This is a genomic window from Pseudomonas sp. PDM10 (genome assembly GCF_014852295.1).
Lineage (GTDB): Bacteria > Pseudomonadota > Gammaproteobacteria > Pseudomonadales > Pseudomonadaceae > Aquipseudomonas.
The window spans coordinates 113629-170543 of the sequence record NZ_JACVBJ010000008.1; the positions used below are offsets into that span (position 1 = coordinate 113629).

General features: G+C 59.6%; 52 protein-coding genes (2 of these 52 only partly in view). 27 read left to right on the forward strand and 25 right to left on the reverse strand.

Features of this window, described 5'->3' with window-relative positions:
- A protein-coding gene (ubiX, locus tag IB252_RS26615) for a flavin prenyltransferase UbiX (RefSeq protein ID WP_111451183.1) crosses the window boundary here: on the forward strand, window positions 1-465 show its 3' portion. Its footprint begins 168 nt before the window's first position; 465 of the gene's 633 nt are visible here — the last part of the coding sequence; the start codon falls outside the window, past its left edge; it ends in the stop codon at window positions 463-465.
- Window positions 458-742, forward strand: coding sequence for a YceK/YidQ family lipoprotein (locus IB252_RS26620; RefSeq protein ID WP_111451182.1), 285 nt, complete (start codon window positions 458-460; stop codon window positions 740-742). Before ubiX ends, IB252_RS26620 begins: the two co-directional genes overlap by 8 nt.
- 56 nt (window positions 743-798) lie before the next feature.
- Here the strand turns inward: IB252_RS26620 and IB252_RS26625 are convergent, their stop codons facing one another.
- From IB252_RS26625 to IB252_RS26635, 3 genes are all read right to left on the reverse strand, one after another.
- On the reverse strand, window positions 799-1440 hold the full coding sequence (locus IB252_RS26625) for an oxidoreductase (RefSeq protein WP_111451181.1): 642 nt from the start codon (window positions 1438-1440) through the stop codon (window positions 799-801).
- Between the two features lie 27 nt (window positions 1441-1467).
- Window positions 1468-3186, reverse strand: a complete 1719-nt coding sequence (locus IB252_RS26630; RefSeq protein WP_192410808.1) for a C13 family peptidase — start codon at window positions 3184-3186, stop codon at window positions 1468-1470.
- 112 nt (window positions 3187-3298) lie between these two features.
- A complete protein-coding gene (locus IB252_RS26635; protein WP_008152797.1) occupies window positions 3299-3754 on the reverse strand; it encodes a MaoC family dehydratase in 456 nt (151 codons plus the stop codon).
- Between the two features lie 195 nt (window positions 3755-3949).
- Here IB252_RS26635 and IB252_RS26640 point away from each other — a divergent pair, with 195 nt between their 5' ends.
- From IB252_RS26640 to IB252_RS26650, 3 genes are read left to right on the forward strand one after another with little or no spacing between them, the layout of a single operon-like run.
- Window positions 3950-4312: a CidA/LrgA family protein gene (locus IB252_RS26640; RefSeq protein ID WP_008152799.1), complete on the forward strand. Its 363-nt coding sequence runs from the start codon at window positions 3950-3952 to the stop codon at window positions 4310-4312.
- The gene (locus tag IB252_RS26645; protein WP_192410809.1) at window positions 4309-5025 is read left to right on the forward strand and encodes an LrgB family protein; all 717 of its coding nucleotides are present in this window, start codon (window positions 4309-4311) and stop codon (window positions 5023-5025) included. Before IB252_RS26640 ends, IB252_RS26645 begins: the two co-directional genes overlap by 4 nt.
- Before the next feature lie 10 nt (window positions 5026-5035).
- Window positions 5036-5626 (forward strand): LON peptidase substrate-binding domain-containing protein, encoded by a 591-nt coding sequence (locus IB252_RS26650; protein WP_008152802.1) that lies wholly within the window; start codon window positions 5036-5038, stop codon window positions 5624-5626.
- Window positions 5627-5641: 15 nt separating this feature from the next.
- Here IB252_RS26650 and IB252_RS26655 read toward each other — a convergent pair whose 3' ends face one another.
- The 5 genes from IB252_RS26655 to IB252_RS26675 form a co-directional block, all read right to left on the reverse strand.
- Complete coding sequence (locus tag IB252_RS26655; protein WP_192410810.1) at window positions 5642-7681, reverse strand: hypothetical protein; 2040 nt, start codon at window positions 7679-7681, stop codon at window positions 5642-5644.
- 88 nt (window positions 7682-7769) lie between these two features.
- Window positions 7770-10142, reverse strand: a complete 2373-nt coding sequence (locus IB252_RS26660; RefSeq protein ID WP_192410811.1) for a hypothetical protein — start codon at window positions 10140-10142, stop codon at window positions 7770-7772.
- 60 nt (window positions 10143-10202) lie between these two features.
- Window positions 10203-13439: a calcium-binding protein gene (locus tag IB252_RS26665; RefSeq protein ID WP_192410812.1), complete on the reverse strand. Its 3237-nt coding sequence runs from the start codon at window positions 13437-13439 to the stop codon at window positions 10203-10205.
- A 609-nt stretch (window positions 13440-14048) separates the two neighbouring features.
- On the reverse strand, window positions 14049-15365 hold the full coding sequence (locus tag IB252_RS26670) for a bifunctional DedA family/phosphatase PAP2 family protein (protein WP_192410813.1): 1317 nt from the start codon (window positions 15363-15365) through the stop codon (window positions 14049-14051).
- Between the two features lie 176 nt (window positions 15366-15541).
- A complete protein-coding gene (locus IB252_RS26675; protein WP_192410814.1) occupies window positions 15542-16240 on the reverse strand; it encodes a DNA-3-methyladenine glycosylase in 699 nt (232 codons plus the stop codon).
- Between the two features lie 189 nt (window positions 16241-16429).
- On the opposite strand from IB252_RS26675, the gene IB252_RS26680 reads away from it, so the two are divergent.
- The 13 genes from IB252_RS26680 (at window position 16430) to IB252_RS26740 (ending at window position 29007) form a co-directional block, all read left to right on the forward strand.
- Complete coding sequence (locus tag IB252_RS26680; RefSeq protein ID WP_111451174.1) at window positions 16430-17701, forward strand: glutamate-5-semialdehyde dehydrogenase; 1272 nt, start codon at window positions 16430-16432, stop codon at window positions 17699-17701.
- 1 nt (window position 17702) lies between these two features.
- Entirely contained in the window at window positions 17703-18392 is a 690-nt protein-coding gene (gene nadD / locus IB252_RS26685; RefSeq protein WP_263864884.1) for a nicotinate-nucleotide adenylyltransferase, read from the forward strand.
- 72 nt (window positions 18393-18464) lie between these two features.
- Window positions 18465-18959, forward strand: coding sequence for a ribosome silencing factor (gene rsfS / locus IB252_RS26690; protein ID WP_111451172.1), 495 nt, complete (start codon window positions 18465-18467; stop codon window positions 18957-18959).
- A 9-nt stretch (window positions 18960-18968) separates the two neighbouring features.
- Window positions 18969-19436 carry a 23S rRNA (pseudouridine(1915)-N(3))-methyltransferase RlmH gene (gene rlmH / locus IB252_RS26695; protein WP_007937439.1) on the forward strand — a complete coding sequence of 156 codons (468 nt, stop codon included), beginning with the start codon at window positions 18969-18971 and terminating at the stop codon, window positions 19434-19436.
- A 10-nt stretch (window positions 19437-19446) separates the two neighbouring features.
- Window positions 19447-21342 (forward strand): penicillin-binding protein 2, encoded by a 1896-nt coding sequence (gene mrdA / locus IB252_RS26700; protein WP_111451171.1) that lies wholly within the window; start codon window positions 19447-19449, stop codon window positions 21340-21342.
- A 31-nt stretch (window positions 21343-21373) separates the two neighbouring features.
- Window positions 21374-22477, forward strand: a complete 1104-nt coding sequence (gene rodA / locus IB252_RS26705; protein ID WP_192410905.1) for a rod shape-determining protein RodA — start codon at window positions 21374-21376, stop codon at window positions 22475-22477.
- A gap of 17 nt (window positions 22478-22494) precedes the next feature.
- Window positions 22495-23505: a lytic murein transglycosylase B gene (gene mltB / locus IB252_RS26710; RefSeq protein ID WP_192410815.1), complete on the forward strand. Its 1011-nt coding sequence runs from the start codon at window positions 22495-22497 to the stop codon at window positions 23503-23505.
- A complete protein-coding gene (locus IB252_RS26715) occupies window positions 23505-24515 on the forward strand; it encodes a septal ring lytic transglycosylase RlpA family protein (RefSeq protein WP_192410816.1) in 1011 nt (336 codons plus the stop codon). Before mltB ends, IB252_RS26715 begins: the two co-directional genes overlap by 1 nt.
- A gap of 183 nt (window positions 24516-24698) precedes the next feature.
- Window positions 24699-25856: a D-alanyl-D-alanine carboxypeptidase family protein gene (locus tag IB252_RS26720; RefSeq protein ID WP_033054153.1), complete on the forward strand. Its 1158-nt coding sequence runs from the start codon at window positions 24699-24701 to the stop codon at window positions 25854-25856.
- A gap of 80 nt (window positions 25857-25936) precedes the next feature.
- On the forward strand, window positions 25937-26212 hold the full coding sequence (locus IB252_RS26725) for a DUF493 domain-containing protein (protein WP_150641215.1): 276 nt from the start codon (window positions 25937-25939) through the stop codon (window positions 26210-26212).
- Window positions 26212-26859 (forward strand): lipoyl(octanoyl) transferase LipB, encoded by a 648-nt coding sequence (gene lipB, locus IB252_RS26730; protein WP_056744566.1) that lies wholly within the window; start codon window positions 26212-26214, stop codon window positions 26857-26859. Before IB252_RS26725 ends, lipB begins: the two co-directional genes overlap by 1 nt.
- 1 nt (window position 26860) lies before the next feature.
- Window positions 26861-27883 carry a lipoyl synthase gene (gene lipA / locus IB252_RS26735; RefSeq protein WP_008152832.1) on the forward strand — a complete coding sequence of 341 codons (1023 nt, stop codon included), beginning with the start codon at window positions 26861-26863 and terminating at the stop codon, window positions 27881-27883.
- Between the two features lie 173 nt (window positions 27884-28056).
- Complete coding sequence (locus IB252_RS26740) at window positions 28057-29007, forward strand: S66 peptidase family protein (protein WP_192410817.1); 951 nt, start codon at window positions 28057-28059, stop codon at window positions 29005-29007.
- Between the two features lie 119 nt (window positions 29008-29126).
- Here the strand turns inward: IB252_RS26740 and IB252_RS26745 are convergent, their stop codons facing one another.
- Complete coding sequence (locus IB252_RS26745) at window positions 29127-30449, reverse strand: lytic murein transglycosylase (RefSeq protein ID WP_111451166.1); 1323 nt, start codon at window positions 30447-30449, stop codon at window positions 29127-29129.
- 224 nt (window positions 30450-30673) lie between these two features.
- On the opposite strand from IB252_RS26745, the gene IB252_RS26750 reads away from it, so the two are divergent.
- Complete coding sequence (locus tag IB252_RS26750; RefSeq protein WP_192410818.1) at window positions 30674-31615, forward strand: N-acyl homoserine lactonase; 942 nt, start codon at window positions 30674-30676, stop codon at window positions 31613-31615.
- A gap of 8 nt (window positions 31616-31623) precedes the next feature.
- Here the strand turns inward: IB252_RS26750 and arfA are convergent, their stop codons facing one another.
- From arfA to leuS, 4 genes are all read right to left on the reverse strand, one after another.
- On the reverse strand, window positions 31624-31788 hold the full coding sequence (gene arfA / locus IB252_RS26755) for an alternative ribosome rescue factor ArfA (RefSeq protein ID WP_003176285.1): 165 nt from the start codon (window positions 31786-31788) through the stop codon (window positions 31624-31626).
- A 120-nt stretch (window positions 31789-31908) separates the two neighbouring features.
- Window positions 31909-32946 (reverse strand): DNA polymerase III subunit delta, encoded by a 1038-nt coding sequence (gene holA / locus IB252_RS26760; protein WP_046055544.1) that lies wholly within the window; start codon window positions 32944-32946, stop codon window positions 31909-31911.
- 39 nt (window positions 32947-32985) lie between these two features.
- Window positions 32986-33591, reverse strand: coding sequence for an LPS assembly lipoprotein LptE (lptE, locus tag IB252_RS26765; RefSeq protein ID WP_192410819.1), 606 nt, complete (start codon window positions 33589-33591; stop codon window positions 32986-32988).
- 88 nt (window positions 33592-33679) lie between these two features.
- Complete coding sequence (gene leuS / locus IB252_RS26770; protein WP_192410820.1) at window positions 33680-36286, reverse strand: leucine--tRNA ligase; 2607 nt, start codon at window positions 36284-36286, stop codon at window positions 33680-33682.
- A 279-nt stretch (window positions 36287-36565) separates the two neighbouring features.
- Between leuS and IB252_RS26775 the strand changes: the two genes are divergently transcribed.
- Entirely contained in the window at window positions 36566-36886 is a 321-nt protein-coding gene (locus IB252_RS26775) for a hypothetical protein (RefSeq protein ID WP_111451162.1), read from the forward strand.
- A 108-nt stretch (window positions 36887-36994) separates the two neighbouring features.
- Window positions 36995-37753: a YdcF family protein gene (locus IB252_RS26780; RefSeq protein ID WP_192410821.1), complete on the forward strand. Its 759-nt coding sequence runs from the start codon at window positions 36995-36997 to the stop codon at window positions 37751-37753.
- A gap of 121 nt (window positions 37754-37874) precedes the next feature.
- Here IB252_RS26780 and lnt read toward each other — a convergent pair whose 3' ends face one another.
- The 5 genes from lnt to miaB all read right to left on the reverse strand — a co-directional run bounded on the left by lnt (window position 37875) and on the right by miaB (window position 43300).
- Window positions 37875-39398, reverse strand: coding sequence for an apolipoprotein N-acyltransferase (gene lnt / locus IB252_RS26785; RefSeq protein WP_192410822.1), 1524 nt, complete (start codon window positions 39396-39398; stop codon window positions 37875-37877).
- A 15-nt stretch (window positions 39399-39413) separates the two neighbouring features.
- A complete protein-coding gene (locus IB252_RS26790; RefSeq protein ID WP_008152854.1) occupies window positions 39414-40253 on the reverse strand; it encodes an HlyC/CorC family transporter in 840 nt (279 codons plus the stop codon).
- A gap of 5 nt (window positions 40254-40258) precedes the next feature.
- Window positions 40259-40753 carry an rRNA maturation RNase YbeY gene (gene ybeY, locus IB252_RS26795; protein WP_192410823.1) on the reverse strand — a complete coding sequence of 165 codons (495 nt, stop codon included), beginning with the start codon at window positions 40751-40753 and terminating at the stop codon, window positions 40259-40261.
- Window positions 40746-41762: a PhoH family protein gene (locus IB252_RS26800; protein WP_111451241.1), complete on the reverse strand. Its 1017-nt coding sequence runs from the start codon at window positions 41760-41762 to the stop codon at window positions 40746-40748. Before IB252_RS26800 ends, ybeY begins: the two co-directional genes overlap by 8 nt.
- Before the next feature lie 209 nt (window positions 41763-41971).
- Complete coding sequence (miaB, locus tag IB252_RS26805; protein ID WP_165934008.1) at window positions 41972-43300, reverse strand: tRNA (N6-isopentenyl adenosine(37)-C2)-methylthiotransferase MiaB; 1329 nt, start codon at window positions 43298-43300, stop codon at window positions 41972-41974.
- A gap of 134 nt (window positions 43301-43434) precedes the next feature.
- Here miaB and IB252_RS26810 point away from each other — a divergent pair, with 134 nt between their 5' ends.
- A complete protein-coding gene (locus IB252_RS26810) occupies window positions 43435-43764 on the forward strand; it encodes a DUF1820 family protein (protein WP_045062075.1) in 330 nt (109 codons plus the stop codon).
- Between the two features lie 260 nt (window positions 43765-44024).
- Here the strand turns inward: IB252_RS26810 and IB252_RS26815 are convergent, their stop codons facing one another.
- From IB252_RS26815 to IB252_RS26830, 4 genes are all read right to left on the reverse strand, one after another.
- On the reverse strand, window positions 44025-44579 hold the full coding sequence (locus tag IB252_RS26815) for a tetratricopeptide repeat protein (RefSeq protein ID WP_111451157.1): 555 nt from the start codon (window positions 44577-44579) through the stop codon (window positions 44025-44027).
- A gap of 223 nt (window positions 44580-44802) precedes the next feature.
- The gene (gene hemL, locus IB252_RS26820) at window positions 44803-46086 is read right to left on the reverse strand and encodes a glutamate-1-semialdehyde 2,1-aminomutase (RefSeq protein WP_111451156.1); all 1284 of its coding nucleotides are present in this window, start codon (window positions 46084-46086) and stop codon (window positions 44803-44805) included.
- A 15-nt stretch (window positions 46087-46101) separates the two neighbouring features.
- Window positions 46102-46725 carry a thiamine phosphate synthase gene (gene thiE / locus IB252_RS26825; protein WP_008152866.1) on the reverse strand — a complete coding sequence of 208 codons (624 nt, stop codon included), beginning with the start codon at window positions 46723-46725 and terminating at the stop codon, window positions 46102-46104.
- A gap of 32 nt (window positions 46726-46757) precedes the next feature.
- The gene (locus tag IB252_RS26830) at window positions 46758-47555 is read right to left on the reverse strand and encodes a hydroxymethylpyrimidine/phosphomethylpyrimidine kinase (RefSeq protein WP_008152868.1); all 798 of its coding nucleotides are present in this window, start codon (window positions 47553-47555) and stop codon (window positions 46758-46760) included.
- A gap of 292 nt (window positions 47556-47847) precedes the next feature.
- Here IB252_RS26830 and IB252_RS26835 point away from each other — a divergent pair, with 292 nt between their 5' ends.
- From IB252_RS26835 to IB252_RS26850, 4 genes are all read left to right on the forward strand, one after another.
- Complete coding sequence (locus IB252_RS26835) at window positions 47848-50232, forward strand: hybrid sensor histidine kinase/response regulator (protein ID WP_192410824.1); 2385 nt, start codon at window positions 47848-47850, stop codon at window positions 50230-50232.
- 74 nt (window positions 50233-50306) lie between these two features.
- Window positions 50307-51953 carry an acyl-CoA dehydrogenase family protein gene (locus IB252_RS26840; protein ID WP_192410825.1) on the forward strand — a complete coding sequence of 549 codons (1647 nt, stop codon included), beginning with the start codon at window positions 50307-50309 and terminating at the stop codon, window positions 51951-51953.
- 183 nt (window positions 51954-52136) lie between these two features.
- Complete coding sequence (amn, locus tag IB252_RS26845) at window positions 52137-53636, forward strand: AMP nucleosidase (protein ID WP_178082220.1); 1500 nt, start codon at window positions 52137-52139, stop codon at window positions 53634-53636.
- A gap of 71 nt (window positions 53637-53707) precedes the next feature.
- The gene (locus tag IB252_RS26850; RefSeq protein ID WP_033054187.1) at window positions 53708-54349 is read left to right on the forward strand and encodes a pseudouridine synthase; all 642 of its coding nucleotides are present in this window, start codon (window positions 53708-53710) and stop codon (window positions 54347-54349) included.
- Here IB252_RS26850 and IB252_RS26855 read toward each other — a convergent pair.
- Together IB252_RS26855 and IB252_RS26860 are read right to left on the reverse strand one after the other, a co-directional pair.
- On the reverse strand, window positions 54344-54553 hold the full coding sequence (locus IB252_RS26855; protein ID WP_007894445.1) for a DUF2788 domain-containing protein: 210 nt from the start codon (window positions 54551-54553) through the stop codon (window positions 54344-54346). The two genes, IB252_RS26850 and IB252_RS26855, sit on opposite strands and share 6 nt — an antisense overlap.
- 237 nt (window positions 54554-54790) lie before the next feature.
- A complete protein-coding gene (locus tag IB252_RS26860) occupies window positions 54791-55270 on the reverse strand; it encodes an Lrp/AsnC family transcriptional regulator (protein ID WP_007937367.1) in 480 nt (159 codons plus the stop codon).
- A gap of 435 nt (window positions 55271-55705) precedes the next feature.
- Between IB252_RS26860 and IB252_RS26865 the strand changes: the two genes are divergently transcribed.
- Window positions 55706-56749 carry a DUF6515 family protein gene (locus IB252_RS26865; protein ID WP_192410826.1) on the forward strand — a complete coding sequence of 348 codons (1044 nt, stop codon included), beginning with the start codon at window positions 55706-55708 and terminating at the stop codon, window positions 56747-56749.
- Here the strand turns inward: IB252_RS26865 and IB252_RS26870 are convergent.
- A protein-coding gene (locus IB252_RS26870; protein WP_192410827.1) for a cation diffusion facilitator family transporter crosses the window boundary here: on the reverse strand, window positions 56734-56915 show its final stretch. The gene runs 724 nt beyond the window's last position; 182 of the gene's 906 nt are visible here — the last part of the coding sequence; the start codon falls outside the window, past its right edge — the gene reads right to left on this strand; its stop codon occupies window positions 56734-56736. The two genes, IB252_RS26865 and IB252_RS26870, sit on opposite strands and share 16 nt — an antisense overlap.

Consider the following 56915-nt stretch of genomic DNA (forward strand, 5'->3'; position numbering starts at 1 on the left):
CCGAAAACCCAGATGATGCAGGCCTTCCTCACCGAATACACCGGCGCTGCCGCCGGGCAGATTCGGGTGTATGGCAAGGAAGACTGGATGTCGCCAGTGGCTTCGGGCTCCGGCGCGCCGGCAGCGATGGTGGTGGTGCCGTGTTCCACCGGGACCTTGTCGGCTATTGCTACGGGAGCCTGCAACAACCTGATCGAGCGTGCTGCCGACGTCACCTTGAAGGAACGTCGCCAGCTGATTCTGGTGCCGCGTGAGACGCCGTATTCGAGCATTCATCTGGAGAACATGCTCAAGTTGTCGAACATGGGCGTGACGATTTTGCCGGCGTCGCCAGGCTTTTATCATCAGCCGCAAACCATCGACGACTTGATCGATTTTGTCGTGGCGCGAATTCTCAATCTGCTGAACATTCCCCAGGACATGCTGCCGCGTTGGGGCGAACATCATCTGACCAGCGATGAATAAGCTGCTGGCAATGGTGCTGGCGCTGCAATTGGCTGGCTGCGCCACGGCGCGAACGCTCGATGCCGCCAAGCCAGGGGCGCCGGTGGTGTATTCGGGAACGCGTCTGGATTTGTATGCCTTGAATGGCGGCTGCTGCGCCATGGACCGCTTCGGCGCCGAAGCCCCGAGCTACCCTGGCGTCGACCTGCCGGCCAGCGCGTTGCTCGACACGCTGCTGTTGCCGCTGTCGGTGCTCACGGTAATCGGGGTAAGTTTTCAGGCGACGGGTGGGTTGTAAAATTGAGAGCGGCTCTTGTGGCGAGGGAGCAAGCTCCCTCGCCACAGGTCTGCGGATTATTTGCCTAACTTGCGCAACTCATCCGATTCCACAATCCGCACCCCATCCTGCTCTTCCAGCGCCAGTCGCCACATGGCACGGGCCAGTTGGCAGGCTTCGATGCCGCGGTATTTGCCGGGGATCAAACGGGACAAGGGCCCGACGAATTGCTCAGCCATACGCGGTTCCATACGCTCGCCCAGCAACAACGAAGGTCGGCAAATGGTCAGTTGCGGCCAGTCCTGTGCGCGCAATGCATATTCCATCTCGCCTTTGACCCGGTTGTAGAAAATCGGGGACCTGCGATCGGCGCCCAGGGCACTGATCACGATCAGGTGCCGTGCGCCCAGCTCCCGTGCACGTTTGGCGAACGCCACCACCATGTCCAGGTCCACCGCACGAAAGGCCTCTTCCGAGCCGGCTTTCTTGATAGTGGTGCCCAGGCAGCAGTAGGCAATGTCGACGCGACCATTCAATTGCGGCAGAAACTCCGCTGGGTCGCCGACCGGATTTTCCAGGTGGGGGTGCTCGGCCAATGGCCGGCGTGAGGGCGCCAATACTCGTGAGATCGTGGGCTCATTGAGCAGGCGATCAAGTAAATGTTCACCGGTCAACCCGGTAGCTCCGGCAAGCAATACGTGTTGAGGCGTCAAGTACATAGTGTTTCCCCCTTGATACTCTTCAGCTTAGTTGCTCTTTGCATCCTTGCTGTCGGAGGAGACACTTCGAAGCGCTTTTCGTGCCTGCTGCTTGCGTAGCAGCTGCCAGTGAGAGAGGACGGTTTTCGGCGCCCAGATCTGCGGTTCAGAGGCTTCGAAGCTGTCCGCGAGCTCGCGTTCCGCAACGGTGGCCCTGGCCAGTTTGAAGGCTTGCTCCAGGTCGTCGGTCTGGTTCAGTGCCTGGGCGAACAGCGCGTCGCCGAAGTAGGTGAAGTTGGCTTCTTCCGAGCAGCCAAAGGACACGCGGTCAGCGCGCGAGGCGGTCATGATCAGGGTGCGTTCATCCTTGAGAGCCGGAATGAAGCCGCCCGAGTAACAGGACGAAATCACGATGATCTTGTCGCGGTTTTTCAGCGGAGAGAGCACCGTGGCGAGTTCGTCGGCCGGAAGATCGGACAGTTCCATGCGCGGCTGGTCGAGCACCAGTTCGTGTTCGCTGGAGCCGTGGCTGGTCAGGTAGATGAAGATCAAGTCTTCCGGGCCACTGCGTTCGGCCAGGGTGGCGACGGCGCGGCGCAGGTTTTCCCGGGTGGCCATCGGCCGGTCGACGAGGTGGTCGCGATGGTTCACCAGGCGGATCTGGCCAAACGCACCAAAGCGGCTGCTGAGCATGTTGCTGACGTAATCGGATTCGCGCAGGAACACGCTTTGCTTGCCGTCACCGCCCAGGGTCAAGGTGTACAACTCGACCGCTGGGGTCGAAGCCGGCACGTTGGACAGTGCATCGTTGAGCAAACGGCCCTGTGCCAGCAAACCGAGTTCCAGGCTATCGGGCAGCAGCTTGCCATCGGCATCGCGAACCCGCTGGCCATTGACCCACGTACCGTTTTGCACCGTGCCGTCAGTCAGCACCAGGGTGCCGTGCCCCGAGTAACTGTCACCGTCGAATTGACCAATGTAAAAGCTGCCGTCGGGCAGGTTCAATCGACCTTGGCCGGAGAAGCGCCAGTCGCTGAACTGGCCGATGTAATGGCTGCCGTCGGCACCGATCAACTCGCCCTTGCCGTTCAGCGAACCTTCCTTGAATTGACCGAGCCAGACATCACCGTCGGCGTTCTCGTAGCGGCCCTTGCCGTGCAGTTGGTTGTTCTTGAAGCTGCCGACATAGATATCGCCATCGGCGCTGTTGAACGTCCCGTTGCCTTCGAGCTGACCGTCGACGAAATGCCCGGTGAACTGATTGCCGCTGGCGTCGCTCCGTTGGCCTTCGCCGTTGGGTTTGCCGTGGGCGAACTGGCCCTGATACGAACTGCCGTCTTCGAGTTCGAGACGACCGAGCCCTGAATATTGATCGGCCTTGAATTCACCGCGGTAGGTCATGCCGTTTTCTTTGAGGGTGCCTTCGCCGTCCCGTCGGCCGGCTTTGAAACTGCCGGTGAAGCTGCTGCCGCTGGTGGTCAGCGTGCCCTTGCCGTCGAACAGCCCCAGGTTGAATCCCCCTCGATAGACTTCGCCGTTACTGCCGTGCCATTCGCCCTGGCCATGCCATAGGCCCTTGTCGAAATCGCCGGCGTACCAGCTGCCGTTCGGGTAATCGATACGGCCCTGGCCTTGCAGCAATCCGTTGACCAGTTCGCCGCGATAACGTCCACCGTCCGGCAAGCGGGCGTCGGGGGGCAACAGCGATTCGCCGTCGCCGCAAGCGGTGAGCAATAGGGTCAGAGCGAGGAGTGCAAGTGGGCGCATAGCGGGATCCGGGCAATTAGGCGACCGAGTATGCCGCAGCTGTTTGACCTTATATAGCCAGGAAACAGGAGAGGGCGCGAAACAGCGTGAGCTGCTTCGCATCCGGGATGGGTTACACGAAGCAGAGAGACAGTGGCTCGGCGATGTAGGCCGGCTTGTCCGAACCTTCGATCTCAAGCGTGGCGGTGGCCTTGAGCAGCCATTGGCCGGGTTTCTTCTCGGTGACTTCGTTCATGTCGACCTTGAGTCGTACCCTGGAATTGACCTTCACTGGCTGGATGAAACGCACGGTATCCAGACCGTAGTTGACCACCATCTTCGCCCCTTCAGGGAGGATCAGGATGTCTTCCATCAATTTGGGGATCAGCGACAGCGACAGGAAACCGTGTGCAATGGTGCTGCCAAATGGCGTTTGCGCGGCTTTGACCGGGTCGACGTGGATGAACTGATAGTCCCCTGTGGCTTCGGCGAACAGGTTGATGCGCTCCTGATCGATGGTGAGCCATTCGGAACGTCCGAGTTCCTTGCCGACATAATCTTTGAGCTCTGCAACTGGAACATAGGGCATTGAGACTCTCCTTGGGTTCATCGGTTTTATAGTTTTGAGGTGGGGGGATTTGACCTCCCGGATTACCACTTTAGATCAACATGGCAAATGGCTCCGGTCAACTGACCATGATTTTGGCGAATGCCGGTCTATAGCGTTGGCGTGCTTATAATGCTCGGCCCGTTTGTGCGGGATGATATTGGCGGGAGATGACGGATGTTGTTACGTGGCCTGACCTGGCTGGTGCTGTTCCAATTGCTGGGCACAGCCATCAACCACTTGTTTTTACCGATACTGCCGGGGCCGATTGTCGGCCTGCTGTTGCTGTTGGTATTCCTGATCAGCCGTGGCCAGGTTGGCGAACCGCTGAACCTCGCGGCCAGCAGTCTGCTGCGTTACCTGCCGTTGTTGCTGGTGCCGCCCGCCGTGGGTGTGATGGTTTACGCTAAAGACATTGCCGCGGATTTCTGGGCCATCGTCGGTGCGCTGGTGTTGTCTCTGTTGCTGTCCATGGCCTTCGCTGGCGTGCTGATGCAGCGCATGGTCAAGCGTCACGCTCATCGTGAGGATGGCCAATGATCTTCGACTGGCACGGCGCCTGGGCGTCGGTGATTCATCATCCATTGTTCGGTATCGGTATTACGCTGGGGGCTTATCAGCTGGTGCTGGCGGCGTTCGAGAAAACCCGCTGGATCTTTCTGCAACCGGTGCTGGTCTCGATGCTGCTGGTGATCGGTGTATTGGTGGGTTGCGGCCTGACCTATGCCGAGTACCGCAAGAGCACCGAGATCCTCAGCATCCTGCTCGGGCCTGCGACCGTGGCGCTGGCTGTACCGTTGTACCTCAATCTGCGACGCATTCGGCAGTTGTTCTGGCCGATATTTACTACGCTGGTGATAGGTGGCGTCGTCGCCACCGGCATGGGTGTATTGCTGGGCTGGTCGTTTGGTGCCGAACACATGATCCTGATGACCATGGCGCCGAAGTCGGTGACGTCGCCGATTGCCATGCTGGTGGCAGAGCAGATCGGTGGCGTCGCGGCGCTGGCGGCAGTGTTCGTGTTGATTACCGGGGTGATCGGGGCGATCTTCGGGCCGAGTCTTTTGACCAGGCTGGGTGTGCGCAGCCCTGAGGCGCGCGGTATGGCACTGGGCATGACGGCGCACGCGGTAGGCACTGCGGTGGCGATGCAGGAAAATGAAGAATGCGGCGCCTTCGCGGCGCTGGCGATGAGTCTGATGGGCGTGGCCACGGCAGTTTTCCTGCCGTTGGCGGTGTCGATGGTGGTGTAAGGAAATGTCTATGAGCTTGCCGCTTTTTCCGCTGAACACAGTGTTGTTTCCTGGCTGCATCCTCGATTTGCAGATCTTCGAGGCGCGCTACCTGGACATGATCAGTCGCTGCATGAAGCAGGGCGGTGGCTTTGGCGTGGTGTGCATCCTTGACGGTGAAGAAGTCGGCATTGCCCCGGCGGGCTACGCGCTGGTCGGATGCGAGGCGCTGATCACTGATTTCAAACAGCAGGACAATGGCTTGCTGGGCATTCGGGTGCAGGGTGGGCGGCGTTTCCACGTGTTGCGCACCGAGATTCAGCGCGATCAGCTGACTGTCGCCGAGGTCGAGTGGCTGGAGGACGAACCTGAGCAACCACTGCAGGATGAGGACGCCGACCTGGTTGCGCTGCTCAAAGCCTTGGCCGAACACCCGATGGTCGAAGCGTTGAATATGGGCACCGAGGCAACCGGGCAGCAGTCGTTGGCCAATCAGTTGGCGTATCTGTTGCCGTTTGCCGAAGTGGACAAGATCGACCTGCTGCAACTCGATGATCCGCAGCAGCGACTGGATGCAATTCAGGCGCTGCTGGATGAGCTGCAAGGCGAATTGTTCGCCTAGAGCCTGCCGACTGGATCAGGCGGTTGTCGGCGTTATCAAGTCAGGCGTAAAGACCACGTCGTTGGAGAACACTTCCTTACCGGCGGGAAAGTTAATCACCGGTTTGTTTGCCGCCGCCACCTGATCGATCAACATGTCGTAGTCACTCAGGTTGTTTGCGCCGGCCCATGTCCGCTCTTCGATACTGTCAGCCTCGCCTCTGGTTGAGTGGTCGGCGTGAACATAGGATTGCAAGTAAATGTCACTGACCCGTGCTGCGCGGGTAAAGGTCGAGTTGACCAGCCAGATCCGGTCTGCGCTGAAGCCACGGCTGGATACTGAAATATGGCCTTCCAGATCATCATCGGGAAACCAGGTTTTACCGCCGGTTCTTTTCGATTCGTCGAGCGCATCCCTGTTGAAATGATAGTTTTCACGAGCCGGGACGATCTCGATGTTGCGGGTGTCGAGCAGGTAACAAAAGGCAATGTTCTGGTTGAGTCTTTTCGGGTAATAGTCCTTCTCCGTGATCCGTCCCGGTTCGCTGTCCGAGCCGCTGTCGGCATCGGAGTCTGCCGCACTGTCAACGGATTCTGTATCGCTCGACTGGGTTCGGCTCAAGTCGCCGGGGTACTTGTGGTACTGAGTGTCGTACAGAAGTTCTTCTATCCCGGATTGCTTGCCGAACTGGCGGATGTACTGTTTCGCGTCGTTCAGACTGAAGGTCGCGCTCACAGCCTTTTGTGTCGTCGAGCCCTCACCGAGATCCTGGCGCGGGAGCATATGGCCGTCCCGGGAAAATTCGAAAGGCGTGCGGTCATCGCCCCTGAACATCGCGGGTATATCGGTACGGTACAAACAGTTGTATTTATTGCGCTTGTACCCGGCGTACGCCAGTAAGCCATCGAGATAGGCGCGGGTGTAATGGGCATTGAAATCCGTAAAGCCTCGCCCGCGGTTTCGCAGGCTGAAGATTTCAGGCAGCAACTCCTCGTAGGCGTCGTCGAACCGGTTGACGTTTGTCTCGTCGATGGACGTTTGTTTATGGTTCTCGGCCCACTGCGGGGTGGTGCCGTTGGCTTGCATCTCGGCGAGCATCTGTGTGAGTTGCCGGTTCGACAGGTTGTAAGGCTTCATCGTCGCCACCACCTCGTCCAGGGTTTTGTGCGGGCCGCGCAAGTTCATCCGGACTTGAAGCTGTTCAAGAAGCTTGCCTCTTTCTTCTGCGGTTATACGCGCCATCTCGACGTAATCAGGGGTGTTTCCCGTCTCTGTGGTCGGCTGCGTATCCGGCAGACGCAGTGGTGTCGCCGGCAAATCGGGCCTCGATAGCTCCTCGATCAATGGGCGTTTTTTAGAAGGCCCTGGTTGCTCGTCGATCAGTGGCCGCTTCTTGGGAGGTGTTGCTTGAGAATGACGCTGGTCGAGCTGCACAGTGTCGAACATCGCCTTCAATTGCCCGTATGAGTGTGGCTCCATTAACTCGGCAAATTCGTCCTGCTGCTTGTCAGGTGCCATCCAGCTCATCGAGGACTCGCCAGGCAGCGACTCGGCATCCGTAGCAGCCTTCGACGATGCCAGGCGCCAGGTTCTGCTATCTGGGTTGAGCCGCAATGCCGGTCCCGAGGCCGTCAGTTCATTACGCCGTTTTGCCCGATACATTCCGACAGCGGCGTCGAACTCGACAAGCACCGTTCCACCGGACTGAATATCGACGTACCGGCGTTGTGCCTGGACTCTAAACCCGTCAGCGCCGGGTGCAGGCAAGAGGTTTGAAGAGGATGTGGACAGACGGAACAGGTGCAGTGGGTCGGAGCCGGAAGCGGCGGTTGGTGCTCCGGCAGTGGGGGTGTCCTGGACATTCAAGGCGGGCAAAGGCAGCAGAGAAGGCTGAGTCTGGGAGAGGCCAGAGATGGGTAACAAGGGGGCTGGCGGCGTAGTGTCCGATGACATGCCTGCCTGCAGATTTGGGTGAACGATTGCAGAGTGCCCTGTCCCCTGCAGTGGCGGCAGATTCAATGCGGGTGGTTCAGGTATGTTTATTTTCGGTATTGAAGATACTGGTGGTTTTGGCATGTTGGAATCCTTTCCAATAGTGGCCTGAAAGATGACCGGCTCCCGGAAGTCGAGGGCCGGTCTTATTCAACGATGAGCAGAGCTGACCTTATGGAAACACAATGTCGTTAGAGTATATTTCCCCGTCAGGAAGTTTGATGACAGGTTTGCCAAAGTTTGCGGCCTGATCGATCAAGTCGTCATATTCCCACTCGTTGTGGTCACCGCTCCATGTTCTTTCTTCAATGGGTCTGCCCGCACGGGGTCTGTGCCTGGCGGACTCGGGCTGACGTAGGTACAGGGCGCAGATGTCATTGATCTTCGCTGCACGTGTCCCGCTCGAGTTGATCAGCCAGATCCTGTCAGCACTTAAGCCGCGCGCAGACATTGAAATGTGGCCTTCATATGAATCGTCGGGAAACCAGATCTTTTCACCGGGCTTTTTTTCGGTTCGCGCATAGGCATTGAAAGCCAGGTTTTCTTCGCCAGGCACAACTTCAATATTGCGGGTGTCGAGCAAATAGGTAAATCCGATGCGCTGATTTTGCCTTTTTGCGATGTAGTGTTTGTCATGGAAGCGTAAGAGCGGGTTACCTGAGCTGTCCTCATCACTGCTGGATGAACTATCGTCACTGCTTGATGAACTATCGTCACTGCTTGATGAACTTTTGCCTCTTTCTTCGTATCTGCGGGTTCCGCTGTAGTCGATTAATTCCCCTGGGTATTTGTGATGCTGAGTGTCATACAGCAACGCTTCCACCTCTGGAGCGCTGCGAGCATGTACATACGCCTCCGATAGACTGAACGTTGCGCTCACGGCTTTTTGTGTGGTTGATCCGACACCGTGTTTCTGGCGTGGGCGCATGTGATCCTCGAAAAACTCGAAGGGGTTGCGGTCGTCCCCCCTGAACATGGCCGGAATATCGGTTCTGTATAAGCAGTTGTATTTGTTGCGCTGGTACCCGGCCTTTGTGAGCAGGGCATTGAGATATGGACGGGTGAAGTTGTCGGAGAAGGCGATGTTGCCGGTTGACTGGTTTCTGAGGTGCAGTATCTCGGGCAACAGTTCTTCGTAGACTTCATCGAACCGATGAGGGTTGGTTTCGTCCATGGAAGAATGTCTGAGGTCCTCGACCCACTGGGGAATGCGCCCTTGGGCCTGCACGTCACTGACCAGTCGCGAGAGCTGTCGCGTCGACAGGTTGTAGGGTTGAATCTGGCGGGTGATCTCCTCCAGCGATTTCGTGGCTGGTCCCGTGCTTGTCAGGGATCGAAGTTGTTCGATCAGTTGGTCTCTCAGTGCTCCGTACTCAACGGACTTCGTAATGTAGTCGGGCACTGCGGGACTATCCGCTGTGGGGGATTGCTCGTCCGCCAGGCGTGGGCGCTTTGCCTCGGCTCCGGTTTGCGCTTGCGGGTTGGCCAGCTTGCGTTTGTGTACTTCACGTTGGCGCCTGGCGACCGAATCGAGACTGACCCTGTCGAGTTGCGCCGCCCATTGCTCGACCGAATAGTTCAGAGGCTCCATTCGCCGGTTAAATTCATCCCGGCTCATATGTGGCGCCAACCAGCGGCGAAGTTCATCGAGAAGATACGATTTCTGAAGCCGCTCCTGTCGAATGGAGGCCCATTGCGGCTTCATCCCGGTGACCGTGACTTCGTCGCGGAAACGGGTGATATCACTGCCGGAAAGATCGTACATATCCCACAGGTCACGATCGGTCCACGCCGCTAGCTTGGCCGCCGGCTGGTCGATCGGGGTCGAGCCCGGTTCGACTTTGACGAACGAACCGTTGTCATCCTGAAAGGCCATATGGGTTTCGGGTCCTACGTGTGCGTCCAGGCCTCTTTTTCGATGCAGAACGACGTATCCCTGAAGGTTTGTTGCGTCCGGGTTCCAGACATAGTGTGTGCTATCAAGGTAGATGCGTGGGGCGATAGCAGTCGTTGACATGTTTACTGGCGGCGGGGCGGGAGGATTGAGGCTCCAGCTTTTTCCATCGTTGTTCAGGTGCAATACCGGTCCGCTGGGCGTCACTTCGAAGCGACGTTGTGCCCGGTATGTGTTCGTGCCTGCGTCATAGCTGACTTGGACTGTACCGTTGCCCGGGATGTCGGCGTACATGCGTTGGGCATGGATTCGCAAGCCGGCGTCGTTTGGCGGGGGCAACGTGTTTGCCGAGTAGACCGACACTCGAAACCCATTCAATGGATCATTGCCGAGAGGACGTGTCGGCACCGTGGACCCAGCGAGTGCCTGTGTTTGTATCGGCTGCGGGACGTCGGGCAACAGACCGGGTGTCAGCCCAGGCGCATGGGGCGTGCCATCAGGCCATCCCGCAGCAGGTTGCATCGACTCCAGCCCTGTGTTCACGCGAGTGCCCGGCAGCGACGCATCCGCTTGCAGTCGCGGCGGGGTCGTCGTCGGCAGCTCAGGCAGGTTGATTTTGGGTATCGAAGATATCGGTGGTTTGGGTGCCATGTTGGAATCCTTTCCAGTGTTGAAACGGTATTTGAATGAAATCAGGTGTGACGCATTCGATCATTGATTCGTTGGGGTTTCGTTCACGGGCGCGCGCACGATGTGCATGTCCTCATGTTGCAGCTTGCGCGACCAGTCACCTTCGAGCGTCCAGTCTTCGGCGACGCTGTCGTAGTAAATGGCTTTGCTGTCATCGTCACGCAATTGCAGATTGCGGATGAGCACCAGGTCGGTCATCGGTTCGTTGCCTTGGCGATGCAGACGGATCCCTGCCTGGATCGCGTCGATGCTGGAATAGGCCTGGGCATTGATTTCTGCCAGAAGCACCACGGCAAATTCCTGTTCGATGTCATACCGGTGACCGGATGAGGTAAAAACACGCACCGTTTCCATCAGCGCGTCACCGGTCTCGTCATTGGGCAGCAGAATAAGGATGTGGCTGACCCATAGTTGTGCGCCGCTCAGGCGGATGTGCTCGCGGCCGATCGTCTCACTCAGGTGCTGTGTATGAATATTCCATGTTGAGGTACCGATGGCAGTGGCAATCGCGACCGAAGTCGACAGCCTGAGGATGGTGTCGGCCGCCGGATGAATGTCGTAGGTCGCGGCCTGTCCCTCCAGCACGAGAATGCCGGCCTGGGGCGCGGCCTGGATGTCCACCCGCAAGTCCTGCGGTTTAAGCACGGTGGGCGGGTGGGCAGCGGGTTGCTGCATCAGGTAGTGACCGCTGCGCTCAACCAGCGAGCGGGGCGTCAATACAGTCCTGTGACCCTGTTGGAGTTGGTCTTCAAGATAGGAATGGTGCGGCAGTCCTACCCGATAGGAGATTCCGTCGCGCATGATGAGCACAAAGTTGTGTGTGGGCATCAGCCCCGACGCGATCAGGTTGCCCATGACATTGCTACCGACCCCCGGGCGATTGCGGGCCATGTCTTTCAGCGTCAGGCGCTTTTGATCCGTGAAACGCAAGGTCAAGTTGACGTCTTGGTAGCGCAGGTAGTTGGAGTTGATGTTGCGGGTTGACCTGACCGTGTACTCCGCCTCTACGGCTTCTATTTCATGACTGTCGTAATCCAGGAATAGCGTGCTGAGCGTCGTTTCGCTCACGTGCCGGACAGCCAGTACGGTCGACGCCAAATGTCGATAGACGAAGTAGCTTGAGTGCGGTGCGCTGGAGGCGACATGGTCTCCTCCCTTCAACAGTTGCGGCGGGGTTGCAGGTTTGCCCCGCGCCAGGATGATTGCGTTGACGTCGACGCTGTCGCGGCCATCGAGCTGTTGCGGCAAGTCAGGTTTGAGTGAGTAGAGATCCTTGGTGCGCACTATCAGTTTGTCGTTGCACAGCAGGCGCTTGTCGGCTTCCTGGCGATAAATCCCTTTGACCGTGACGGTGATCTGCGGCAGTTCTCCATCTATGCCGTGAAGAGCGGACAGCACCAGCGAAGTCCCTTCGACCCGCCAGCCTTGAATGCGTTCGAGCGTCCAGTCGAGGTCGATGAGACTGGGGTCCTGGCCATCTTCGATCAGTGTGGTGGCGTCGGTTTTGTCGGCGATGATGTAGTGATCTTCGCCGGGACCGCCGTTGGCCTGGCTGTTTGGCCCTTTGATCACAATCGTGTCGGCACCTGCGCCGGTGTCGGCAATGTCCGCGTTTCCACGCAGGACGATTCGGTCCGCCTGCGAACTGCCGGTGATGCTATTCGCGGCGTCCGCCAGTGTTTCGACAGTTTCCACAGACTCAAAGCGCAGCGGCGGGGTGTCGGGGCTGACGCGCAGGTTCAGTTGCCCTGTTTGCAGGTCAATGCGCACGCCCTGATGCGGCTTGTCGCGCGAGACCTTGCCTTCCAGTTGCAGCGTGTCATTGCCGGCACCACCTCGCAGCTGACTGCCTGACAGATCGGTGGGCTGGAGAGTGTCGGCGGCGATCCGAAAGCTGAAAATATCATCCTTGTCGCCACCAGTGAGGGTCTTTTTTCCCGCGCCGTAGCTGAACTGGTTGGGTTTGTCCCTAACCCCCACAACGGTGTCGTCGCCGCCTCCCAGTTGCCAGAGGATGGCCTTGTGCTCGCCCGCGCTGCCGATGATTGCGCCCGGGATGTGGCTGATGCCTTCACTGGCATCGAACGTGTCGTCGGTTTCCTTGATGACGGCTTCCTTTTCCTCGATGTAAGGACTTTCGCCGCCAGCATCGTCCCACTGGTATTTCCAGTGCTTGACGGTCTGCAATTCGACTTGATAGCTGCCTAACACTACCGCTTCGACAGTGTCTTTCAATTCGTTGTCCAGCCAACCTCGGGCCGTCTTTCTCAGTAGCTCGCTGTAGTTGCTGTCGGTTTTGGCGACGAGGTAGCGGTCGAGAATGTCTCGATCCATGGTTTGCCCGGTGAACGCAAACCAACCCGAGCGCAAGCGTTCGTGGGTGCTCAATGTAATGTAATCGTCGATGTCATCGACCTGGCGGGCGGCACCGTAAATTCTTGCACCCAGGATGAGCACGGCACCCGCCGCAATCCCGATCGGGCCGGCGGCACTGAAACCGGCAAGAGCCGCTATACCCAGAACAATACTCAGCCCGGCGCTGGTCAGGCTAAGCGCTGCATTGAAGTAGTGATCCTGAGCTTGTTTGCCGGTGGCGCTGGCGGCGTCGTTGAACGCTTTGATGGCGGTGTAGATATCGAAGGGAAGAGTCAGGACACTGGCAAGCAGGCCGGCGCCGCGTGCCAGGTACTTGCCGGCACTGGTTTTGCTGAACCCTGTAAACACCTTGCCGCCACTGAGCATCATGTTTCTGCCGATGTTTTCCAGACCTCGCTCGAGGAACAAAGACCCCACCTCGGCAGTGATCCCGCCTACGTTGATGCCGGCTTCAACCAGGTCGCCTTTCTTCAGTGCTTCTGCGGTGCCCATGATGCCGCTGTAGATGCCGTAACCCTGGAGCCCGACGCCCATGCTGGTCATGCTGCGGCTTTTGACCTTGTCGGCCCAGCTCGGCAGGTTTTCAGGCAGCGATGGGGTACTCAATGACAATTGCTGGGCGGAGTCCAGCAGTTTGCCAAGGCTTTGCATGGACGCTGACAAGTCGGAGGATGATGCTGAAAGCACAGATTGGGCGCAGGCCGAGCGTAGAACGCCGAGTTCAAACAACAACCCCGCGCAGCTGTCGCTATGTTGAGGGGATTGCAGCCTGCCCTCGATCTTGGCCGGATCAAATTGCAGGGCGTTTATGAACGTCTGGTCGGGCTCAAGCTGAATCGGATGATTTGCGTTGATCACCTGGCCATTGAGTCTTGCCCCCATGTCATACAAGTCCTGGCGACTGATGGTTAATTCGCCAATGCGAACCGGACCGTTCAATTGATCCTGGAGTAAGAGTCTGTTCCGACGTTGTTCATCTTGGGGCGTGGATGAGGGCATCCGTGCCGAGAGAGAAGGGGGCGTTTCGGTAATACGGATGTTTATCGGCAGTGTTGGATTTTGCCCGGTGGATATGGAAGGCGTGGACATGGTTCGCGTATCTCTTTTTTCATATAGATGTAATTCGGTTCTTGGGCCTCATGTTGGCGTTGAACAGTATTGTTGAGGTGGATGTTGCAGGTGCGGTACATATTTATAGCTTTGGTTGTTTTATATGCTCTCGCGGACGCTTTTTTTGAGGGTTTTATGTATTGATGGGTTGGGGGGAGGAGGGTGTAACTTCGAGAAGGCGGCATAACTATGCTTTCGAAAAGAGGGGCGGCAGTAAAAATACTGTTGATGCAATGATGTTGTAAGTTGAGGTTGAATTAAGCCACACCATAAATATGGGGCGCTGTTTCATCAACTACTGCGATCTTCTGACGGTAATAGCGGTCAGTCCAGGCAGTTCACAGCTTCTCTTCGAAAGGAGAAGCTGCGAGCCCTTCGCTATCAGTACGAGTAACGCAACAGAGCGTGAGGCAAATTCCACAGTGCGAAGAAGCCGAGCAATGCCATCAACACCGGCAAGACCAACCACCAGACTTTGGTCGGCATCGGATTCAGGACTGTCTGGCGCTGGGTCACGGCCAGGCTGGCCGCACAAACACAAGCTGCCAGTACCGCTCCGGCCAGGACATCGGTTGGCCAGTGCGCGCCCAGATAAACCCGCGACATGGCGATGGACACAGCCGGCAAGCAGCCGAGCAGCAGCCAGGTCAGGCGCATGCGCGTTGGCTGGCCTCGGCCAGCCAGTACCGCCAGGGTCAGGAACAGCGCAAACGAACCAGACGAATGACCACTGGGCATGCTGTAGCTGCTCAGTGGATCGGCCAGTACTTCCGGGCGCATCCGGGCGAACAGGTTTTTGGTTCCGGTGTTCGCCAGCGCGGTGATCAGCAGCGTGCTGCCGGCGAAGAGCATGTGTCGCCATTGTCGGGTAACCAACAGCAGGATCGTCAGCACCGCACTGATCACGAACATGTTTTTGAACTCGCCGAGCTGGGTGAGCATCACCGCTACTTCATCCAGTAGCGGGCTGCGGTGCTCCTGTATCAGCGTCATCAAGCCCTGATCGAAGGCGTTCAGATGCGCAAAGCCAATAAACAACCCACCGAGGATCACCAGGCTGAGGCCGGCGATGTATACGGTCACCAGGCGATGAGCGCGCACGCTGCTGTTGACGCTCAGGCCTACCAGCGCCGCGATGCTGCCGATCACCAGCCCGACCTGTGGCCAGAAACCTTCCGGCAACGGCAAGCGAATCGCCGCGCCCGTGGCCCAACCGGGTAGCAGGTAAGCGACGCTCCAGCCAGCGGCGGCCAGCAAGCTGACGGCGGCGAAGCGCGGGAAGGGCATGTCGAACATCCCCGCGACCATCGGCAGCATCGGCCGCAGCGGACCGATGAAGCGCCCGACCAGCAGGCTGGCGATGCCGTAGCGCTGGAAATACGCTTCGGCGCCGGCGATCCATTCCGGATGATGGCGCAACCCTGGCAGGCGCCGGATGTTCTGATGGAAATGTCGCCCGATGAAGTACGAAACGATGTCCCCCAGCACCCCGGCGAGAAAGCCCAGCAGCAGCGTTTCACCCAGTGACAGCGCGCCACTGCCGGCCAGGACCGCCACGGCAAACAGCAGCACCGTGCCAGGTACGATCAACCCGGCAATCGCCAGGCATTCCACAAAGGCCACTATGAACACCGCCGCGGCCAGCCATTGCGGGTTGACCGTCAACCAACCGGTCACGCTATCGAGCCATGGGCCCATAAAAACAACTCCATCGATTATTCAATTGGCCCCAAGGGACAAACGCGATCTTCAAAACGCTATAAATCCCCTGTGGGAGCGGGCTTGCTCGCGAAGGCGGAGTGTCAGTCGGCACTAATATCGACTGAAAGGGCCCCTTCGCGAGCAAGCCCGCTCCCACACTGGATTTTCATTGTTCAGGTCAGCAAAAAATAATCGCGACCTTCGACCTGCCCCCGTCGCAACGGGTTGCGCGTGCAATACGGCGCGTAAGCCGCGTCGACGAAACGGTACATCAAATGCTCATCGCGGCCGTGGGGAATGCCCAGGCGCGTGGTTTGTATGATGTGAGCGGGCGCCGGGCCGACATCTTCCACCAGCAGCACTTCATGGTCGAAGCGCTTTGCGTCCCAGACCGGAACCTTCAGGCCCAACGCTTTGCAGAGCAACGTCTGTCCGGCACAAAGTTTTTGCGAGGGGCGAGGGCGACCCTGAGCGTCGGGATTGTTCAACAGCATCTGCGCCAGGCTCGCCGGCCCGCTCAAGTCATCGACCCACGGATAGGCGGATTTGATCAGCACAGCATTGCCCGGCCCCTGGGCGCTGAAGTTCAGGGAATCGCCGCCACGGGCGTAGTACATATAGATGTGGCCGCCATCCAGAAACAAAGCCTTACGTTTTTCTGTGTAGCCGAGGGAGGCGTGGCTGCCTTTTTCTTCGAAGTAATAGGCTTCGGTCTCGATGATCCGGGCGCTGAGCCACAGGTCGCCGACCCGGTGACGAATGACTTTGCCGAGTAAATCCCGAGCCAGCGTTTGGGCATCTCTGTCGAAAAATGCATCCGCGAGCCCCTTGGGCAGGCTTGTCGCGGGCGTGCGAACAGTCAGGTTAGTCATGATGAACGGTGTTTATCAGGGCTGATTGAGCCGCGATGATAACAATTTGCAGCTTAATCACGGCTGAACGTCGGCAAATTGCCCTCCATTTCGACCATCCGCCCGTCACCGCTGTTAGTCCCGGGACGCGACAGCTATAATCTGCCGCTTTACTCTTTACCAAGACCTTAGCAAAGACCACTCCAGACCATGACTGAGTCCGTTCTTGACTACATGACCCGATTGGGTCGCGCTGCCCGCGAAGCTTCTCGCGTCATCGGCCGTGCCAGCACCGCGCAGAAAAACCGCGCCTTGCAGGCTGCTGCCAATGCGTTGGACGCCGCACGCGCCGAGCTGACGGCTGCCAATGAACTGGATTTGGCCGCTGGCCGCGCCAATGGTCTTGAGCCTGCATTGCTTGAGCGTCTGGCGCTGACCCCGGAACGCATCGACGGCATGATCGTCGGTTTGCGTCAGGTGGCGGCTCTGCCGGACCCGGTCGGCGCGATCCGCGACATGAGCTTTCGGCCGTCGGGCATTCAGGTCGGCAAGATGCGCGTGCCGTTGGGCGTGATCGGGATCATCTACGAATCCCGGCCGAACGTGACCATCGATGCCGCCAGCCTGTGCCTGAAGTCCGGCAACGCGACCATCCTGCGTGGCGGCTCCGAGGCGATTCATTCCAATCGTGCCATTGCCGCCTGCATCCAGCGCGGTCTGGCCGAAGCCGATTTGCCTGCCGCCGTGGTGCAAGTGGTCGAAACCACGGACCGTGCCGCCGTTGGCGCGCTGATCACCATGCCGGAATACGTCGACGTTATCGTGCCCCGTGGTGGCCGTGGCCTGATCGAGCGCGTCAGCCGTGACGCTCGCGTGCCGGTTATCAAGCACCTGGACGGCATCTGTCACGTTTACGTCAGTGCTCATGCCGACCTGCCGAAAGCCCAGCGCATCGCGTTCAACGCCAAGACTTACCGCTATGGTATCTGCGGTGCCATGGAAACCCTGCTGGTGGACCAGTCGGTCGCCAAGGATTTTCTGCCGTCGATGGCTGCACAGTTCCGCGAAAAAGGCGTAGAGCTGCGCGGCTGCGAACGCACCCGGGCGATCATCGAGGCTGTTGCAGCGAGCGAAGAAGACTGGAACACCGAGTACCTGGCGCCCATTCTATCGATCCGTGTGGTCGACGGGCTGGACCAGGCCATCGAGCACATTAATAAGTACGGCTCCCATCACACCGATTCGATCGTCAGCGAAAACCTGGCCGACACCCGGCGTTTCGTCGCGGAAGTCGATTCATCGTCGGTCATGATCAACACCCCGACATGCTTCGCCGATGGCTTCGAATACGGATTGGGTGCCGAGATTGGCATTTCTACTGATAAGCTGCACGCCCGCGGCCCGGTGGGCCTCGAAGGTCTGACCTGCGAGAAGTACATCGTGGTCGGTGATGGCCAGTTGCGCGGCCAGGCGTCGGACTGACTTGGGCGACCTCGACCTGTCAGCCCCGGTAACCGCCAGCGAGCCTGCGCCTCGACGCATTGGCATGCTGGGCGGAACCTTCGATCCGGTGCACATCGGCCATTTGCGCAGTGCGCTGGAAGTCGCCGAATCGCTGGCGCTCGATGAGCTGCGTCTGACACCCAGTGCCAGACCGCCTCATCGCGGTACGCCGCAGGTATCGGCGAAAGACCGTCTGGCGATGGTCGAGTGCGCGGTGGCCGGTGTGGCGCCGCTGGTGGTGGACGCCCGCGAATTGCAGCGGGACAAACCGTCCTACACCATCGACACCCTGGAACTGATGCGCGCAGAAATTGCCGCCTCCGACCAGGTTTTTCTACTTTTGGGCTGGGACGCATTTTGCGGCCTGCCCACTTGGCACCGCTGGGAAGAGTTGCTCCAGCATTGCCACATCCTGGTGCTGCAACGCCCGGATGCCGACAGCGAACCGCCGGATGCCTTGCGCAATCTGTTGGCGGCACGCTCGGTGAGCGACCCGCTGGCCCTCAAAGGGCCGAGCGGACAGATTGCATTCGTCTGGCAGACACCGCTCGCGGTATCCGCCACCCAGATCCGTCAACTGCTGGCCAGCGGTAAGTCGGTACGTTTCCTGGTGCCCGACGCGGTCCTGGCCTACATCGATGCGCACGGTCTCTACCGTGCGTCGAACTGAAAAAGGGCGCGCTTCAAAACACGTGAACGCGTGTACCGAAGCGCCCGAACATACGAGCAAAACGAGTTTTATATGACGAACAAAGACGTAACTAAAGTAAAGCGCAAAGGCACGTTCAAGAGCGCCCCGCTGCCAGTAGAAGTTCCAACCGGCCCCGAGCTGCGCGGCGAAGAGCTGGTCAAGGTTGCCGTAGCGGCCCTGGAAGACGTCAAGGGCCAGGACATCCAGGTGATCGACGTTCGTGAAAAGCAGAGCATCACTGACTTCATGATCATCGCCACCGGTACGTCCAACCGCCAGATCGGCGCGATGCTGGATAAGGTCCGCGAAGCGGTCAAAGCCCAGGGCGTCAAGCCGCTGGGTGAAGAAGGCAAGGGCGACAGCGACTGGGTCCTGCTGGATATGGATGATGTCATCGTGCACATGATGACCGCTTCGGCTCGTCAGTTTTACGACCTGGAGCGTCTGTGGTCCGGTGCAGAACAGAGCCGTGCTCTGAACGCGGCTCACCACAGCCCGGAAAACACCCATGAGCACTTCGTCAAGCTCAACAAAGACCAGCAATAAGGGACCGCTGTGCGACTGCGACTGATCGCTGTCGGTTCTCGCATGCCCAAGTGGGTGGAAGAAGGCTGGCATGAATATGCCAAGCGTCTTCCGTCCGAGCTGGCGCTGGAACTGGTGGAAATACCGCTCAACACCCGTGGCAAGAACGCCGACGTGGCGCGCTTCATCCGTCAGGAAGGCGAAGCCATGCTGGCCAAGGTCGGGCCGAACGAGCGTGTTGTGACCCTCGAAGTCCACGGCAAGCCCTGGAGCACCGAGCAACTGGCGGTCGAGCTCGATCGCTGGCGGCTGGACTCGCGCACGGTGAATTTCATGGTCGGCGGCCCCGAAGGGCTGGCGCCGGAAGTCTGTGCCCGGGCCGATCAGCGCTGGTCGCTCTCGCCGCTGACGTTGCCGCACCCGCTGGTGCGAATCCTGATCGGCGAACAGCTGTATCGTGCCTGGACAGTCCTGTCCGGCCACCCTTACCACAAGTAGTTCTGCCCTCATGCCCCAGCCGATCCGCATCAAGGACCACGAAAAAGACGCCCGTCTGGTGCGTGGCCGCGTCGTGTTCGGGGCAATTGCGGTGGTGTCGCTGATCTGTGTGCTGATCGCGCGGCTGTATTTTCTTCAGGTGATCCAGTACGAGTACCACTCGACCCTGTCGGAAAACAACCGCGTCCATGTGCAGCCGATTCCGCCGACCCGCGGGCTGATTTTCGACCGCAATGGCGTGGTGGTGGCCGATAATCGGCCCAGCTTCAGCCTGAGCATGACCCGCGAGCGCTCCGGCGACTGGCAGCAAGTGCTCGACGTCATTGTCGAAGTGCTGGAGCTGACGCCCGAGGACCGGGTGATTTTCGAGAAGCGCATGCGTCAGGGGCGCCGGCCATTCGAGCCGGTGCCGATCCTGTTCGAGCTGACCGAAGAACAGATCGCCCGCATCGCGGTGAATCAGTTCCGTCTGCCGGGCGTGGAAGTGGTCGCGCAGCTGGTGCGTCACTATCCGCAGGGCGCGCACTTTGCGCACTCAGTGGGTTACATGGGGCGGATCAACGAGAAAGAGCTCAAGTCTCTGGACCCGGTGAGTTACAGCGGCACCCATCAAATTGGCAAAACGGGCATCGAGCGCTTCTACGAGCCCGAATTGCACGGTCAGGTCGGTTACGAAGAAGTCGAGACCAACGCCCGTGGCCGCGTGCTGCGGGTACTCAAACGTACCGAACCGATTTCCGGCAAGGACATCGTCCTGAGCCTGGACATCAAATTGCAGGAGGCCGCCGAAGCTGCACTCGGCGGTCGCCGTGGCGCAGTGGTGGCGCTGGACCCGAAAACCGGCGAAGTCCTGGCGATGGTCAGTCAGCCGAGTTTTGACCCGAACCTGTTTGTCACCGGCATCAGCTTCAAGGCCTATTCCGAGCTGCGCGACTCCATCGACCGGCCACTGTTCAACCGCGTGCTGCGCGGCCTGTACCCGCCGGGTTCGACCATCAAACCGGCCGTGGCAATTGCCGGCCTGGATTCTGGCGTTGTGAACGCGTCGAGTCGGGTGTATGACCCCGGCTATTACCAGCTGCCCAATTACGATCACAAGTACCGCAACTGGAACCGTACCGGCGACGGCTACGTCGATCTGGACACGGCGATCATGCGCTCCAACGACACCTACTTTTACGACCTGGCCCACAAGCTGGGGATCGATCGGCTGTCGGCTTACCTGGGCAAGTTCGGCATTGGCCAGAAGGTCTCGCTGGACATGTTCGAAGAGTCGCCGGGGCTGATGCCGACACGGGAATGGAAGCGGGCAACCCGTCGTCAGGCCTGGTTCCCGGGCGAGACGCTGATTCTGGGGATCGGTCAGGGCTACATGCAATCAACGCCCTTGCAACTGGCCCAGGCCACGGCGCTGGTCGCGAACAAGGGGGTGTGGAACCGTCCGCACCTGGCCAAGACCGTTGAAGGCGAGCGGCCGAAGGATGAAAACCCGATGCCGGACATCATCCTGCGTGACCCGTCCGACTGGACCAAGGTCAACCACGGCATGCAGCAGGTGATGCACGGTGCCCGTGGCACTGCGCGCAAAGCGGCGATCGGTTCGCAATACCGGATTGCTGGCAAGAGTGGTACGGCCCAGGTGGTCGCGATCAAGCAGGGTGAGAAGTACGACCGTTCCAAGGTTCAGGAGCGTCACCGCGACCACGCCTTGTTCGTCGGCTTCGCGCCGGCCGACAACCCGCAAATCGTGGTGTCGGTGATGGTCGAGAACGGTGAATCCGGTTCCGGCGTCGCCGCGCCCGTGGTGCGTCAAGTCATGGACGCCTGGCTCCTGGACCAGGACGGCCGACTGAAAGCCGAATACGCCAGCCCTATCAGTGCGGAGGCTACGGCCCGTGAAGAGTAATTTCGATCGCATCCTCTCCAGTGAGGATGTGATGCGTCGCCGTGCGACGCTGTTGCAACGCCTGCACATTGACGGCCCGTTGCTGATCCTGCTGTTGACGCTCGCCGCCGGCAGCCTGTTCGTGCTGTATTCGGCCAGCGGTAAAAGCTGGGATCTGCTGGCCAAGCAAGCCACTTCGTTCGGCATCGGTCTGGTATCGATGATCGTCATCGCCCAATTCGAACCGCGGTTCATGGCCCGTTGGGTGCCAGTCGGTTATGTGGTCGGTGTGCTGTTGCTGGTGGTGGTGGATGTCATGGGCCACAACGCCATGGGTGCTACGCGCTGGATCAACATTCCCGGGGTAATCCGCTTCCAGCCCTCGGAATTCATGAAGATTCTGATGCCGGCGACCATCGCCTGGTACTTGTCCAAGCGCACCTTGCCGCCGCAGCTCAAGCATGTGGGTGTCAGTCTGTTTCTGATTGGCTTGCCCTTCATCCTGATCGTGCGTCAGCCCGACCTCGGCACTTCGCTGCTGATTCTGGCCGGCGGTGCGTTTGTGCTGTTTATGGGTGGCTTGAAGTGGCGCTGGATCATCAGCGTGATCGCCGCCGCCGTGCCGGTGGCCGTGGCGATGTGGTTCTTCATCATGCACGACTACCAGAAACAGCGAATCCTGACCTTCCTCGATCCGGAGAGCGATCCGTTGGGCACTGGCTGGAACATCATTCAGTCGAAAGCCGCCATCGGTTCCGGCGGCGTGTTCGGCAAAGGCTGGTTGCTTGGCACTCAGTCGCACCTGGACTTCCTGCCGGAAAGCCACACCGACTTCATTATTGCGGTCATGGGCGAAGAATTCGGCCTGGTGGGTATCTGCGCACTGCTGCTGATTTACCTGCTGTTGATCGGCCGCGGGCTGGTGATTACCGCTCAGGCCCAGACATTGTTCGGCAAATTGCTCGCGGGCAGCCTGACCATGACGTTTTTTGTTTACGTTTTCGTCAACATCGGTATGGTCAGTGGCCTGTTGCCGGTTGTGGGGGTGCCGTTGCCGTTCATTAGCTACGGAGGAACTTCGCTGGTGACGCTGCTGTCAGCGTTTGGGGTTTTGATGTCGATCCATACCCATCGCAAGTGGATCGCTCAGGTTTGAATAAGGTGAAGATTTCAATGCAAGTAATGCGTGGCTGGGCGACTCGATATGCGCCATGGGTCGGCCTGGTAAGCATCCTTGGCACAGCGCAGGACGCGTTGGCCGGCGATTACGAAGGCTCACCCCAAGTGGCCGAATTCGTCGGTGAAATGACCCGCGACTACGGTTTTGCCGGTGAACAACTGATGGGGGTGTTCCGCGAAGCCGAGCGCAAGCAGTCGATTCTGGACGCGATCTCGAAACCGGCCGAGCGGGTCAAGCAGTGGAGCGAGTACCGCCCGATGTTCATCACCGACGCGCGCATCGCCCGTGGTGTGGACTTCTGGCGTCAGCACGAGGCGGTACTGGCCCGTGCCGAGCAGGAATACGGCGTACCGGCCCAGGTAATCGTCTCCATCATCGGGGTTGAGACCTTTTTCGGCCGCAATACCGGAAATTTCCGGGTAATCGACGCCTTGTCGACCCTGGGTTTCGACTATCCTCCCCGTGCCGAATTCTTCCGCAAGGAATTGCGTGAGTTCCTGTTGCTGGCCCGGGAAGAGCAGGTCGATCCGCTGACTCTCAAAGGTTCCTACGCCGGAGCCATGGGGTTGCCGCAGTTCATGCCGAGCAGCTTTCGTGCCTATGCGGTGGACTTCGACGGTGACGGCCACATTAATATCTGGACCAATCCGGACGATGCCATTGGCAGTGTCGCCAGTTATTTCAAGCGTCACGGCTGGGTCGCCGGCGAACCGGTGGTCAGCCGCGCCGATGTACGTGGCGATCAGGTGGACGAAGGTTTGACCACGGGCATCGAACCGACTAAAACCGTCGGGGAGTTGCGGGCGCTGGGGTGGTCAAGTCATGATGCGCTGCGCGATGATATGCCGGTCACGGCTTTCCGCCTGGAAGGTGACAATGGCCCCGAATACTGGATGGGTCTGACGAATTTTTACGCAATCACGCGTTATAACCGCAGCGTGATGTACGCCATGGCCGTACATCAACTGTCTGAACAGCTGGTCCAAGCACGGGGCGTCAAGTAATGCGGGCATTGCCTATGAATAAACCCCTGAAGCTGATGGCATTCGCCGCGTTGGCGGTGCTGATCGCCAGTTGTTCGACCAGCCGTTCGCCGACCCAAAAGTCTTCCACCGCCGTGCGCGCAGCGCCAGGCCTGGACATCAACCGTGCGCACAAAGATGGCGCGCCGTGGTGGGACGTCGATGTATCGCGCATCCCGGATGCCACGCCGACCCTGCACAGCGGTCCTTATAAAGCCAACCCGTACACCGTGCTGGGCAAGACCTATTTCCCATTGCAGGAATCCAAGACCTACGTGGCCTCGGGCACTGCGTCCTGGTATGGCACCAAGTTCCACGGTCAGAACACCGCCAATGGCGAGGTTTACGACCTGTACGGCATGAGTGCTGCTCACAAGACCTTGCCACTGCCGAGTTACGTTCGGGTGACCAACCTGGACAACAACAAGAGCGTAGTCCTGCGGGTCAACGACCGTGGGCCGTTCTATTCGGACCGGATCATCGACTTGTCCTACGCAGCGGCCAAGAAACTGGGCTACGCCGAAATCGGCACCGCGCGGGTCAAGGTTGAAGGTATCGATCCACAACAGTGGTGGGCCGCGAAAGGCCGTCCGGCGCCTTTGATGCTCAATGAGCCTCAAGTAGCGCAAAATGCCGCGCCGACGATTACGGCTTCGGCGGGGACGGTCGAGCAATGGACGCCACCGCCGCAGCAACACGCTTCGGACACCGTGCCTGTGCCGATCAGTGCAAAAAAAAACGCTTCTGTACCAGCCTCTGGCCAGTATCTGCAGGTGGGCGCGTTCGCCAACCCGGACGCTGCAGAACTCCTGAGATCGAAGCTCAGCGGGATGGTGAGCGCTCCGGTGTTCATCAGTTCGATCGTGCGCAATCAACAGACGCTGCATCGGGTGCGCCTGGGGCCGATCGGCTCTCCGGGTGAAATCCAGCAAGTGCAGAACAGTGTGCGCCTGGCCAATCTCGGTTCGCCGAGCCTGGTCACTGCCGAGTAATACGTAGTACTTGATTGACGGTTCGCTTGCGGTTTGGGGGGTGGACCTGGTTGTTGGCTCGTTAAAGAACAAAAGCCCGGCAAGGGTTCTGAGTGAACAACTGAACACGCGACAGCTCGTTAGAAAGCTGTCTGATTAGTTTTGCCCCTTAGGGCAGTTTCCATTAGCGATTTCGAGAGACGGATGAACATCACCACCTTTGCCAAACGACTGTGCCTGCTAGTACCGCTGCTCCTCTCGCCTGCCGCTTTCGCGGTCGAGATGATGCCGTCGCCACCGCAACTGGCCGCCAAAGCCTATGTACTCATGGACGCCAGCAGCGGCAACGTGCTGGTGGAGAACAACGGTGACCAGCGTCTGCCTCCGGCCAGCCTGACCAAGCTGATGACCGCGTATATCGCGACCCTGGAAATCCGTCGTGGCCAGATCGGCGAAAACGACCCGGTAACCGTCAGCGAAAACGCCTGGCGCACCGGCGGTTCGCGGATGTTCATCAAGGTCGGCTCGCAAGTCACGGTCAGCGACCTGCTGCACGGCATCATCATTCAGTCGGGTAACGACGCCAGCGTTGCGCTCTCCGAGCACATCGCCGGCAGCGAAGACGCCTTCGCTGACATGATGAACAAAACCGTGGCCGATCTGGGCATGACCAACAGCCACTTCATGAACCCGACCGGTCTGCCGAACCCGGAGCACTACTCGTCGGCGCACGACATGGCGGTGCTGGCTCGCGCGATCATCCACGAAGACCCGGCTCACTACGCGATCTACTCGCAGAAAGAGTTCTTCTGGAACGGCATCAAGCAACCTAACCGTAACCTGCTGCTGTGGCGCGACAAGACGGTCGACGGCCTGAAAACCGGTCACACCGACGAAGCCGGCTACTGCATGGTGTCTTCGGCAGTGCGTGATGGCATGCGCCTGATCGCTGTGGTGTTCGGCACCAACAGTGAAGTGGCTCGCGCTTCCGAAACCCAGAAGCTGTTGACCTACGGTTTCCGCTTCTTCGAAACCCAGACGTTCTATCAGAAAGGCGCCGAGCTGGCTCAGGCTCCTGTCTGGAAAGGCACCACCAATCAAGTCAAGGCCGGCCTGGCTGAAGACCTGACCATGACCCTGCCAAAAGGCCAGCTGAAAAAGCTCGCCGCGAGCATGACCATGAACCCGCAACTGGTTGCGCCAATCGCCAAGGGCGACGTGATCGGTAAAGTCGAAGTGAAGCTGGACGACAAAGTCGTGCATAGCGCTGACCTGATCGCTCTGGACGCGGTCGACGAGGGTGGTATCTTCCGCCGCATGTGGGATAGCATCCGTCTATTCTTCTACGGCTTGTTCAACTGAATTAGTGTGGACCTGCATGGCCCTGTTCCAATCCGGAACGGGGCCATGTCCGTTGCCACGGCTTACGAGGCCGTTACGCCATGACAGACACCGAAGTAAAGGCGCCAAAAATCGAATTCCCCTGCGCGGATTACCCGATCAAGGTGATCGGCGACACCGGCGTGGGTTTCAAGGACAAGATCATCGCGATCCTTGAGAAACACGCGACCGTTGACCACCAGACCCTGGCCGAGCGCCAGAGTACCAACGGCAAGTACACGACCATCCAGTTGCACATCATCGCCACCGGCCAGGAACAGCTGTACGACATCAACAGCGAGTTGCGGGCTACCGGTTTCGTGCACATGGTGCTGTGATGTCTGCCGCGGTGGGCTTTCGCGAGCTCGGCCAGATGGCTTACGAGCCGGTCTGGCACGCCATGCAGCGCTTCACCAACGAACGCGGCAGCGATGCCGCGGACGAGATCTGGCTGGTCGAGCACCCACCGGTATTCACCCAGGGGCAGGCCGGCAAGGCTGAACATTTGTTACTCCCGGGAGATATTCCGGTGGTAAAGGTTGATCGCGGTGGTCAAGTGACTTATCACGGTCCCGGCCAATTGGTGGCCTACCTGTTGCTCGACGTACGCAAGCTGGGTTTCGGCGTGCGTGACCTGGTCAGCCGCATGGAACAATGCCTGATCGAGTTGCTGGCCAGCTATGGCGTGACCGCCGTGGCCAAGCCGGATGCTCCGGGTGTCTACGTCAATGGGGCGAAAATCGCTTCTCTGGGTCTGCGGATCCGCCACGGTTGCTCCTTTCATGGCCTGGCCCTGAATGTGGACATGAACCTGGAACCGTTTCGACGGATTAATCCCTGCGGCTACGCCGGGCTGGCGATGACCCAGCTGAGCGATCACGCAGGATCGATTGAATTTGCCGAGGTAAGTGCCCGGCTGCGCGCGCAGCTCGTCAAACACCTCGACTATGCTGAGCAGACGACCCTAACGGGCGGAATCGACTGATATGACTACTGATGCAGTGCAAACCATGATCCCGACGCTGGATGTCACCGAGCGTCCGGCCCCGCGTGCCAAGGTTGAAGCCGGCGTGAAGCTGCGCGGCGCCGAGAAGGTTGCACGTATCCCGGTGAAGATCATTCCGACCACCGAACTGCCGAAGAAACCTGACTGGATTCGCGTGCGTATCCCGGTTTCCCCGGAAGTCGACCGCATCAAGGCCCTGCTGCGCAAACACAAGCTGCACAGTGTCTGCGAAGAGGCGTCCTGCCCGAACCTGGGCGAATGCTTCTCCGGCGGCACCGCGACTTTCATGATCATGGGCGACATCTGCACCCGTCGCTGCCCGTTCTGCGACGTTGGCCACGGTCGTCCGAAGCCACTGGACACCAATGAGCCGGAAAGCCTGGCCATCGCCATCGCTGACCTGAAACTCAAGTACGTGGTGATCACCTCGGTCGACCGCGACGACCTGCGCGACGGCGGTGCACAGCACTTTGCCGATTGCATCCGCGAGATCCGCAAGCTGTCGCCGAACGTGCAGCTCGAAACCCTGGTCCCGGATTACCGTGGCCGCATGGACGTTGCGCTGGAAATCACCGCTGCCGAGCCGCCGGATGTGTTCAACCACAACCTGGAAACCGTACCGCGCCTGTACAAGGCTGCGCGTCCGGGTTCGGATTACCAGTGGTCGCTGACCCTGCTGCAACGCTTCAAGCAGATGATGCCGCACATTCCGACCAAGTCCGGCCTGATGCTGGGTTTGGGCGAGACCGACGAAGAAGTGATCGAAGTCATGAAACGCATGCGCGAACACGACATCGACATGCTGACTCTGGGCCAGTACCTGCAGCCGTCCCGCAGCCACTTGCCGGTCCAGCGTTTCGTGCACCCGGACGTGTTCGCCTGGTTCGCCGAGGAAGGTTACAAGATGGGCTTCAAGAACGTCGCTTCCGGCCCACTGGTGCGTTCCTCGTACCACGCCGACGAGCAGGCGAAACTGGTTAAAGCGGAGCTGATGTCGTCCTGATCGGCTGCCAGACATGAAAAACGCCCGCAGGCATTCAGCCTCGCGGGCGTTTTTTTGCCTGCCCACGGCAATGACAGACTTTTCCTGCAACTTTCGGCGCGACTGACCCTCTTCTGTTTGTCCCCGTTCCTGACTACTGTGTGCTTGACGCATTCACGCAGGGAGATTCATGGATGACCGTTCGACCGACTCACACCCTTTGTCCTCACGCACCCGTTCCGGCCTTGCCGTCGCAAGGGCTGATCGGCGTTATTGCGCCCGCCGGTCCCGCAGCGCTGGACACCGACAATGCCATCGCCTGGATGCGCGCTCGCGGATACTCACTGCGGGTTTTCCCTGGCGTGTACGAGAAAGATGATTATTTAGCCGGCAGTGATGATGTACGGCTCAATGACCTGCACGCCGCGTTCGCCGACAGTGAGGTCGACGCGATCATTTGCCTGCGTGGGGGGTACGGTACGCCGCGGTTGCTCGATCGTATCGACTTTGAACTGCTGCGCAACAATGCCAAGCCGTTCATCGGCTACAGCGACATCACCGCGCTGCACTTGGCGATCAGCCGTTATGCGGGCTTCGTGACCTTTCATGGCCCGATGCTCAACGCCGACCTGCTGGGTGACAAGCAAAAACCTACCGAGTCTTCATTCTTCAACATGCTCAGAGGGCAGGTGAAGGCGGGCAGCGTGCTGGCGCACCCAGTCGCCTACCCGTTGACGACGATTGAGCCTGGTATCGCTCACGGACGCTTGCTGGGGGGCAATCTGTCGCTGATCGCGGCGACCATGGGTACGCCGTATGAGTTGGATGCCGAGGGCGTCATCCTGTTCATCGAGGACATTAACGAGCCGCTGTATCGCATCGACCGGCTGCTGACCCATCTGCGCCTGGCCGGCACGCTGCACAAGCTGCGCGGGGTTTTGGTGGGGGATGTGGCGGGGGTTGATACGGTTGCCTTGGAGCGCTTGCTCAAGCAGACCTTTGCGCCTTTGCGGATACCGGTGTTGGCAGGGTGGCGCAGCGGGCATTGCGATCCGAATTTGACGCTGCCAATGGGCGCGCTGGTCAGATTGGATGCGGGGAGCAAGGAATTGGTGTTGGAGCAGGATGTGGTGATCAAGTCGTAGAGCTTGGTCGTCTGATAGTCAGTCATCGCGGGCAAGCCATGCTCCTACAGGTAACGCGTCGTTCACCCATTTTGTGAACATCGCTGAACCTGTAGGAGCATGGCTTGCCCGCGATGCTTTTAGCGGTTACGAAGGCCTTCGAGCAACTTGTGCGTCGGATACCCATCCGCCGGCCAGCCAAACGACTGCTGGGCGCTGCGGATCGCCTTGCGGGTGTTGGCGCCGATGATGCCGTCGGCGGTGCCCGCGTCGTAGTTCTGAGCGCTCAACAGGCTTTGCAGTTCGATCCGCTCGGTACGGCTCAGCGGCAAATCATCTTTCGGCCATGTGCCGTTGATCAGGCCGGCGCCATTGAAACGCTCGGACAACAGGCTAACGGCCAGGGCATAAGACGACGAGTTGTTGTACTTGAGGATCGCGCGGAAGTTGTCGAGGACCAGGAACGCCGGGCCACGGTAACCGGCCGGCAGCAGCAGGGCGGCTGACAGCTGTTCGGAGCCTGGCGGAACCCGACCGCCATTGGGCAGGGTGACACCCAGTTGCAGCCATTCAGCGACGCTCTTGCGAATCGTGCCATCGGCCAGGACGTAGTTGAAACTGCCCGGTAGCTGCACCTCGAAGCCCCATGGCTGGCCTTTCTGCCAGCCTGAGCTTTGCAGGTAATGCGCCGTCGAGGCCAGCGCGTCGGCCGGGCTGCCCCAGATGTCGCGGCGACCATCGCCATCGAAGTCCACGGCGTGGGTGTTGTAGGTGGTTGGGATGAACTGGGTCTGGCCCATGGCGCCGGCCCAGGAACCAAGCATTTTCTCAGGCTCGATATCACCCTGTTGCAGGATCTGCAGGGCGGCGATCAGTTGTGCGTGGGCAAACCCGGGACGCCGACCTTCATAGGCCAAAGTCGCCAGGGAATTAATCACCGACTTGTTGCCCTGGAACTGCCCAAAGTTACTTTCCATGCCCCACACCGAGACCAGTGCCTGACGATCGACGCCGTAGCGCTGTTCGATGCTTTGCAGGATGTCGGCGTACTGGCTGACCAGCGCCTGGCCTTTGCGTACCCGCAGCGGCGAAAGGGCGCCATCGAGGTATTCCCACACAGGGCGGGCAAATTCCGGCTGGCTGCGGTCGGCGCGGATGACGCTGGTGTCGAGGCTGACATTGGCAAAGGCGCGGTCGAACAGGTCGGCGCGGATACCGGCGGCCAGAGCGTCCTTGCGGAACCCCGCCTGCCATTCGGCGAAGGTCTGGGTGGGCTGGATGTCGAGGTCTTCACCGGTCGGAACCACGGGCGGAATGACCGCAGGGGCTGTCGCAACGGGGAGGGTCTGAAGCGGTTGGGCGTCGGCGGCGGTCGGTTTTTCCGCGCAGGCGACTAGCAAAACGAGGCTGGAGGCAGCGATCAGTTGGCGCAGGGGCCAACGACGGGAAATACAAAGGGGCATGCACGGGTCCAGGGAGTACGAATCAGGTGCAGACCTTAACATGCCTGCGGAATGAATCGGTTGTCCGGCAATCATTTGGACTACGGCTTGTCAGCTGGCTGACCACAATAGTCCCATTGCATCCTCTCTTCAACTGTCACATCTGACAGCTATTCTGGATTATTTTCCATCTGTTAAATGATCGAGGCGGCTAGCTTTGTCGCTCACTACTGAGGATTTTTGACATGAGAAGGGTAATGCTTTGTTTGTTGTTTTTTCTGATTTCAGGATGCTCAACATCACCCCCTACGAACGAAGATGCGCCACTCGGAAACATAACTACCTCGGGGGCGATGGAGCCGCTGTTGGCAACTCGCGGTCCGCAAGTGGTGGCCGAGCTGGCCGCGCGCTACAGGGATACTGCAACCACTCGATGCGATGGACTGGATAGAAGGCCCGCATTTTTGTGCAGCGGAATTTTGCTGCGTGGAACGGCCACCGCAGCTGGATTCGATGTCTGGGATCCGAGCCCTACTGCAGTTAGGGTGGGAGGCACTTCATTTTCATTTGTACGTTCGGACTACAAAATGAAAAGACTGGCCATGGGCTATACGAAGGGTCTGATTTTTTACCCTGTTTTGAAAACTCCTCCAAGTAAACTCAAGATTCAGGTTTTGTGTTTCTTTCCCGTGGACGGGGATTCCGATCATCGTAGCGACAAGGGTTGCGGCGGAATTTCCGGGTATGCGTCAACAGTTGCCTGCGCTTCTCAGGACATCAATACCCCTGAGAAATGGGCAGAAAACTACCGTAAATATGCTACTGCAAATCACAACAGGGTAGGTGTGTGCAGTTTTGATGTCCGAGATTCGATTGACGCGCTCGCCGGCCCCAACTTTATCAAAGGCATGCAGGCCGGTCGCTTGGTGACGCCTAGAGCTTTTGATATTCCCAATGATGTGAAGATGGCAACGTGGGAAACGGGAGCAGCAAAGGTTCTGCCAATTGAGGCCTTCTTTTATGTCATTGTCGGAAGTTCTTCAGGATTGGCGGAAGTGCAAAAGGATCAGCGTCGATTCAAGGACGTCACTGGAGAAAGCATACCCATTATCAAAGTGACAATGCCCGCAAAACTGGACGAAAAAGTGACCTTCGCTTTTCAGGCGCAAGATCAGGCAGTGAATTGATTGCTGATTCAAGCCGCCAGAAAGTAAGAAGCCTCCCAGCTATTAGACTGGAAGGCTTCGCGGCGGTAGCTGCCTTTGCCCTTGCCGGCTCGTTCCTGACGGCTGCGGAACAGAGGCTGGGCAATGATGGATTTGGCCTTGTTCGGGCCATGCTTTGATGGCTTTTTACTCATGATGATTTCTCGCAAGTGAGTGGGTTTTGCGGGGCAAATCATCGGCCGAAGTCGGGGTTCTGTCTAGTCCCCACATTGCGTAGGACCTTTCTCCGATCGGACCTGTAGCAGCTGGCGTGTCTACTCGGCAGGCAAAGTCAGCCGCTGGCCGGCCATCAACAACGACAACCGACTCAAACTCATCCACGGCGAACCGGCCGCCTGGCCTTTGATCTGCGCGTCGATACGCTGAGCTTCCAGCAATAGCTGCGCCCAGCGTTGCGCCGAGTAGCGTTGCAAGGCTTTGCTCATCAATGGTTTGCGTTTGTCCCAGACTGGCGGTCGGGCAGAGCTGAAGGCTTTGTCCAGTGGCACGCCCTGGCTGTACTGCAGCGACAGGTTGGCCAGCAGACGCAGCTCCCGGGCCAGCGCCCAGAGAATCACCGGTGGTTCGACGCCTTCACCGCGCAGCCCTTCGAGCATGCGCAGGGCATGAGCCGCTTCGCCGTTTAGAATCGCATCGGTCAGTCCAAAGACATCGAAGCGCGCACTGTCAGCGACGGCCGCTTGCACGGTTTCGACGGTGATCTGACCGCCTTCGGCCATCAGCTTGAGCTTTTCGATTTCCTGAGCCGCCGCGAGCAGGTTGCCCTCGACCCGTGCGGCGATCAGTTCGACGGCGTCCTGGCTGGCGGAAAGCCCGGCCTGGGACAACCGTTGACGGATCCAGCTCGGCAACTGGTTGGCCTCTATCGGCCAGATTTGCACGAACTGGGTCTGCTGACCTTCGACCAGCGCCTTGCCCCACTTGGTTTTCTGCGCACTGCCGTCAAGTTTCGGCAGGCTGATCAGCAACACCGTGTCTTCGGCGGGCCGTGAGCAGTACTCGATAAACGCGGCAGCGCCTTTGTCACCGGGTTTGCCGGACGGCAGACGCAGTTCCAGCAGGCGCTTTTCAGCGAACAGCGACATGCTCGCGCCGGCTTGCAGCAACGTTCCCCAGTCGAAACTGGCGTCGGCGGCGAAGACCTGGCGCTCGTCGAATCCCTGTTGGCGGGCGGCGGCACGAATGGCGTCGGCGGCTTCCTGACACAGCAGTGGGTCATCGCCACTGATGATATAGACCGGCGCGAGGGCACCTTGCAGGTGTTTGGCGAGTTGGGCGGGGGCGAGTTTCATAGGAGAGGGCGAACGGGGCGCCTGGGCGCCCCGTAAGTCTTACTGCTGCGGCAGTTGGATTGGCGACTGACGCGGAGTGTTCGCTTCAGCCTTCTGCGCCGCTTCTAGAGCATCGGCTTCAGCCTTGGCTCTGGCTTCGGCGGTCTGTTGCAGCTGATCCAGCTGGGCCGGGGTGATCTGTTGCAGGCGCAGCATCATCCGTTGAACCAGTTCACGACGGGTGTCCTTGCGGGCGTCGTTGCCTTCCTGATCGGAACCCACCAGGTTGTTGCCGTCGTGCATGAAGACTTTCTGCACTTCGAGCTTGTCGCTCAACAGCGACAGGTCGCGCCCACCACGGATGTCGTAGTTCAGCACCGTAGTCACCTGATACTCGCCGGTGCGACCGGCACCTGCGTAGCTGAGGATGCGCTGGCTTTCCTGCTCATCGGTCAGCACCAGCTTGTAAGGTGCGCCGCTGTAGACCTTGACGCCGCTGCTTTCCAGCACCTGACGCAGTTGCGTCACCGTTTCGCCGTAGGCGTTACGGGCACTCAGGTCGAGTTCCTTGATCGCCAGTTCAGTGGTGCCGGTGCCGCGCAGCTGGAAACCGCAGGCGCTCAACAGGACCGCAAGGCCCATCACCAGCAAATTGCGTTTGATCATCTTGTTGCTCCCCTTGAAACCATGTGGGCCGATCTTGCGGCCCGAAAGGTTTTACTCGGCGCCAGGCATGACCTGGCGCCTGATCCAATTAGCTGGCGACGATATTGACCAGTTTCCCGGGCACTACGATCACTTTACGAATGGTCAGACCGTCAACAAAGCGCAGCACGTTCTCGTTGGCCCGTGCGGCGGCTTCGACTTCTTCGCGGCTGGCGCTGGCGGGCATTTCGATGTGGCCACGCAGCTTGCCGTTGACCTGGATGACCAGTTGCAGGCTGTCCTGCACCAACGCGCTTTCGTCCAGCACCGGCCAAGCGGCGTCGATCACCGGGTCAGCATGGCCCAGGCGATGCCACAGCTCGTGGCTGATGTGCGGGGTGATCGGGGCCAGGAGCAGAGTGACGGCTTCCAGACCTTCGTGAATCAGCGCGCGATCCTGTTCGGTGCCTTGCGGGGCTTTTTCCAGCACGTTCATCAGCGTCATCACCTGAGCGATGGCGGTGTTGAATTTGTGGTTCTGGCCGACGTCATGGCTGGCCTGCTTGATCGCCTGGTGGATCGAGCGACGAATGGCTTTCTGCTCGTCATTCAGGCTGGCGACGTCCAGTTTGCCCGGCAGGCCCTGAGTGACGTGGGCTTGAGCCAGGCGCCAGACACGCTTGAGGAAGCGGTGCGAACCTTCGACTCCAGAGTCGGACCATTCCGCGCTCATGTCGGGTGGCGAGGCGAACATCATGAACAGGCGGCAGGTGTCTGCGCCGAACTGGTCGATCATCGACTGTGGGTCGACGCCGTTGTTTTTCGACTTGGCCATCTTCTCGGTGCCACCGATTTCCACCGGCAGGCCGTCCGCGATCAGCTTGGCGCTGATTACTTTGGCTTTGCTGTCGCGTTCGAGTTCGACGTCTGCCGGGTTGAACCAGGTGTAAGCACCGTTGGCTTCGCGACGATAGTAAGTCTCGGCGATCACCATGCCCTGGGTCAGCAGGTTCTTGAACGGCTCATTGGAACTCACCAAGCCTTCGTCGCGCATCAGCTTGTGGAAGAAACGTGCGTAGAGCAGGTGAAGAATCGCGTGTTCGATACCGCCGATGTACTGATCAACCGGCAACCAATGGTCGGCCGCCGATTTTTCTACCAGACCGCCTTCATAGTGCGGGGAGGCGTAACGGGCGTAGTACCACGAGGACTCGACGAAGGTGTCCATGGTGTCGGTTTCACGCTTGGCCGGTGCGCCGCATTTCGGGCAGCTGCATTCGTAGAACTCGGGCATGCGCGCCAATGGCGAACCGGCGCCGTCCGGTACGACGTCTTCCGGCAGCACGACTGGCAACTGATCTTCCGGGACCGGCACATCACCGCAGGTGGTGCAGTGGATGATCGGGATCGGGCAACCCCAGTAGCGCTGACGGCTGATGCCCCAGTCACGCAGGCGGAACTGGGTACGCGAGGCGCCGAGGTTCTTCTTGATCAGCGCGACTTCGATGGCGTCAAAAGCGCCCGCGAAGTCGAGGCCGTCAAACTCGCCGGAATTGATCAACGTGCCGTGCTCGCCGTAGGCGTCCTGCCACGGAGCCAGGTTGGTGTCACCGGAACTGGTGCGCACCACGGACTTGATCGGCAGGTTGTACTTGGTGGCGAACTCAAAATCGCGTTCGTCGTGAGCCGGTACAGCCATGACCGCGCCATCGCCGTAGTGCATCAGCACGTAGTTGGCGACCCACACCGGGAGCTTCTCACCGGTCAGTGGATGCTCGACGAACAGCGAAGTGCGCAGGCCTTTTTTCTCTTGAGTGGCGACGTCGGCTTCGGCAACGCTGCCGCCCTTGCATTCAGCGATGAACGCTTGCAGCTCAGGGTTGTTCTGCGCAGCCAGGGTAGCCAAATGGTGTTCGGCGGCCACCGCAACGTAGGTTGCGCCCATCAGGGTGTCCGGACGGGTAGTGAATACTTTCAGCGCGCCGGTTTCACCGATTGAGGAGACGTCATACGGGAACTGCACTTCCATGCCGCGGGATTTGCCGATCCAGTTGCGCTGCATGGTCTTGACCTGTTCAGGCCAGCCCGGCAGATCGTCGAGGCTCGACAGCAACTCATCCGCGTAGGCGGTGATCTTGAAGTAGTACATCGGAATTTCGCGCTTTTCGATCAGCGCGCCGGAACGCCAGCCGCGACCGTCGATCACCTGTTCGTTGGCCAGAACGGTCTGATCGACCGGGTCCCAGTTCACGGTGCCGCTTTTTTTGTAGATCACGCCTTTTTCGAACAGGCGAGTGAACAGCCATTGTTCCCAGCGGTAGTAATCAGGCTTGCAGGTGGTGACTTCGCGGGACCAGTCCACCGCGAGGCCCAGGCTGCGCAGCTGGGTTTTCATGTAGGCGATGTTTTCGTAGGTCCACTTGGCGGGCGCTACGTTGTTCTTCATCGCGGCGTTTTCCGCCGGCATGCCGAAGGCGTCCCAACCCATGGGTTGCAGGACGTTCTTGCCTTGCATGCGCTGGTAGCGGGAGATCACGTCGCCGATGGTGTAGTTGCGCACGTGCCCCATGTGTAGCTTGCCGCTGGGGTAAGGGAACATCGACAGGCAGTAGAAAGTCTCCTTGCCTGGCTGTTCACTGACTTCAAAGGACTTTTGCTCGTCCCAGAACGACTGGGCGGCGGCTTCGATTTCACGGGGCTGATATTGTTCGTGCATGGCTACTTTTGAACTGAATAGGGGTGGCCTAATCCTCTTCAATGCAACGCTGGACGGTGATCACGCCAAATCGGCGTTTCGGTGCCCAGACGAGCTGGAAGTGGAGTTACAGGAAGCGCCGTAGCATACATGACCGCACTCTACCGAGGGAAACCCTGATTACTGCTGCGGGTCGCCCAAAAACCGCTGCGAGGGCCGTTGGTCGCAGCACTCAGCCGGTTTGTTGATGGAAGCTAAGCTCTAAATGGGGAGTGAGTCTTATCTTCAATGAGGTGATGGATGGTTGAGTCACGGCAAAAAGTTACAAAACCGGAGCTGTACGAGAGACTGATCGATCGTCTGGGAATCGCCCTGGACGCGGCAAAAACCGCTGACCGGTTACGCGATGAGCGTCCGGTGGAACTGGAATTGCGTGGCTTGAGCCCCGCAGAGTTTGCACTGGTCAAGGCGTATCTCGATCGCAGTGAACGTGAGACACACGGATGCTTGTCAGAAGCAGTGAAGCAACTCGACGCACCACGTTCGGCCAAGATCATCTGGCTCAAGGACAAGGTTCCCGGCAGGGACGCGGTAAAGGTCCGGTCTTTGCAATTCAAGTAAGGACACTGGAAGCAATGTCTGATGTATTTGTGAAGCATATTCCTTCCGTATTTGTTGTCGCCTTGCGTCAACCCACTTAGGCTTCGGGCATCTTTTTGGAGATGCTCGATGCCTTTTCGATATTTCGTTAAACAACTCCTGTTACCGCCCGGCATTCTTTTGCTGCTGTTGGTGCTTGCCTGGTGGTTGCGACGCTCAAGACCGCGCCTTGCCGGGTTGTGCTTTGCGCTGGGCGTGGGCGGCTTCTGGCTGATGAGCTTGCCGGTGGTGGTGCAGTGGGGCGCCAAGGCGCTGGAGCGTGAAGCGCCGCTGGCTCGCGATGAATGGGCAACATTGGCGCAGCACGCCGACGCGATTGTAGTGCTGGGCGCGGGGCGTGAACGTGGCGATCTGGCCTGGGGCGACGACCAGCCAACGGGTGTGGCGCTGCAGCGCGAGCGGTATTCGGCGCGGCTGGCCAAGGCGTCGGGCTTGCCGGTCCTGACCAGTGGCGGCCTGCATTACGACACGCCACCGACTGAAGCCCGGTTGATGGCCGACTCGTTGCAAGATGATTTCGGCGTCCCCGTGCGTTGGCAGGAAGGGCGCAGCCGCACGACCTGGGAGAACGCGCAGTTCAGCGCCGAGGTGTTGTTGCCGCAAGGGATCAAGCGCGTGGTGATCGTGACTCAGGCCTGGCACATGCCGCGAGCCGTCTGGAGTTTCAAAAAAGCAGGTTTTGAAGTGGTGCCAGCGCCGATGGGGTTTTTAGGCGTGGACAACGCCCGGCCACTGGGTGGCTGGATGCCGGAATTCAAGTCGATCTGGCAGAGCGGGCAGCTGTTGAATGAGGCGGTGGGGCAGATCGGTTACTCAATGTTTTACTGATGACCTGTGGCGAGGGGATTTATCCCCGTTGGGTTGCGGAGCAGCCCTGAAAATGGGCCTGCTGCGCAGTCCAACGGGGCGGTGCGACGATTCGATAAATCCCCTCGCCACAAAAGCTGACTTAGACGGTTTTTGCCATCCGGCTCGCCACCAGCGCCCAGCCAAACAACAGCACGCAAACAATGATCAGCGGCCACGAACGCCATTCCAGATAAGGCGTCAGGTTGTGCATGGGCACCACTTCACCGTACAAAATGCCACGCTCGAACTGAGGGATCTGCGCGGTGATCTGACCGAACGGGTTGATTAAACCGGTCACGCCGTTGTTGGTGGCGCGGATCATCCAGCGACCAGCCTCCAGCGCGCGCATCTGCGCCATCTGTAAATGTTGCAGTGGGCCGATGGACGTGCCGAACCAGGTGTCATTACTGATGGTCAGCAGCAGTTCGCTACGCGCCGCAAGGCTGGCGGCGAATTCCGGGTAAACCACTTCGTAGCAGATGAACGGCGCAATCTGATAGCCCTTGGCTTGCAGCATCGGCTGATCGGCGGGACCGCGGGCAAAGTCCGACATCGGCAGGTCGAAGAAGGCGATCAGCCCGCGCAGCACTTCCTGCAACGGAACATACTCGCCAAACGGCACCAGCTTCTGTTTGAGGTAGGTGCCATCGCCTTCGCCCACGACGGTGATGCCGTTGTAGAAATGCTTCTGGTGATGGACTTCCTCGCGAATCGGCACACCGGTAATCAGTGCGGACTTACGCTCTGCGGCGAAGCTTCCCATCATGTTCAGATAGCCCTCGGCGGACTCCTTGAGCACCGGGATGGCCGTTTCCGGCCAGATCAGCAAGTCGACCCGTTTCGAACTGAAACTCATGTCGCGGTACAGCGCCAACTGCGCGTTGAGCTGCGTCGGGTCCCACTTCATGCTCTGTTCGATGTTGCCCTGAATCGCCGCGACACTCAGCGGAGCGCCCGCCGGGGTTGTCCAGGCGTGTTCCTTGAGCGCCATGCCGGCCACCCAAGGGCCGACCAGCAGCAACACACCCGCGGCGATGAAACCTTTGCGGCCGGTGCGCACCAGACGCAACGCGTTATAGATCAGCGCTGCCGTCAGGGCCAGGGTGAAGGAAATCAGCCACATCCCGCCGAGCGGTGCGAGCCCGGCCAACGGGCCGTCGAGCTGACTGTAGCCGGAATAAAGCCAGGGGAAACCCGTCAGGAACCAGCCGCGAAAGGCTTCCTGGCCGACCCACAACGCTGCAAACGCCAGGGCGTCGGCCAGCGGCGCTTCGTTACGGCGCAGCCAGCGCGCCCAGATCCAGGCGGGCAGGGCGAAGAACCAGGCAATCGCCGCCGTGAAGATCAGCATCAGGAAACCGGCCAGCAACACCGAAGCGCCGCCGAAGTGGTGAATGCTGTAGTAGATCCAGCTGGTGCCCGCGCCAAACAGGCCAAAACCGAAACACCAGCCACGGCCCAGGGCCTGGCGTGGGTTCAGCTCGCGTAAGCCGGCATAGAAGAAACCGACCGCCAGCAATGCCAACGGCCAGATATCGAACGGCGCCAGGGCCAGGGTGGTGAGTGCACCGGCCGCCACGGCCAGCAGGTTACCGGGCCAGCCGGGGCGGGTTATCCAGCGCATTTCTATCCTTAGTTTTTACCGAGCAATAGGCGTCAGGCGAAGCAAGTGAATCCGACGGCTGTCGGCGTTCAGGATGCGGAAGCGATAAGGGCCGATTTCAGTGATTTCGTTGCGTTTTGGCAGGTGCCCGAACGCGCTCATCACCAGGCCGCCGACAGTGTCGAATTCGTCATCGGAGAATTGGCTGTCGAAAAACTCGTTGAAGTTCTCGATCGGCGTCAGGGCCTTGATCAGGAAGTCACCGCTGGGCAGCGGTTTGATGTAGCTGTCTTCTTCGACGTCATGCTCGTCTTCGATGTCGCCGACGATCTGTTCCAGCACGTCTTCGATGGTCACCAGGCCCGCCACACCGCCGTATTCGTCGATGACGATGGCCATGTGATTGTGGTTGGCGCGAAACTCGCGCAGCAGCACATTCAGGCGCTTGGACTCGGGCACGAAAGTGGCCGGGCGCAGCAAGTCCTTGATGTTGAAGCTGTCGCCGTTCTCCTTGAGGATCAACGGCAGCAAGTCCTTGGCCAGCAACACGCCCATCACGTCATCGTGGCTTTCGCCGATCACCGGGTAGCGGGAGTGGGCCGAGTCGACCACGGCAGGCAGGAACTCGCGGGGTGTCTGGGTCGCCTTGATGCTGATCATCTGCGAGCGCGGGACCATGATGTCCCGTACCTGCAGGTCAGCAACCTGGATGGCGCCTTCGACGATGGCCAGCGCTTCGCTGTCCAGCAATTTGTTTTGGTGTGCGTCGCGCAGCAGCTCCAGCAGCTCCTGGCGGTTCTTCGGCTCGTGGGCAAAAGCCTGGGTGAGCTTACCCAGCCATGACTTTTGCCCGTTGCTCGATCGATCTTCGCTCATAGCGATTACTCTGAATCCTTTGTTGTAACGATAGGGGATGTGTCTGTTTCGTCGTCCGCATACGGGTCGGGATAGCCCAACTCTGCAAGCAACGTTCGTTCCAGTGCTTCCATTTCTTCGGCTTCATCGTCATCTATATGGTCGTAACCCAATAGATGCAAGCAGCCGTGAATGACCAGATGAGCCCAATGGGCCTTGAGTGCCTTGTCTTGTTCGGCTGCTTCGCGCTCGACCACCGCCACGCAGATCACCAGATCGCCCAGCAGCGGGATATCGAGAAACTCGTCGGGCACATCAGCAGGAAACGACAAGACGTTAGTGGCGTAATCTTTTTGCCGCCAGGTGTGGTTCAGCTCGCGACCTTCCGCTTCATCGACCAAACGGATGGTCATTTCGGAGTCGGCGGTGCGCTGGCGCAGCGCCAGTTCGCACCATTGGCGGAACTCGGCTTCGCTTGGGGCTGGCGCTTCGGTAGCCAGTTGCAGATCAAGCTCAAGCATCGTGGCGATTGTCCTTGGACGAGATCTTCGCCGGTTCGTCGGCCACGCGATTCTCGAAGCGTTCATAAGCTTCGACAATGCGCTGCACCAGTGGATGGCGCACGACGTCTTTGGGCATGAAATGGGTGAAGCTGATGCCCGGTACGTCCTTGAGCACTTCGATCACATGGTGCAGCCCGGATTTGGTGCCTTTCGGCAGGTCGACCTGGGTGATGTCACCGGTGATGACGGCGGTAGAGCCGAAGCCGATCCGGGTCAGGAACATCTTCATCTGTTCGACGGTGGTGTTCTGGCTTTCGTCGAGGATGATGAAACTGTTGTTCAAGGTGCGACCGCGCATGTAGGCCAGCGGCGCAACTTCGATCACCTGACGCTCGATCAGCTTGGCGACGTATTCGAAGCCGAGCATTTCGTAGAGCGCATCGTAGAGCGGGCGCAGGTACGGGTCGATCTTCTGCGACAGGTCGCCGGGCAGGAAGCCGAGCTTTTCGCCCGCTTCAACCGCCGGACGCACCAGCAGGATGCGGCGAATCTGCTCGCGTTCCAGCGCATCTACCGCGCAGGCAACGGCCAGATAGGTCTTGCCGGTACCGGCCGGGCCAATGCCGAAGTTGATGTCGTTACCGAGGATTTCCTTCACGTAGCGCAACTGATTCAAGCCGCGAGGGCGAATCATGCCTTTTTTGGTGCGCAAGGCGACGGAAGGTTCGGAGGGGGAGACGTTGTCCAGCTCTTCGACGGCCGATTCCTGCAGGAACAGGTGAACCATGTCCGGCGACAGCTCGGTACCCTTGGTTTCCCGGTACAGGCGGCGCAGGAGGTTTTCCGCGGAGGTGGTGTGCTTGGGTTCGCCGATCAGTTCGAACTGGTCTCCGCGGTTGCGGATCTCGATATTCAGGCGCTGTTCGATCAAGCGCAGATGCTCGTCGAATTGCCCGCACAGATTGGCGAAGCGGCGAGCTTCAAAAGGCTCGAGGATAAAACGATGTGGTTCTATGGGTGCGTTCAAGGTCGTATTTAGCCGCCCTGGGGCAATTAAGATGAAATCAAGGATAACGCCAGAGGCCTGGGTGCGAAAGGTCTTATACAGACCAATGTTGAAACACGGGACCTGTAGGAGCAAAGCTTGCTCGCGATGACTGTCTGGCATTCAACGATATGAATCGTCTGACCTGGCGCCATCGCGAGCAAGCTTTGCTCCTACAGTGATGTGCGGTGTTATTGGATCAGCGAGCCCCGCAGCGAGTGCGGTTGTGCGGCGTCGATATGCACATCGGCGAACTGCCCGATCAACGTCGGATTGTCGCAGCGGAAATTGACGATGCGGTTATTCTCGGTCCGGCCTTGCAGTTCACCGGGGTCTTTTTTCGAATAATCGGTCACCAGAATCCGCTGAATGGAGCCCACCATTTGTCGGCTGATCTCGAAGCCTTGCTGGTTCAGGCGATGTTGCAGGGCGTTCAGGCGTTCTTTTTTCAGCGCTTCCGGCGTTTCGTCGGCCAGATCGGCAGCCGGAGTGCCCGGGCGCTGGCTATAGACGAACGAGTAGGAGAAGTCGAAACCGACGTCTTCGATCAGCTTCATGGTCTGTTCGAAGTCTTTTTCGGTCTCGCCCGGGAAACCAACGATGAAGTCAGAGCTGATGCAAATCCCCGGCACGGCAGCGCGCAGCTTGCGTAGTTTGGATTTGTATTCCAGCGCGGTGTGGTTGCGCTTCATCGCTGCCAGGATTCGGTCCGAGCCCGATTGCACCGGCAAGTGCAGGTGTTTGACCAGTTCCGGCACGTCGGCGTGGGCCTGGATCAGGCTGTCGGAGAACTCCAGCGGGTGTGAGGTGGTGTAGCGGATGCGGTCGATGCCATCGACGGCAGCGACGACGCGGATCAGTTCGGCCAGGTCAGCCAAACGGCCGTCATGAGTGGTCCCGCGATAGCCATTGACGTTCTGCCCCAGCAGGGTCACTTCGCGCACGCCGTTTTCGGCCAGGTGGATGATCTCGGCGATCACGTCATCGAACGGCCGGCTGACTTCTTCGCCACGGGTGTAAGGCACCACGCAGAAGGTGCAGTACTTGCTGCAGCCTTCCATGACCGACACATAAGCGCTTGGGCCATCGACGCGCGGCTCGGGCAAGTGGTCGAATTTTTCGATTTCCGGAAACGAGACGTCGACTTGCGGCAGCTTGGTGGCGCGGGCGGCGTCGATCATTTCCGGCAGGCGGTGCAGGGTCTGCGGACCGAAGACCACGTCCACGTAAGGGGCGCGATCGCGAATGGCTGCGCCTTCCTGGCTGGCCACACAGCCGCCAACGGCAATCACCATGTCCGGGTTGGCCAGTTTCAATTCGCGCCAGCGGCCGAGCTGGGAATACACCCGGTCTTGGGCGCGTTCACGGATCGAGCAGGTGTTGAGCAGGATCACGTCGGCATCTTCAGCGCGAGCGGTGACTTCCAGGGCCTGATGTTCGCCCAGCAGATCGACCATGCGCGAGCTGTCGTACTCGTTCATCTGGCAACCGTGGGTTTCGATGTAAAGCTTCTTGGCCATGGACAGAGTCATCACGTGATTCAAAGAACCGCGCATTATAGGGAACATGTTCCAAGGTTCCTACCGTTGCGCGTCCGGCGGCTATGCTATAGTTCGCGCCCTCATTTTTATCCCTGATGTGTTGCTCGCCCACCATGACCAAACGTGAAGCTCCAATCTACAAGGTGATTTTCCTCAACCAGGGCCAGGTGTACGAAATGTATGCCAAGCAGATCTATCAAAGTGATCTGTGGGGCTTCCTGGAAGTGGAAGAGTTCGTCTTTGGCGAGCGCACGCAAGTGGTCGTCGATCCGAGCGAAGAAAAGCTCAAGGCTCAATTCGAAGGCGTTGTGCGCAGCTTTGTGCCGATGCATTCGATCGTGCGGATCGACGAGGTCGAGCGCCTCGGCACGCCGAAAATCAGCGAAGCCCGCGGCGCGGTCGGCAATGTCATGCCGTTTCCGATGCCGATGCCTGATAAGTAAGTAGCAATCTTGAAGCTGACAGGGCTCTCTCTTCTGTGGCTAGAGAGTCATCGTGCTCAGGGATTTATCTGTGGTGACGGGATTTGTCTGTGGTGAAGGGATTTATCTGTGGCGAGGGGATTTATCTGTGGCGAGGGGATTTATCCCCGTTGGGCTGCGAAGCGGCCCCTCCATCAGCCAACGAATTCTTTCACGCGGATCGCATTCGCTGAATTTACGACTGCTACGCAGCCGAACGGGGATAAATCCCCTCGCCACAGTTAAGGCAACGGCGAGAACGGCGTACGCCCATCGGCGCTTTGCAATTCCATCAAGTACTTGCGGAAGATTTGCCCTAGCACCTGGGTAGCGACTTCCAGTTCTTCGCGGGGCATTTTCTCGGCGACTTCGTCGGCGGTGTCCAACGCTTCTTCAGCGCCATTGACCGCCGCCATTTTCAGCACGATATACGCCTGAACGTTATTGGCCGGTACGCCTTCGCCGTGGAAGAACATGGTGCCGAGTTTGAATTGCGCCTGTGCATGGCCTTGCAACGAGGCCTTTTCGAAGTAGCTCAGGGCTTTTTTGAGGTCGCGCGGCGTATTTTTGCCGTCGTAGTAGAACTCACCCAACTCGTATTGCGCTTGCGCATCCCCTTCATCCGACGCTTTCTGGCAGGCGGCGAGCGCCTGTGCCAGGTCTTGCGGCTGAGTATTGAGGGTGCAACGACCCATCGCTGGGATTAACAACGAGTTGCCGCCTGCTTGTGCGAGCGCGAGCAGGGGCTGAAGGAGCAACAGGCAGCCCAGTGCAAGGGCGCGGCCGGTGCGGTTCATGGGAATCGACTTACCTCTGAGGGGCGCGCGGACCCATCGAGGGATCCAATAAGCGCGCATTATGAAATAAGCAGGGCCAACCTTACAAAGTCTTTACTCGTTTTTCTGCTGCGCGGGGAATATATCGGCCACTTTGCTGGGTATTTGAGCAGAAGCGAAGGAATAAGGGCGCGAATGCAGGTGAAAGCTGACGCTGGCAACCGCCAACGTCAGCGACACAGCGTTATTTCAATGCAGCAAATGCGCGCTCGGCGGCATCCAGCGTCAGTTTCAGCTCGGTTTCGCCGTGGGCGATCGAAGTGAAGCCGGCTTCGAAGGCGCTCGGCGCCAGGTACACGCCGCCTTCGAGCATCAAGTGGAAGAAGCGCCCGAACAGGGCGGCGTCGCTGGCCATCACGTCATCGAAGGTCACGATGTCGTCGGCGCCGCTGAAGTACAGACCGAACATGCCGCCGGCCTGGGTGGTCACGAATGGAATGCCCGCGGCATCCGCGCGTTGTTGCAGGCCGTCGAGCAGGCGACTGGTGTAGTCAGTCAACTCTGCGTGGAAGCCCGGGCGGCTGATCAGGCGCAGGGTCGTCAGGCCGGCAGCCATGGCCAACGGGTTACCCGACAAGGTGCCCGCCTGATAGACCGGGCCCAATGGTGCGATGTGCGACATGATTTCGCGCTTGCCGCCGAAGCAGCCAACCGGCATGCCGCCACCGATGATTTTGCCGAAGGTGGTCAGGTCTGGTGTCACGCCGTAGTGGGCTTGTGCACCGCCGAGGGCAACGCGGAAACCGGTCATCACTTCGTCGAAAATCAGCACCACGCCATGCTTGTCGCACAGGGTGCGCAGGCCTTCGAGGAAACCTGGCGCCGGCGGTACGCAGTTCATGTTGCCAGCCACTGGCTCGACGATGATGCAGGCCACTTCCTGGCCGACTTCGGCGAGCATGGTTGCTACGGCGTCGATGTCGTTGAACGGCAGGGTCAGGGTGTGTTTGGCGAAGGCCGCCGGCACACCGGCCGAGCTCGGCACGCCTTGGGTCAGGGCGCCAGAGCCGGCCTTGACCAGCAGACTGTCGGAGTGACCGTGGTAGCAGCCTTCGAACTTGATGATGCTGTCGCGGCCGGTGAAACCACGGGCCAGACGGATAGCACTCATGGTCGCTTCGGTACCGGAGCTGACCATGCGCACCATTTCCATCGACGGCACGATCGAGCAGACCAGATCAGCCATCTGGGTTTCCATCTCGGTCGGCGCGCCGTAGGACAATCCGTGCTCAAGCTGTTTGCGCACGGCGTCCAGCACGTCCGGGTGGCTGTGGCCGAGAATCATCGGCCCCCAGGAACCGACGTAATCCACATAACGCTTGTTGTCTTCGTCGGTGACGTAGGCGCCTTCCGCGTGTTTGAAGAACAACGGCGTGCCGCCCACGCTTTTGAACGCGCGAACAGGCGAGTTCACGCCACCGGGAATGTGTTTCTGGGCATTGGCAAACAGCGTTTCGGAACGAGACATGATCGGGCTCTCAAATCAGATTTTTAGTAATTCATTGAATGCGCGGGCGCGGCGTGTCACTTCAGCCGTGCTCTCGGCGCCAAACAGGCCGTGGACCACCGCCAGCAGATCGACCCCGTGGGCCACCAGCGGGGCGGCGTTTTCCAGGGTGATGCCGCCAATCGCGCAGATCGGCAGGTGCAGTTTGCTGCGGGCCTGGTCGAGCAGTTCGAGGCTGCAGGTCGGTGCGCCGGGTTTGGTGTTGGAGTTGAAGAAGCGGCCGAAGGCGACGTAACTGGCACCTTCCTTGGCCGCTTGCTCGGCGAGTTCGAGTTGCGCATGGCAGGTCGAGCCGATAATCGCCTGGCGACCGAGCAATGCGCGGGCCGGGGTCAGCGGGCCATCGGTCTGGCCCAGGTGCACGCCGACGTTCAGGCGTGCGGCCAGTTCGGCATCGTCGTTGATGATCAGCTGAGTTTTGTAGCGTTCGCACAGGTCGCGCAAGGCTTGGGCCTCGCGCAGGCGGCGGGCCTCGTCGCTGCTCTTGTCGCGGTATTGCAGCAGGGTGACGCCGCCTTCCAGCGCCGCCTCCACGTACGAAAGAAATTTACCGGCCAGCAGTTGGCTATCGGTAATGGCGTACAGGCCACGTAGCTTCATCGGGCAATCCTTTTTGCTTTACGCATGGACAGTTACGAACAGAAATCCAGCGGCAGGCGGCGCGGTACGAACTGGCCTTTGCCCAACTGCTCCGCATCACGCAGGGTGCGCCACGTGTAGTTAAGCGCGGTCTGCACGGCACTGGCGAGATTTTCGCCGAGGGCCAGACGACCGGCGAGGGCACTGGCCAGCGTGCATCCGGAACCGTGATAACTGCCGGGCAAGCGCTGGCAGGTAAAGGTTTCGCGGTGACCGTCGCGGCTGTACAGGCGATTGTGGATTTCATGTTCATCGCCATGGCCGCCAGTGATCAGCAGGTGTTTGACGAATGGCAGGAGTTTTTCAGCGCACTCGTCCGCGGTGCCTTCGGGCAGTTCGGCGAGGATGCGGGCTTCGGGAAGGTTTGGGGTGGCGATGATCGACAGAGGCAGCAGGCGCTCGCGCATGGCGTAGCCGACTTCGTCCTTGCCCAGGCGTCCGCCGCCGCCGGCGCGCAGCACCGGGTCGCAGACCACCGGCAAATGCGGGTGCGCCGACAACAGTTCGACCACGGTGTCGACCATTTCCAGGGAACCGAGCATGCCCAGTTTCACTGCCGCGACCGTCGAATCGTTCAGCACAGCATTGGCCTGGGCCAACACCCACTCACGGTCGAGAACGCGGAAATCAGTGACGTTGACCGTGTCTTGCACGGTCAGGGCGGTGACGGCCGGGGCCGCATGACAACCCTGAGCGAGCAGGGCTTCGATATCTGCCTGCAAGCCGGCGCCACCACTTGGGTCGTGGCCGGAGAGACAGAGGACAACGGGGCGAGAGCTGTAGATATTCATGGTGCGCGAGCTTACCACCAAACATCTTTTTTCGGGTGCCCCCAGCGAGCCATGACGCGACAGGGAACAGGCCATTGTCACAATCTGACCGGCGAAACAGCTCTAGCCCAATGCAATGAGCTGGAACGCCCGTGCTAGAGCCTTTGTAGGAAAAATTTCAATGGTGTTCAATGGCCACCAACGGCTATGCTAGAGTGGATCCAAACCAATAACAGGTAATACCGGTTTTACGTCTACTCAAAAGGAATGAGGGGCTTCCTGAGATAACCGGACAGGCCACGCTGGGGCTTAAATGCGCTATTTGCTGATGTTGCTGTTGTGCTTGCCCCTCATGGCGAGTGCAGTCGAATTCGACGAATTCACTCAAAGCCTTCCCCTGGGCCGAACCTTGCAAGTGTTCGAAGACGCGGGCGGTCAGGCGACCATCGACGATGTCCGTGCGCAGGCCGCGGCTGGAAACTTCAAGCCCCACGATAAAGCCACCCTCAACGCCGGTTACTCGCGTTCAGTGTTCTGGCTGAAAATCGACCTGCATTACCACCCCAACAACCCCGCGGTGCAACGCACCTGGTTGCTCGAACTGGCCTATCCGCCCCTTGATCACATTGATCTCTATTTGCCCGATGCGGCCGGTGGCTATCAACTGGCACGTCAGACCGGCGATGCCTTGCCGTTCGACAGTCGCGAGATCCGCCAGAACAACTATTTGTTCGATCTGAACTTCACCGCTGATCAAGCGCAAACCCTGTACCTGCGCCTGCAAAGTGAAGGGTCGATCCAGGCACCGGTCACCCTATGGTCGAGCACGGCCTACCTGGAAGAGCAACCGATCCGACTGTATGTGCTGGGTCTGATCTACGGCGTATTGCTGGGGATGCTGGTGTACAACCTGTTCATCTATCTCAGCGTGCGCGATACCAGCTACCTCTACTACATCTTCTATATCGCCTCGTTCGGTTTGTATCAGCTGTCCGTGAACGGCGCGGCCGTGGAGTATTTCTGGCCGAACAATCCTTGGTGGGCCAACGCGGCGACGCCTTTTTTCATCGGTTGCGCAGGCCTGTTCGGCAGCCAGTTCGCGCGCAGTTTCTTGCAGACGGCAACCCATGGTCGTTGGCTTGACCGCTTGCTGATGGCGTTGATTACGTTTAGCGCAGTGGTGGTCGGGTTGTCGTTGATGACCAGTTACGCCCTGGCCCTGCGCCTGGCGACGGCGCTGGCACTGATCTTCACCGTCGTGATTTTTGCCGCAGGGATTTTTGCCTGGCTGCGTGGCCTGCGAGTGGCGCGTTATTTCATCATTGCCTGGTCGGCGTTTTTGCTCGGCGGCATTGTCAACACCCTGATGGTGCTGGGTTACCTGCCAAACGTGTTCCTGACCATGTATTCCAGCCAGATCGGCTCGGCGATTGAAGTGGCGCTGCTGTCCCTGGCGCTGGCCGATCGCATTAATTCCATGCGCGAGCAGCAGGCACAGACCCTGTTCGATGCCGGTCAAACGCTTGAAGTGCTCAACCAGCAACTGGCTCGCAGTAACAAGCTCAAGGACGAATTTCTCGCCACCCTGACCCACGAGCTGCGCACGCCCATGAACGGTGTGATCGGTTCGCTTGAGCTGATGCAGACCGTCGAGATGGACCCGGAGCTGGAGCAATATCAGCAAACGGCCGCCGGTTCCGCGCGAGACATGATGCGCATGGTCAACGGCATCCTCACCCTGACCGAGTTGCAGGCCGGCAAGCTCAAGACCTATCCGGCGGTTTTCAGTTTGCGCGGCGTGGTCGAGGCTTTGCGCCTGCAGTTCGAGGGCAACGCGCTGAGCAAGTCGCTGGACTTCAAAGTCGAGGTCACGCCGGGACTGCCGGATCGCTTGCACGGCGACAGCGCCAAGTTGGCGCAATGCCTGGAATGCTTGCTGGATAACGCGATCAAGTTCACGCGGATCGGCGGACTGGCGCTGCGGGTGACGGGTAAACCCGTGGCGCCCGATCGACTGGCGCTGTCCTTTGCGGTGATCGATACCGGCATCGGCTTCACCGATCTGGGGGAGGCGACATTGTATCAGCGGTTCTTCCAGCTCGATGGCTCGATGACCCGTGAGTACGGCGGTCTGGGCGTCGGCCTGGCGATCTGTCGGCAACTGGTCGAACTGCTCGGTGGAAAACTGACCCACCGCTCCGAGCTTGGTCGTGGCAGCCGCTTCCAGCTCGACGTCGAGTTCGAACTGCCCGTGGTGGAGCGGCCGCCAGTGCCCCTGATGAACCGGGAGTTTCCTCGCCTGCGACTGCCTCAGGACTGCACCGTACTGCTGGTTGATGACAACAGCATCAATCAGTTGGTGATGCGCGGCATGTTGCTCAAACTTGGGTTCCGGGTGCGCTCCACCGACAACGGGGCGGCCGCGATCGATCACTTGCAGCGCGAAACCTTCGATGCGGTATTGCTCGACTGCCAGCTTCCACCGCTGGACGGCACGTCCCTCTGTTGCCAGATCCGCGCGTTGCCGGGCTGCGCCGAACTGCCGGTGTTCGTGATTGCCTTGAGCATTGATCGGGAACGCTGCCCGACCGGTGCCTTGATCGATTATCTGAATAAACCGGTGAAATTCGAGGACCTGCAGGCAGCGCTCTATCGCCGGGTGCTGTGTCCAAGGCAGGGCGAAAGCGCCGACAGTTAGGCAGATATGACACTTTGTTCGGCCGGGGGGCGGTGCTTAACTGAAGTTCCTTGGCTGACCAAAGGAGCCCCGTCATGAACCTGCATCAGTTCGCCGAAACCCACGAAGTCACCAACCAGCCACCGTCGCTGGACGGCGCCAACCTGTATCGCATCGACTTGCCGTTGCAGGAGTGGTCGCGGCGTTTCGGGGCCGGCTGGGCCGAGTCGCGGATCGACGCTTACGGCGCTCTGGCCGGCGGGCCGCTGATGGAAGCGGGGTTCCTGGCCAATCAGAACAAGCCGGTTTTCAGCAGTCATGACCGTTACGGCCATCGCATCGACCTGGTGGAGTTTCACCCGGCGTATCACGAGTTGATGCGCACGGCGATCGAGCACGGTCTGACTTCGTTGCCTTGGGCGCATCCGCAGTCCGGCGCCCACGTCGCCCGCGCCTCCATGACCTACCTGCACAGCCAGGCCGAAGCCGGTAGTGGTTGCCCGCTGACCATGACCTTCGCCAGCGTCCCGGCGATGCGCCTGCAAGCGGATCTGGCGGAGCAATGGCTGCCGAAAATCCTCTCTACCGAATACGACCCGCGCAACGTCGGCATGGCCCACAAGGCCGGGGTCACCATCGGCATGGCGATGACCGAGAAACAGGGCGGCACCGACGTGCGGGCCAACACCACCAAGGCTTTTCCGGTCGGCGCCAGTGGTCCGGGCCAGGCGTATGAACTGGTGGGCCACAAGTGGTTCTGTTCGGCGCCGATGTGCGATGCCTTCCTCACCCTGGCTCAGACTGACAAGGGCTTGACCTGTTTCCTGCTGCCGCGCCATCGCCCGGACGACACGCGCAATCAGTTCTACATACAGCGCCTGAAGAACAAACTCGGCAATTGCTCCAACGCGTCCAGCGAAGTGGAGTTCCGTGGTGCGCTGGCGTGGATGGTCGGCGAGGAGGGACGGGGCGTTCCGACCATCATCGAAATGGTCGCCATGACCCGCTTCGATTGCATGGTCGGCTCCAGTTCGCTGATGCGCCAGGCCCTGACCCAGGCCAGCCATCACTGCGCTCACCGCAAGGTCGGCGGCAAATTGCTCAGCGAGCAACCCTTGATGCAGAACGTACTGGCCGACCTGGCCCTGGAAAGCGAAGCCGCCCTGGCCTTGAGCCTGCGCATGGGCCGGGCGCTGGATCATCTGGATGACGAGCATGAGGCCAAATTCGCCCGGCTGGTCACGGCGGTGGGCAAATACTGGATCTGCAAACGCGCGCCCGCAATGATCAACGAAGCCGCCGAATGCATGGGCGGCGCCGGTTATGTCGAAGACAGCATCCTGCCGCGGTTGTACCGCGAGGCACCGGTCAATTCGACGTGGGAAGGTTCCGGCAACGTGCAATGCCTCGACGTATTGCGAGCGTTATCCAAGGAACCGGGTGTGCTCGACGTACTGTTCAGCGAGTTGGGCGATGGTCATGGCGACAAGCGCCTGGCTGCACACATCAATCAGTTGCAGGCAGCGTTCAAGGACACCCGCGACATTCAGTACCGTGCGCGGCAGCTCACCGAAGACATCGCCTTGGGCCTTCAGGCCAAGCTGTTGCTGGAGGCGGGCAACGCGGCCGTGAGTGATGCCTTCATCGCCAGCCGCCTCGGTTCCGCCGGTCGGGTGTACGGCGCGTTGCCACGAGGGGTGGAGGTGGAAGCGATTGTCGCCCGGTCTACGCCGCTTCTATGATCGACACCGATCCACTGTGGGAGTGAGCCTGCTCGCGATGACCGTTCAACATTCAACAGTTATGTCGACTGTCATACCGCTATCGCGAGCAGGCTCCCACAGTGGATCTCCCACATTGGATCTAGGGTGGACTTGGCATTTGTGTAGCAACCGCTGTTCCCGTGAAGCGACGATGCAGGCAAGATGAAGGCCTGCAAGTCAGAACACAGGATGCTGATCGTGACCGAAGCTTTTATTGTCGTTCAAACCGCCGAGCAAGCCGTGGACCGGCTTGCGCTCTTGCACAATCGTGCAACCACCGCGCTGAACCAGGCGCTCAAGCGTTACCTCAAGGATCGAGTCGAACCGGACGCCGAACAGCGTGCGATGTTTCGTTATCCCGAACTGCGTCTGACCTACCTTTGCCAGGGCGAAGTCCCACAGACCACTCGCGCCTACGCCAAGGTTCAACTGCCGGGGACTTACAGCGTCACCGTCACTCATCCCGCCGCCTTCCGTAAATATCTGCTGGAACAGCTGGTGCCACTGATGCACGACTTCACCGTGACGGTAGAAGTCGGCATCAGTCAGCAAAACATTCCTTATCCGTACGTGGTCGAGCAGGGCGATGAACTGGCCGGCTCCGGCGTTACCGCTGCCGTGCTGGCGCGGGTGTTCCCGAGTACGGATTTGTCTGCCGCGACCGATGGCATCGCCGACGGTTTGTACGATTGGGAAAACACCGACCCGCTGCCATTGGCCTTGTTCGACGCCGCGCGGGTGGATTTCTCCCTGCGCCGGCTGGTGCATTACACCGGCAGCGACTGGCGTCATGTGCAGCCATGGATTCTGCTGACCAACTACCACCGCTACGTTGACCAGTTCATCGTCCATGGCCTGGAACAGTTGCGCAGCGATCCGCGTTTCGTGCGCATGGTCTTGCCGGGCAACGTGATCATCGAAAAGAGCATGGACCACGGCGAAGCCTCGGCGATTGCCGCCGGTGTGGTCTGGCACCGCTATCAGATGCCGGCCTATCACCTGATCGCCAGCGACGGCCACGGCGTGACCCTGGTGAACATCGGCGTCGGCCCGTCCAACGCCAAGAACATCACCGACCACCTGGCGGTGCTGCGTCCGCATTGCTGGCTGATGATCGGCCACTGCGGCGGCTTGCGTCAGTCGCAGACGATTGGCGATTACGTGCTGGCGCACGCTTACATGCGCCGCGACGGGATTCTCGACCGGGTCGTGCCGCCGAATATTCCGATTCCGGCCTTGGCCGAAGTGCAAATGGCGTTGCAGCAAGCGGCGGCCAATATCACCGGTGAGAAGGGCGACGAACTGAAAAAACGCCTGCGCACCGGCACCGTACTGACCTACGACGACCGTAACTGGGAATTGCGCTGGGCTCAGGAGCGTCCGCTGATCAACCTGTCTCGCGCCGTGGCGGTGGACATGGAGAGCGGCACCATCGCGGCCCAAGGTTATCGCTTGCGAGTTCCGTATGGCACGTTGCTCTGTGTGTCGGACAAACCGTTGCACAGCGAAATCAAACTGCCGGGTTCGGCCAACGCCTTCTATGAGCGCGCGGTCAGCCAGCATTTGAAGATCGGCATCGAGGCGGTGGATTTGTTGCGCACCGAACTCAACTCGCTGCACTCGCGCAAACTGCGCAGCTTCGACGAGCCGCCGTTCCGCTGATTGTTCTCATGGTTATTTAGCGGTCAGGGCACTAGCATTAGCAGCCCTGACCGTTAGATGTTCCTTTTCCCATGTCCCGTCCTCAACGTCCCGTTTCCCGCCGCCCTGGCGTGAAGCCTGCGCCATCGTCCTCAGCCCCGCGCCGTGTCGCCAAAGCGCCGCCGGCCGAGCCGAAGTTGATTCTGTTCAACAAACCGTTTGATGTGCTGACGCAATTCAGCGACGGCGAAGGGCGGGCGACGCTCAAGGACTACATCGAGATTCCCGGGATTTACCCGGCAGGACGGCTGGACCGCGACAGTGAAGGTTTGCTGCTGCTGACCAACGATGGCCAGCTTCAGGCGCGGATTGCCGACCCGAAACACAAATTGGCCAAGACCTATTGGGTGCAGGTGGAAGGTGAGCCGAGTGCCGAGCAATTGCAGCGCTTGCGTGATGGTGTGGAGCTGAACGATGGCATGACGCTACCGGCTGAAGCGCGGCAGCTTGAAGAACCTGAACTGTGGCCACGCAACCCGCCCGTACGCTTTCGCAAAAGTGTGCCGACCAGTTGGCTGGAGCTGGTGATTCGTGAAGGGCGCAACCGTCAGGTACGGCGCATGACCGCGGCGGTCGGCTTGCCGACGTTGCGTCTGGTGCGGGTCAGAATCGGCGACTGGTCGATCGAAGGGCTCGATCAGGGCCAGTGGAAGGAAGTGCCGGCGCGTTTATAACGTGCCGGATTCGATCAGGCCGATGACCACGCTTTTGATCACGAACGCGGCCACGCCCAGGCCGAGTACGAAGAACAGGATGAACGAACCAAAGCGTCCGGCCTTGGACTTCTTCGCCAGATCCCAGACGATGAAACCCATGAAAATGATCAGGATGCTGACCAGTCCGGTCATCATCCACTCTTCGAGTACTGCAGGATCCATCGAACATCTCCAGCGCGGGCGGGGCTAAAAGGCGCTGAAGTATACGCCACGGCGAATTGGCGGAGTATTGACCTGCGTCGGTGTGTCGCAGTCATTCGTCGCGTTGGGCAGTGATCGTTCCCATGCTCTGCGTGGGAATGCCGCCATGGACGCTCCGCGTCCGCTGTAGATCGTGACGCAGAGCGTCACAGGATGCATTCCCACGCGGAGCGTGGGAACGATCAGTCAAAACCATCATCAGCTGCGCAGATGAGTCAGCGGCAACTCGGTACTGTTGAGCACTTGATTAAGCACAAAACTCGACCGCACACTCGTCACCCCTTCAATCCGGGTGAGGTGTCCCAGCAGCAATTTCTGATAATGGTCCATGTCCGGCACGACGACCTTGAGCTGATAGTCGGCATCCATCCCGGTCACCAGGCTGCACTCCAGCACCTGCGGCAACGTACGAATCGCCGCTTCGAAGTTCTCGAACCGTTCTGGCGTATGGCGGTCCATGCCGATCAACACGTAAGCCGTCAGGCTCAGACCGAGCATCTTGCGGTCCAGCAGGGCCACCTGGCGGGAGATGTAGCCGTCATCTTCCAGCTGCTTGACCCGCCGCGAGCATGGCGAGGGGGACAGGCCGATGCGTTCGGCCAGCTCCTGGTTGGAGATGCGCGCGTCACGCTGCAATTCCGCCAAAATGCTCAGGTCGTATCGGTCGAGTTTGCTCATCAATCAGGCCTTTGTCATAACTATTGCGGTAGATTATCTATCCAGGGTTAAAAATTGCGCAAGTGATGTTTATTTGAGCAATATTCGCAATCCTCTGCCGGCGCCACGAGCCTATTCTTATCACCAGAATCACTGCTCGGACAAACAGTCCAGTGCGGCTCGCCCAATCAGGCCAGCTGCGGTCGCCACCCCCACCGGGGATGAGCCGGCCCCCGAGCTACACACTGTCCAGAAGACGGCGTGAGGTGAGCCGACGTCAAAAGCGTCGAGCACGGACGAAGTTCTCAAGGGGAGGCCGACGGGTCTCCCTTTTCTTTTGCCCGGAATTTGCCGACTGCCCTCAATAAATAAGTTGCGCGACTGATAACCTGTTGCAGAACCGGCCTGTGCTTTCCCAGTCTTACGTACAGGCCCTAACCCGCAGTGAGGAAAAGCATGAAGTCGCGCATCTGGCGTTTGGCCGGTGTTGGTTTGCTGTGTGTGAGTGTCACTGCGCAGTCGCTGGCCGATGAGCCGCAAAACCGTGGCCCCGATGGCGGGCAACGCGGCTCGGATGGCCATGAGGGAAACAATCAGGGCCACGGCGGCAATAACCAGCCGCGCCCGCAGAACAATCCGCAGCAAAACCAGCCACGTGTGCAGAATAACGAGATCATTCGTGGCGACAACAGTCGCCAGTTCGAGCACAACGGCCAGAATCAGAACGACGGTCAATGGCAGAACCGCGCGCCGCACGACTACAACAATCCGGTTCGACCACCGCCGCCGCAGCTACCGGCCAATGACCTGCCGATTCAGGGGCGGCCCGATACCGTGCGCCAGACCCAGCAGCCACAGCGTGGTTACTACCAGGACGTGCCGCGGCGCAACGATAACAATCAGCATTGGCAGAACAACGGTCCGCGTCCCGATGACCATCGCTGGGCTGGTCGGCCGGACGGGCATGGCAATGGCTGGGGACCTGGCCCGCAGTATCGTCCCGGTCATGTGATCGATCGCTTTCCCGACCGTGAATACCGTGTGCCGTACCGTGGTCAGGATTACTTCTACTCCGGCGGCTACTGGTATCGCCCACAAGGCCCGCGCTACGTGGTGGTGCAGCCGCCACGCGGGATTCGCGTCAGCTACTTGCCCGATTACGCGCGTGAAGTGTGGATCGGCGGGGCGCTGTTGTTCCTGGCGGCCGGTGCTTATTACGCCTATCAGGAAAGCACTCAGGATTACGTCGTGGTCGAGCCGCCCGTACAACCGCAGCCGCAACCGGTCAGCAATGGTTATGACGTGGTGGCGTATCCGGCCAACGGGCAGTCGCCAGAGCAGGTCAACCAGGACGGTTACGAGTGCTATCAATACGCGGTGCAGCAGAGTGGCTTCGATCCGCGAACGGCCACCTACCAGCCGGCCCCGTCGGTGGTACAAGCCTACCGTCAGGCCCAGGGCAACTGCCTGAGCAGTCGCGGTTATCAGGTTTCTTTCTGAGTCCTGCCTGCCAGTGCCACTTCCTGCGGGTCGGCGTGCACCAGCACTTCGGCTCGCGGATAAGCCGCGTGAATCGCATCGGCAGCTTGATCACTGATGCCGTGAGCGACTGACAGGGTCAAATCCCCCGGCAACTCCAGGTGCAACTGCACGAACCACTGGTTGC

Coding starts and splice junctions, on each gene's coding strand:
- IB252_RS26725 (WP_150641215.1), top strand. CDS start 25,937: ATGACAGACACCGAAGTAAAGGCGCCAAAAATCGAATTCCCCTGCGCG.
- IB252_RS26720 (WP_033054153.1), top strand. CDS start 24,699: ATGAACATCACCACCTTTGCCAAACGACTGTGCCTGCTAGTACCGCTG.
- IB252_RS26630 (WP_192410808.1), bottom strand. CDS start 3,186: ATGCGCCCACTTGCACTCCTCGCTCTGACCCTATTGCTCACCGCTTGC.
- IB252_RS26660 (WP_192410811.1), bottom strand. CDS start 10,142: ATGGCACCCAAACCACCGATATCTTCGATACCCAAAATCAACCTGCCT.
- IB252_RS26830 (WP_008152868.1), bottom strand. CDS start 47,555: ATGAATATCTACAGCTCTCGCCCCGTTGTCCTCTGTCTCTCCGGCCAC.
- IB252_RS26715 (WP_192410816.1), top strand. CDS start 23,505: ATGCGGGCATTGCCTATGAATAAACCCCTGAAGCTGATGGCATTCGCC.
- IB252_RS26840 (WP_192410825.1), top strand. CDS start 50,307: ATGAACCTGCATCAGTTCGCCGAAACCCACGAAGTCACCAACCAGCCA.
- IB252_RS26655 (WP_192410810.1), bottom strand. CDS start 7,681: ATGCCAAAACCACCAGTATCTTCAATACCGAAAATAAACATACCTGAA.
- IB252_RS26850 (WP_033054187.1), top strand. CDS start 53,708: ATGTCCCGTCCTCAACGTCCCGTTTCCCGCCGCCCTGGCGTGAAGCCT.
- mltB (WP_192410815.1), top strand. CDS start 22,495: ATGCAAGTAATGCGTGGCTGGGCGACTCGATATGCGCCATGGGTCGGC.
- IB252_RS26860 (WP_007937367.1), bottom strand. CDS start 55,270: ATGAGCAAACTCGACCGATACGACCTGAGCATTTTGGCGGAATTGCAG.
- arfA (WP_003176285.1), bottom strand. CDS start 31,788: ATGAGTAAAAAGCCATCAAAGCATGGCCCGAACAAGGCCAAATCCATC.
- IB252_RS26775 (WP_111451162.1), top strand. CDS start 36,566: ATGGTTGAGTCACGGCAAAAAGTTACAAAACCGGAGCTGTACGAGAGA.
- miaB (WP_165934008.1), bottom strand. CDS start 43,300: ATGGCCAAGAAGCTTTACATCGAAACCCACGGTTGCCAGATGAACGAG.
- lnt (WP_192410822.1), bottom strand. CDS start 39,398: ATGCGCTGGATAACCCGCCCCGGCTGGCCCGGTAACCTGCTGGCCGTG.
- IB252_RS26620 (WP_111451182.1), top strand. CDS start 458: ATGAATAAGCTGCTGGCAATGGTGCTGGCGCTGCAATTGGCTGGCTGC.
- lipA (WP_008152832.1), top strand. CDS start 26,861: ATGACTACTGATGCAGTGCAAACCATGATCCCGACGCTGGATGTCACC.
- IB252_RS26835 (WP_192410824.1), top strand. CDS start 47,848: ATGCGCTATTTGCTGATGTTGCTGTTGTGCTTGCCCCTCATGGCGAGT.
- hemL (WP_111451156.1), bottom strand. CDS start 46,086: ATGTCTCGTTCCGAAACGCTGTTTGCCAATGCCCAGAAACACATTCCC.
- IB252_RS26625 (WP_111451181.1), bottom strand. CDS start 1,440: ATGTACTTGACGCCTCAACACGTATTGCTTGCCGGAGCTACCGGGTTG.
- IB252_RS26665 (WP_192410812.1), bottom strand. CDS start 13,439: ATGGGGGCAAGACTCAATGGCCAGGTGATCAACGCAAATCATCCGATT.
- IB252_RS26790 (WP_008152854.1), bottom strand. CDS start 40,253: ATGAGCGAAGATCGATCGAGCAACGGGCAAAAGTCATGGCTGGGTAAG.
- ybeY (WP_192410823.1), bottom strand. CDS start 40,753: ATGCTTGAGCTTGATCTGCAACTGGCTACCGAAGCGCCAGCCCCAAGC.
- IB252_RS26680 (WP_111451174.1), top strand. CDS start 16,430: ATGACTGAGTCCGTTCTTGACTACATGACCCGATTGGGTCGCGCTGCC.
- IB252_RS26780 (WP_192410821.1), top strand. CDS start 36,995: ATGCCTTTTCGATATTTCGTTAAACAACTCCTGTTACCGCCCGGCATT.
- amn (WP_178082220.1), top strand. CDS start 52,137: ATGAAGGCCTGCAAGTCAGAACACAGGATGCTGATCGTGACCGAAGCT.
- holA (WP_046055544.1), bottom strand. CDS start 32,946: ATGAAACTCGCCCCCGCCCAACTCGCCAAACACCTGCAAGGTGCCCTC.
- rsfS (WP_111451172.1), top strand. CDS start 18,465: ATGACGAACAAAGACGTAACTAAAGTAAAGCGCAAAGGCACGTTCAAG.
- IB252_RS26650 (WP_008152802.1), top strand. CDS start 5,036: ATGAGCTTGCCGCTTTTTCCGCTGAACACAGTGTTGTTTCCTGGCTGC.
- IB252_RS26750 (WP_192410818.1), top strand. CDS start 30,674: ATGAGAAGGGTAATGCTTTGTTTGTTGTTTTTTCTGATTTCAGGATGC.
- thiE (WP_008152866.1), bottom strand. CDS start 46,725: ATGAAGCTACGTGGCCTGTACGCCATTACCGATAGCCAACTGCTGGCC.
- IB252_RS26640 (WP_008152799.1), top strand. CDS start 3,950: ATGTTGTTACGTGGCCTGACCTGGCTGGTGCTGTTCCAATTGCTGGGC.
- lipB (WP_056744566.1), top strand. CDS start 26,212: ATGTCTGCCGCGGTGGGCTTTCGCGAGCTCGGCCAGATGGCTTACGAG.
- IB252_RS26675 (WP_192410814.1), bottom strand. CDS start 16,240: ATGACTAACCTGACTGTTCGCACGCCCGCGACAAGCCTGCCCAAGGGG.
- IB252_RS26670 (WP_192410813.1), bottom strand. CDS start 15,365: ATGGGCCCATGGCTCGATAGCGTGACCGGTTGGTTGACGGTCAACCCG.
- rodA (WP_192410905.1), top strand. CDS start 21,374: ATGCGTCGCCGTGCGACGCTGTTGCAACGCCTGCACATTGACGGCCCG.
- IB252_RS26740 (WP_192410817.1), top strand. CDS start 28,057: ATGACCGTTCGACCGACTCACACCCTTTGTCCTCACGCACCCGTTCCG.
- IB252_RS26865 (WP_192410826.1), top strand. CDS start 55,706: ATGAAGTCGCGCATCTGGCGTTTGGCCGGTGTTGGTTTGCTGTGTGTG.
- IB252_RS26645 (WP_192410809.1), top strand. CDS start 4,309: ATGATCTTCGACTGGCACGGCGCCTGGGCGTCGGTGATTCATCATCCA.
- IB252_RS26635 (WP_008152797.1), bottom strand. CDS start 3,754: ATGCCCTATGTTCCAGTTGCAGAGCTCAAAGATTATGTCGGCAAGGAA.
- lptE (WP_192410819.1), bottom strand. CDS start 33,591: ATGATCAAACGCAATTTGCTGGTGATGGGCCTTGCGGTCCTGTTGAGC.
- IB252_RS26815 (WP_111451157.1), bottom strand. CDS start 44,579: ATGAACCGCACCGGCCGCGCCCTTGCACTGGGCTGCCTGTTGCTCCTT.
- IB252_RS26810 (WP_045062075.1), top strand. CDS start 43,435: ATGACCAAACGTGAAGCTCCAATCTACAAGGTGATTTTCCTCAACCAG.
- mrdA (WP_111451171.1), top strand. CDS start 19,447: ATGCCCCAGCCGATCCGCATCAAGGACCACGAAAAAGACGCCCGTCTG.
- IB252_RS26855 (WP_007894445.1), bottom strand. CDS start 54,553: ATGGATCCTGCAGTACTCGAAGAGTGGATGATGACCGGACTGGTCAGC.
- leuS (WP_192410820.1), bottom strand. CDS start 36,286: ATGCACGAACAATATCAGCCCCGTGAAATCGAAGCCGCCGCCCAGTCG.
- IB252_RS26745 (WP_111451166.1), bottom strand. CDS start 30,449: ATGCCCCTTTGTATTTCCCGTCGTTGGCCCCTGCGCCAACTGATCGCT.